Here is a 56,371-nt window from a genome sequence, read left to right on the forward strand (position 1 = left end):
ATGGCGGCCCGGCCGCCGCCCAGCGGCTGGAAGTTGAACGCGGTCGTCGACCCCAGGCCCGGGGGCAGCACCACGTCGCCGTCGACGATCTTCTCCCGGCGGATGAAGAGGGTCTTGTAGATCCCGTCCTCCGTGGCACCCCTCACACCCAGCGCGGCATCGATGCCCGCGGTGTCCAGGTCGATGCGCTGCTGGGCGGCGGGCGGACGTGCCGGCGGTGTTCCCGTACGGTCGAACGCCGCGCGCAGGCCTCGGGCCACCGCCACCGGGTCGTGGCCGTGTGCGTGGACATGGATCCACCAGATGTCGGGGATCTGGGACAGCAGATGCTTGTGGATCGCGGTCTGCTCGATCCCGCGCTCGTGCAGGACGTCGATGAACGACTGCAGTTCGCGCTCGGTGACCACCACGTCGCCCATCATCATCGTGCTGCCGTCGGTGTAGCGCACGAAGGACACGTGCGAGCCCAGCGCCAGCTCCGGCTTGACGATGATGCTGTGCGAGACCACCCGGAGGTCCCGGCGGGGAAGCCCCGTGTGGTACATGATGTTGTGCTTCATGTCGCCCGTGCGCCCCAGCGCATCGGCCACGGCCGTCCAGTCCGACAGAGCGGTGGGCACCGGGGTGACCGGCGCGTGTCCCATGGCATGGTGGCCGTCCCCGCGGGACAGTGCGCGAGCCGGGGCAGATGCCCCGGCCAGCGCCGGCGCCAGGGCCGCCGCGGCCAGCAGACGCCGCCGCGGCGCGCCCGCGCTCGGGGGGATGTTCCGCTCCCGGTCTCCAGTCATCAACTCAGCACCTCCATGGCCAGATCGAAGCACGGCGGAGCCGGGTTCCCGGACCGGCCGCCATCGCTTGGGGCCAGGTGGGCTAAGAAGTGCTCACGTACGCGCCCGGTGTGCGTCCGGCCGGGTGGAGACGAGGGGTAGCCGGGCCCCGTCCTGTCCCCGTGGCCGTCCGGTCGCGTGGGCGGCACCTCGGATGTTGTCCCCGTGGCCGTCCGGTCGCGCGGCCCTCCTCCGGCCCCGACGCACTCGCCGGGCGCGTCCCTTCGTGCCGACTTGCCGACGGATCCGGTGCGGTGCCGGGGGATCCGCGACGTGAGCCTCCAGAATCCTGATCACTGCTCGTACCGGTGGCGGTGCCGACACAAAGGACAGGTCATGGAAGACAGGCTCGCCCTCCGGATCCACACGTTCCGCACCACCGGTCAGGTCGGGCCGCACGTGGCGGAGTTCGTCACCACCGAGCTGGAGGCGCTGGCCGCCGAGGGGGCCACCGTCACCGAGGACACCGCGGGGATGCTCACGAGCCATCTGATGATGGCCCTCACCCGGCTGCTGGACGGCGAGGCGATCGAGCGGTTCCCCACCGACGAGCAGGCCGCCGCCGAACTCGCGGGTCACCCCGCGGCGGCCGAGCGCGCCCGCGCCGTGGCGGCACGTGCCCGGCAGGAGCTCGGGGCAGCACTCCCCGAGTCGGAGATCACCTTTCTGGGCCTGCACCTCGCCGTCCTGGCGCAGCGCTCGCCCGTGACCTGAACCCCCACATCAGCGTACGAGAGCGAGGAATGACCATGGCGAAGATCCTCACCGGCGGCGTCGGCAAGGTCGAAGTTGCCCGGACCGCCAGCGAACTGGCGTTGAGCGGCGTCGAGGTCGCCGTGTCCAACGACATGGACGCGGCCATGAAACTGCGCGCCGGGCAGGCCGACTACTTCCTGGGAACCTGCCACACCGGCGCAGGCGCTTCCCTCGGCGTTCTCGTCGGACTCATGGGCCAGCAGACCTGTCACACCTTCGGGCGCTCCGTCCCCACCGCCGACGAGGTGCAGGACCTGCTCGCCGGCGGGAAGAAGGTCTTCGGCTTCGCCGTCGACCAGATCGACCTGATCGCCCCGGTCCTGATCCACGCCATCGCGGCCAGGACCGCGTAGCCACGCTTGCGGCGCGCCGCGCACCACGAAGGCACCGCGACCATGCACCTGTCGGCCATGCACGCATCGGCCATGAGCCCGTCGGCGCCGCACGTCTCCGGCGGACACATCTCCCTGCACCTCACCCCGCTGCAGACCGCGCTCGTCGTGGCGGTCTGTGCCGTGTCCGCACTGCTGGCCAACATGGCGGTCGCCGTGTTCCACGACGGTGTGCGGCCGTTCATGCTCGACCACCGGCAAGGCCGGATGAAGCGCAGGGAGATCGCTCCCGTCGCCTTCAGCCTCTCCTCCGGATTCATCTTCGGCCTGGGTGCGCCGATGGCGTTCTCGACCGGTGTGCTCAACCCATGGATCCTGTTCCTGCCCACCGACGTGCTGGGCCTGCTGGCGCCCAGACGCTGGATGGCGCTGCTGCTCGGTGCCGCGTGGTCGCTGCTGGTGGTGTTCGGCCTCTCCGGAGCCACCCGGGCGGCCCAGTCGCTTCCCGTCGACTTCCTCACGGCCATGGAGTCGCTGTCCGACCCGGTGATGTACCTGTTCGCGTTCTTCCCCGCCGTCGCCATCGCGTACCAGTTCGACAAAGTGCGCGGCGCGGTCGCGTTCGCCGCCGAAGGCGTCATCATGCTCGCCTCCGCACAGATCTGGAAGGGACTCTTCCCCGGTGCGCTCTCCATGGCCGCCGGCATGCTGCTCCTCGTCGCCCTCGCCGTCCAGCGGGATGTGGTCAACCGTCGCGCGGAGCGCAAGGCGGCGCGGGCCCGCGGCGAGGAACCACCGGTCCCCGACACCTCGTCCGCCGACTCCCTCTTCGGTGCCAACGCCAAGCGGCTGCGCACCCACCTGCCGTGGCTGATGGTGCTGGGCGGGCTGGTCGGAACACTCTGCGCGACCGGCGCCTTCGCGGGCGGAGAAGCCACCAGCTACCTCGTCCAGCACGGCGACATGGTCGACGCGGCGCAGATCGACTTCTACCGCACCTTCGGCTTCATCCCGCTGATCGGCCTGACCTCTCTCGCCTCCGGCACCTTCGCCACCAACGGCGTCAACTTCGTCTACGCAGCGGGATACATCGCACCGAACGTGGTCGTCGGCGCGCTTGCCGGAGCGGCCGTCTTCGCCCTCGAAGTCCTCGGCCTGGCGCAACTCGGCAGGTTCTTCGCGCACGTCCCCTCGATCCAGGACGCCTCCGACCATATCCGCCACGCCATCAACCAGGTGCTGGAGATCGCGGTGCTGTTCGGCTCGATCCTGGCCGGCATGCGTATGGGCGGCGGGATCGGGGTCGCCCTCGTGGGCGGCCTGTACGTACTGAACGAGGCCATGGGGCGGCCCGTGATCCGGCTGGCCGCCGCGCCCGTCGCCATCATCTGCACCGGCCTGCTCCTCAACCTCGCCCACTGGGCCGGCCTGTTCACCCCCCTCAAGGGCTGAGCGATGACGACCGCACCGGAACACCCCGCCACCCGCCTCGTCCGCACCGTCACCGGGCCGGTCCGCCCGTCCGACCTGCACGGCCCGGTCCTCGCGCACGAGCACCTGATCCTGGACCTCGGCCGCGAAACGGACCCCGATGCGGTCCTCCTCCCGGACCCGCACGGCCCGCACGTCATCGCCGAACTGGCCCGGCTGCGGGGCGACTTCGGCCTCGCCCTCGTCGTCGACATGACCTGCCGCGGCATGGGGGGCGACCCCGGTGAGCTGGCCCGCATCTCCGCGGCTTCGGGCGTCGCCGTGATCGCGTCCACCGGCTGGTACCACGAGCCGTTCCACCCCGGCGAGGTCGCCGGCGCCGGAGTCGACGAACTCACCGACGCACTGCTGCGCGACATCGACCGCGGCATCGGACCCACCGCCGTCCGGCCCGGACTGATCGGCGAGGTCGGCAGCCTCGGCGAACAGCCCAGCGAACCTGAGAGACGGACGCTCGTCGCCGCCGCCCGCGCCGCCGTCGCGACCGGACTGTCGGTGGCCACGCACGCCCACCTGGGCGCAGGGGGCCCGGGCCAGCTCGACCTGCTCACCGCCGCGGGCCTGCCCGCCCACCGGATCGGCATCGGTCACCAGGACCTGCTCGACGACCCGGCCGTCCACCGCGCCCTGGCATCGTCCGGCGCCTACGTCGCCTTCGACACCGTCGGCAAACAGCGCTACCAGGACGACGCCACCAGACTGCGGCTGCTTCTCGCGCTGCTGGACGCCGGGCACGCCGACCGGGTCCTGCTCAGCTGCGACATCTCCCGGCACGGTTACCTCCTGGCGGAGGGCGGCCACGGATACGGGCACCTCTTCCGCTCCTTCCTGCCCGCGCTGCGGGCGAGCGGCGTCGACGACGACCTGATCGACCTGATGACCCGCCGCAATCCGCTGCGCTTCCTGACCGGCGCACTGGACGACGGCCCCGGCACGAGCGGCACGAGCACATGACACAAGGAACGCACCCACTCGCGACGCATCCGGACGACGCGGCGCTGCCGCGGACCTTCCCGCTGCCGACGGTGCCGCTGCAGGACGCGATCGCCACACAGTTCCGGCTGCTGGAGTGCATCGCACGGCACTTCGAGGGCCAGCAGCTCTTCGAGGCCGACGGGGGAGTCGTACCGGGCCTCGGCAGACCCCGTACGACGGCGAAGGCGGAGGCCGTCCTCGCGGACTTCTTCTCCTGCGCCGAGGCGGCGCTGGTCCAGGGCGCGGGCACCGGCGCCATCCGCGCGGCCCTCACCGCCGCCGTCGACGCCGGGGGACCGCTGCTCATCCACCGCGCACCGGTCTACCGCAGCACCGAGGTCACCCTGCGCGGGATGAGCGTGGAGACGGTCCAGGTCGACTTCAACGACGGCCCGGCCCTGCACACCGCGCTCGCATCGGGGCGGTTCTCCTGGGCGTACGTTCAGCACACGCGGCAGCGCCTCGGCGACCGCTACGACCCGGGCGAGGTGCTGGCGGCCTGCCGGTCGGCGGGAGTGCGGACCCTCGTCGACGACAACTACGCGGCGCTGCGCGTGCCCGCGTGCGGAGTCGAACTCGGCGCCGACGCCTCCTGCTTCTCGCTGTTCAAACTGCACGGCCCGGAGGGCGTCGGTGTCGTCGTGGGCGCCAGCGACCTCGTCGAGCGGGTCCGCCGGGACAACTACTCCGGGGGCGGGCAGGTACAAGGACACCAGGCGCTCGACGCCCTGCGCGCCCTCACCCACGTCCCCGTCATGTGGTCAGTGCAGTCCCAGGTCGTCACCGATCTCGCGCGGCGGCTGACGGCGGGGGAGGTGCCGGGGGTCGCCGAGGTCCGCGTCGCCAACGCGCAGGACCGCTGCCTCCTCGTACGTCTCGAACGCCCCGTCGCCCGGCTGCTTCCCGCTGCCGCCGCCCGCCACGGCGCGGCGCCCTACCCGGTGGGCTCCAACTCCCGCTACGAGGTGGCCCCGCTGTTCTACCGAATGTCCGGCTCCACCCTCGACGACGCCCCGGCACTCGCCGGGACGACGGTGCGGATCAACCCCATGCGGGCCGGTGCCGACCTCGTCCTGGACATCCTCCGACGCTCCCTGTCCGACCTGAACCCGTGCGAGGACGACTGACCGTGTTCCTGGACACCGTGCTCACCCGGGCGCCCGAGCTGGTCGACACCGCCGCCGCGCTGCACCGCAGCGGCACCATCCCGCCCGACACGTACGTCATCGACCTCGACGCCGTGGAGGCCAACGCCCGGCTCCTCGCCACCCGCGCCGAACGGCTCGGCCTGACCCTGTGGTTCGTGGTCAAGCAGGTGGGACGCAACCCCGAACTGATCAGGGCCGTCGCACGGCACATCCCCCGGTACGCGGCCATCGACCCCCCCGAGGCGCGTCGGCTGCACGCGGCCGGCGCACGGGCCGGCAACGTCGGCCACCTCGTGCAGATCCCCCGGCGCGCCCTGGAGGAGATGCTCGCCTGGCGCCCGGAGACCGTCACGGTCTACGACCTGGCCAATGCCCGCGCCGTCTCCGTGGCGGCCGAACGTCTGGGCCGTGTCCAGGACCTGCTCGTGCGTCTGGAGGGCGCCCCCGGCACCGGTCACCCCGGGCAGGAAGGCGGAGTGCCGCTGAGCGGCCTCGACGCCTTCGCCGCGGAGGTCGAGCGGCTGCCCGGCGTACGCATCGCCGGAGTCACCGCCTTCCCCTGCCTGCTGTGCGACCCGGCCACCGGCGAGCCACGGCCCACCCCCAACCTCGCCCTGGCGCTGGCCGCGCGCGACGCACTGGCCGCCCGCGGCCACACCCGCCTCAAACTGAGCGCGCCCAGCGCCACCTCCATGGCCGCGCTGCCCCTGCTCGCGGAACTCGGCGCCACACACGCGGAGCCCGGCCACTGCCTCACCGGCACCACACCCCTTCACGCGCGGGACCCGCACCAGCCCGAGCGGCCCGCATACGTCTACGTCAGCGAAATCGCCCACACCCTCGCCGACGGCCGCCCGGCCCTCTACGGCGGCGGCTTCTACCCGCGCTCCGGCGTCAAGGACGCGCTCCTCCCGCGCACGGGCGTCCGGCTGCCGGTACAGGACGCGCCCGCCGAGAACATCGACTACTACCGGCTCCTGGCCGCACCCGCTGCGCCTGGCGACGCGCGGCTCGGCGACACGGCCGTCCTCGCCTTCCGTACGCAGATCTTCGTCACCCGCAGCAACGTCGCCGTCGTATCCGGACTGTCGCACGGCAGGCCACGGACGCTCGGCCTCTACGACCCCTTCGGCCGGACGATCTGAGGAGTCCCCCGTCATGAGCAGGACCGTCATCGTCGTCGTCGACGGATTCGGCGTCGGCGCCATGCCCGATGCCGGCACGCCCCGCACGGGGGATCTGCGGGCCGACACCTGCGGGCACGTCCTCGACCACTTCCGGCGGGCACACCGGCGTCCGCTGCGTCTCCCGGCGTTCGGCGCCCTCGGCCTCGGCACGGTTCGCCCGCACCCGGACCTCGCCGACCGCACGCGGCTGCCGGTGGCCGCCGGCCGCGCCGCGCTCGGCTACCCGGGCGCCGACACCTACGCAGGCCACCAGACCATGATGGGAGCCGACTTCAGCGCCGTGACCGTGGCCCCGCTGGGGCGACACATCGACGAGGTCGCCCGAGCCCTGCGCGCGGCCGGACACACGGTGCGGCCACTGGACGGCGAACCCCTGCTCGTGGTGGACGGGTCCGTACTCGTCCACGACAACCTCGAAGCCGATCCCGGCATCAACTGGAACGCCTCAGGGCGCCTGGACGACCTGTCCTTCGACGCCGTCCTGTCCATCGCCCGCACGGTCCGCGCGAGCGCGCCCGTCGCCCGCGTCATCGCCGTCGCAGGCCACGCCGACGGCCCGCTGACCGCCTTCGTGCGCCCCGGGGACGGCGGTACGGTCGGTCTCGACACCCCTGCCTCAGGCTTCTACCGCAATGCCGGCCTCCGGGTACGGCACCTGGGCGCGCCGCTGGACCACACGCGCCAGCTGCCCGAGCTGGCGGCCCGTGCCGGGATCCCCGTCACACTGGTCGGCAAGGCTGCGGACATCCTCGTCTGCGGGCCGGCGGTGCGCCGCCCGGCAGTGCCCACCGCGGATGTCGTCGCGCACACCCTCGACGCCGTGCGCACCGGCGAGGACGCGCTCGTCGTCGCCAACGTCCAGGAGACCGACCTGGCAGGTCACCAGCAGGACCCCACGCGCTACGGCGCCGTGCTGGAGCAACTCGACGCGGGGCTAGGCGAACTGATCGCCCTCCTCGACGCGCCGGGCGACCGCCTCGTCGTCACCGGCGACCACGGCAACGATCCCGCCATCGGGCACGCCCACCACACCCGTGAGTACGTGCCCGTGCTGATCCACCGCCCGGAGGCCGCCGGTCCGGAGCGACTGCCCGACGCCGTGACACTCGCCGACGTGGGCGCGACGGCCGCCGCCTCGCTCGGACTCGACCCGGCCGGGCTGGCCTGCGGCTCGGCGCTGCGACCGGGAGGACATGCGGCCGGGACCGAGGCGCACCCCGCGCGGGGTCCCGGACCGGCCGTGGCTCACTAACCGGGCGGTGCGCGCGGCAGGCGGACGCACGGCTCAGGACGCGCTCCAGCCGCTCCAGCGCACCACCGACACCTCCACGACGGGACCGTCGGGCGGCCGGTCCGCGTACTGCGGGTACTTCGCCGTGAGCAGTCCGACCCCGCGCGCCGCCTCGGGCGACCCGTCCCGTGGGGGCAGCACATGCGCCGCGCCGTCGGCACGGACCCACCACAGGACGTTCCAGTCCTCCTCGTAGTGGTCGGCGAGCAGACAGACGTTCGGGTTCGCGGCGATATTGGCCAGGCGCCTGAGCCGCGTCGTCCGCTTGGGCTTGTGGTCCACCGCCAGGAACACGGTGTCGCCCTCCACGGCGAACACGACCGGAACCTGATGGGGGCGCCCCGCCGCGTCGACCGTGGCGAGGCGGGCGATCCGCGCCGCCGCGAACCGCTCCCGCGCCTCCGTGCTCGTCACTGTGGGCATGGTGCTCCTTCCCTGCCGTTGCGGCGGCCACGAAGGGCATCGCCGGCCCGGCCATGTCGGTACCGGCCACGCCGCCCCGGCGCGGCGGTCGTACCGGCGTCTCAGCGGAACCGGGCAGCGACCTCGGCCAGCCGGTCCAGATGGTCGAGCGTCTCCGCCTCGGGCATCGTCGGTACGTAGAACAGCAGCCGCTCGACGCCGGCAAGGCCGTATCCCTCGATCTGCTCGGGGTCGTCCTGCACCCCGTACACCGTCACCGGCACCTCACGCCCGGCAAGGGCGCGCAGCCGCTCGATCTGCGGGCCGAGCTCCCGCGGCGGCACACCGAGTGCCAGCCAGGCATCACCGAGTTCCGCCACGCGCCGGAACGCGCCCTCGCCGCCGCCGACGTAGACCGGCGGATGCGGGCGCTGCACCGGCTTGGGCCAGGAGTAGACCGGGTCGAAGTCCACGAACTCGCCGTGGAACTCGGCCTTCTCCGTGGTCCACAGCTCCTTGATGGCCCGCAGCCGCTCGTCCGCGAGCCGGCCTCGGGTCGCCGGGTCGGTGCCGTGGTTCCGCATCTCCTCACGATTCCATCCGACACCCACGCCGAAGACCGCGCGGCCGCTCGACACCAGATCGAGCGAGGCCACTTCCTTCGCCGTGATGATCGGGTCGCGCTGGGGGATCAGGGCGATGCCGGTGCCCAGCAGCAGCCGTTCGGTCACCACACCGGCCGCGGTGAGGGCGACGAAGGGGTCCAGGGTCCGGTAGTAGATCTCGGGCAGGTCCCCGCCCATCGGGTACGGCGTCTCACGCTTCACCGGGATGTGGGAGTGCTCGGCGATGAACAACGAATCAAACGCGCGTTCCTCCAGTGCGGGTCCGATCGAGGTCGGGCCGATGCCCTGGTCGGTGAGAAAAGTCGAGACTCCGAATTTCACGGCTGCTCCGTAGAAGAGGGTCGGAAGAAGAGGGCCGGACGAGGCATCGTGCAAGGCCCCGTTGTCCGACTACCCGTCCCGGGCGGGTTCCGCCTCCACGACCACCCGGGAGAACCATCACCGCGTACGCCTTCACAGCCGGCGACACCGGTGCAGCGGCGCACCCCGGCCGGCGCCCCCGGGCCGGGGCAGCGCACCCTGTGGTCGGCGGAGCGGACAGCCTCTGGCCTCGGCGCGCGGTCGTCGCTCGGGCTGGTACTTCCCAGGAACCGCGACGACCGCCCGGGTCACGTCCTACGGCGACACGGTGGCAGTGCGCTGACACGCGGGTCGCCGTCCGGTTTCGAGCGGCGGGTCAACACCCTTCCCGGGTGGGCCGGTTGGCCCGCCCCGTTCGGGTGGCTGCCGGATCCTTCACGTGTGAGCCGCGCTGACGGGGCCGCAGGGATGGGAAGGTGAGAGGGTCGCATCCCCTCAGCGGAAGAGAACCTCCGGCATGGCCGTCGTGCACGACACCGTCCTCAAGCCGACCAAACTGGAACTGCTCAGCGCCTGGCTGCCGTCCCGCCCGTGGTTCCGCGGTGGTGCGGGCGGAGCGGAGCCGGCCAAGGCCGGCGGCTTCCGGCTGGACGATCCGCAGGGCGAGGTCGGGATCGAGTTCGTTCTGGTCACCGATGCCTCCGGCCCCCGGCCGACCACCTACCTGGCGCCGCTCACCTACCGCGGTGCCCCGCTCGACGGGGCGGAGCACGCACTCGTCGGCACCATGGATCACGGGGTGCTGGGGCGGCGCTGGGTCTACGACGGCTGCCATGACCCGGTGGCGGTCGCACAGTTGCTGGCGCTGATCGATGGCCGGGTGCAGGCCCAGGACCAGAACACCAGCGGCGTCCTCGACGGGGACGTCGTCCGGTCCTACGCGGGCGAGGCGTCCGTCGCCGCGGACTTCACCATCGCGACCGACAACCAGGACTGCACCGAACTGACCGCGCCACAGGGCACGACCCTGCGCCTGCACCGGGTCCTGCGTCCTGCACCGGACAACCCGCCCTCCGCTCCGCGGGGAGCGACCGGCCACCTCGCCGGCTCCTGGCACCTGCCGGACGGCACCCGCTTCCGGGGGCTGTTCGCGGTCCTCCACGTCGGCACTCCGGCCCAGGGGCTCGACCCGGCCGAAGAGCCGTCGGGATGACGCCGGCCCGGCGCCGGGACATGGGCGTCCGCGCCGCGGTCGAGGCACTGCGTGCGGCGGCGCGAGCGGCGGGGCGCGGCGCGGCACGGTGGTCGAGGTCGGGCAGGCCCCGCTATGCGGGGTGTCCCTGCGCCCGGACGGCCCAGGTGCCGGGGAGGCGTACGGCGAGGGCGGCGACGTCGTCGCCGAGTCTTCCGTCGCTGTAGTGGACGAGGTCGTGGTGGAGCCGGTCGAGGAGGTCTCCCGGCCGGATGGGGCTCTGGTGACGCATCCAGTCCGGCAGAGGGAAGAAGTCGCCGGTGCGGTTGCGGGTTTCGGTGACGCCGTCGGTGTAGAGCAGCAGGTGGTCGCCCGGGGCGACGGTGACGGACTCGATGCTGTAGTGGTCCCCGAGAAGTGTGGCCAGGTGGAGCGGAGGTGACGGGGCGATGGGATCCAGGACGTGGATCTCGCCCTCGTGCACGAGGAGTGGCGGCGGGTGCCCGCAGTTGAGGATCTTGAGAGGCCCGCCACTGTGGGGGATCTCGGCGAGGATGGCGGTCGCGAAGCGCTCCGGCAGGTCCTGGGTGGGGAACGCGCTGCTGTGCCGGGTGATGCTGGTCTCCAGCCGGTGGATGATGCCCGTCAGGTCGGGCTCGTCGTACGCGGCCTCCCGGAACGAGTTGACCACGGCCGAGGCCGCCCCCACCGCGGCCAGTCCCTTGCCGCGTACGTCGCCGATGAGCAGCCGGACCCCGTACTGCGTGTCGGCCGCCTCGTAGAAGTCGCCGCCGATCCGGGCCTGGGCCTGGGCGGCCACGTACATCGACTCGATCTCGACCCCGCCGATGCTGCCGGTCAGGGGGCGCAGCAGCACCTTCTGGGCCGCGTCGGCGACGAGCCTGATGTGGAACAGGGCCTCTTCCCGCTGGAGCCGGAGGTGGCTCGAATACGCGGCCGCCGCGGTGACCGCGACGATCGCGGCGGCGGTGTAGGCCGTCCCGAGGTCGGTGTAGACGAGGCTGAGGCCGATCATGATGAGGAGGCAGAGCGCCCCGAGCAGGACGGTGGGGACCACAGGCCACAGGGACGCGGCGAGTGCCGGGGCTGCGGGCAGCAGGCGGCTGAAGGCGATCTCCCTCGGTGTGGCGAACGCCAGGGCGGCGATGACGACGGTCAGGATCGCCGGCGACATCGGGAGGAGTTCCCAGGTGCTGCCCGCGCGGTGACGGCGGCGCCGCAGCCGTTCGAGAGTGATCACGAACTACAGCATATCTATGTAAATCGGGCACACGACCTCGAGGGGGAGTGGCGCCCGGCGATGACGGCCCCTTGAGCCTTGCCCTCCGGCGGATTGCGCCCGCCCCTCCGGCGGTGGCGATTCCCGTCGCCGCATCGTGCGGCGGGAATGCATCGGGCCCCTCCTCGGTGATCGGTGCACCGGGTGCAGACCCGACAGTATTCGAACGGGCATCCGATTATCTTGCCGGGCCCGGCTACGGGCCCGGCAACCTGTGCCGACGTTCAGTTCCCCGTCGGTGTGGCGCCCTCGGGAGGCGCCGAGACGCTGGGGGACGGGGAGAGGACGAGGGTCGGCGCACCCGGTGACGGCGGCGGCGGGGTCATGCTCTCCGAGGGCAGGGTCGGGCTCGCGGTCACCTGGTTCTGGACGGAGTTGAAGTCGACCATGCCGGTCTTCTCCAGCACCGTCATGTGGTCGAGCACGGTGTCATTGGCCTGGTCGGCGAGCTGGCGCACCAGCGAGTTCTTGGTCGTGGCCCGTACCTTCGCGATGGCCGGGAAGATCTGGCCGTGCGTCACCCGCAGGATGTTGGCGAGGTCGGTGTCGAACTTCTTGCCGCTGTCCGACGCCAGCGTCGCCACGAACCCCTGTTGCTGGGGGGTGGCCAGGTTGGGCAGGGTGATGCCGAGCTGAGGGGAGATGGCCCGGCAGGTGGCGTCGAGCCCGGCGTGGCCGTCGATGAGATGTCGGCCGGCGGTCCTGACCGCCGGTGTGGTGCCCTTCTGGAGGGCCATCTGACCTGCGGGGTACTCCCACAGGCCCGCCGATCGCACCTTGACGACGAAGTCACGATCAGCCTCTGTCAGCGGGCCGTACGGCGTGTTGGCGACGACCCGTGCCGGGGCGTTGGCAGTGTTCTGCACCCCGAGCATCAGAGGGTAGGCAAGCGCGGCGGCCGTCAAGGTGATCGCGCCGATCACCATGCCGTTGCCCGCCATGCTGCGCGATATGTGCATCGTGCCTCCAGTTGCCGGCTCCGCCCGTGCGGGGCAGGCCTGTTGAACTGCGTCGTAGATCCGGTCATGCGTGTGGGACACCGTGAAATACGTTGATGCGACGGTAAAAAACCTTTGCCTTAGGTAAAGAAATCACGGCCGTTGAGGTGCCGACGCACATCGGCCGGGTAGCGCCGTCGAGAATGCGCCGATGCCCGGCGCGACGCGCCGTCATCCGGCTCGCTCGGTTACGGGCCGGTGCCGCCTCCTTCGTCACGGCGCCAGGCGCGGTACGCCGCCACCGCGGTGTGCAGGGTGGGGAAGATCCGCTCCTCGCCGATGGCGTCACTGAGCCCGTAGGCGTCCAGTTCGGTGCGCAGATCCTGTTTGACCCGTGCCAGGGCGAAGACGATGCCGCGGTCGGTGAGTTCCCGACGCAAGGCGTCCACTGCGTCCAGTGCGGTGATGTCCACCTCGACGTTCGCCTCGGTGCTCAGCACGAACCACTTCACGGGGCTCGACTGGTCGGTGACGGCGGCCAGGGCACGTCGACGGAAGTCCTCCGCATTGGCGAAGAACAGCGGGGAGTCGTAGCGGTAGACCACCAGCCCCGGGATGGTGCGGGCCTGCGGGTAGTCGTCGACGTCGTGCATCCCCGCCACGTCGGGTACCTGCCCGAGGACGGCGTCGTGCGGTCGGGCCACCCGGCTGAGCAGTTCCGCCACCGAGAGGGCCACGGCCACCAGTACGCCGTAGAGGATGTCCAGCACCAGGACGCCGGCGAGGCAGGCGAGCGCGAGCAGAAGCTCCCTCCGGCGGAAGGAGGCCAGCCGTCTGAACCCCGCGATGTCGATCATCCGGGTCGCGGCGTACACGACCAGGGCACCCAGCACGGCCGTCGGCGTGTGCCTGAGCAGGGGGCTGAGGAACAACAACACGGCGAGTACGGCCGTTCCCGCGACAAGGGAGTATCCCTGGCTGCGGGCGCCCGCCGACTTGGCGAGTGCGGTACGGCTGGCGCTGCTGCTGACCGGGAATCCCTGCAGGATTCCCGCGCCGACGTTCACGGCGCCCAGCGCCATGAGTTCCTGGTTGGCGTCCAGCCGCGGCCCGCTGCCGGTGGACTCGAACGCGCGCGCGGTGAGGATCACATCGGTGTACCCGACGAGGAGAACACCGGCGGCGGGCAGCAGCAGTCGCGGGAACTCGCCCGGAGCGGGCAGGGCGGGGCGGGGCAGTCCGGTCGGAATGCTGCCGATCACCGCGATGCCGTACTTCTCCAGGCCGAACGCCGCCACCACCACCGTGCCGAGCACGAGGGCGAGCAGGGGCCCGGGGAACGCAGGCGGCAGGCGGCGGGCCGCAAAGAGGAAGAGCAGCAACGCGGCGCTGAAGATCACCGTCGCCGGGTGCGCCGTGGACAGGTTCTCGGCGAACGACACCAACTGCGGGAAGAACCCCGAGCCCTTCGTCTCGACGCCGGTGAGTTTGGGCAGCTGATCCACGATCATGATCAGCGCGACCCCTGCCAGGTATCCGACGAGAACGGGCCGTGAGAGCAGATCGGCGATGAAGCCCAACCGCGCCACCCAGGCCACCAGGCACAGCACTCCGACCACCACCGCGAGAGTGGCGGCGAGCACCGCATAGCGCTCGGCGTCGCCGGCGGCCAGCGGCCCGACCGCGCCGGCGGTCATCAGCGCGGTCGTCGACTCGGGCCCGACCGACAGCAGTCGTGACGAGCCGAGAAAGGCATACAGCACGAGCGCGGGCAGGATGGCCCACAGCCCGACGACCGGTGGCAGGCCCGCCACGCTCGCGTAGGCCATGACCTGCGGCACGAGGTACGCCGCGACCGTGGCGCCGGCCAGCAGGTCCCCCCGGAGCCAATGGCGCCGGTACGTGCCGAGCACGGCGAATCCCGGTGCCGCGGGCACGAGCCGATGCCACCCCGTGGCGGGGGCACCGGCGTGCTGTGGCATGGGCTTCCTTTCGCCGTCCGGCTTCAAGGATGCCGCCGAAGCCGGGGGTGGGCCTGCCGGGGTGAGGTGCCCCGGGCCCATGACCGGGCGCGGTCCGGGGCGGGACCGCGCGGCCGGGGCCCGGGGACACGCCGTCGGTGCGGGGGCCCGCCCGTGGGCATGTGCCACGGCGGCGGAGCGGACTGCCGGTGGCGCGGCCGACGTCGATGCCTGCGCACACGGAGGGGGACACCTGCGCGGGTCGGGACACCTGCCGGGGCAGGGACGCCTGCCCGGACGCGGACACCGAAGACGTCGAGGACCCGGGCGGGCTCTCCGGATGTCAGCTGCGGGAGGCCTCCGCGGGGCGTCCCAGAGCGAGCCGGGCGATGCGGGGCCAGTGCAGGCCCGGAGCCCGTGGTGGGACACCGGGGCGGTGCCGTGGCACCCGGACGCGCAGCGCCCGCGGCCGGATGCCGCAGCGTATCGGCGTGGGCAGGGTGAGCGCCTCGCCGTCCAGGGCGACCGGAATGGTCTCGGTGTCGGCGGTCACGACGACCTCGTGAGCGGTCATCGTGGTCACGGCGTCGGCCCGTTCTCCGCGCAGCGCCACGTCCGCGGCCTGCGCTGCGGTGGCCACCCGCACCCCCAGGACCCCGAGGCGGCCGCTGTCGATCCGGGGCCGCCGGCCCGCGTCCAGAGGGTCCTCCACCGCGTAGGGGTTGTTGCTCACGAGCAGGGCCTGCGGAGCCTCCAGAGGGGCGCCGTCGACCAGCACGGACAGACGTGCACCGCTGGCCCCGGACAACAGGTCCGGAAGGGCGGAGAGCGCCGTGGCCGCCTTGGCGTCGCGGTATTCGGGGTGCTGCACCACCTCGGCGTACGCGCCGAAGGAGGCCGTGTTGACGAAGGTCCGCCCGTCGATCCGGCCCAGGTCGATCCTGAGTTCGACACCGTCGACGAGCGCGTCCAGGCAGAGGGCCGGATCCGTGCGGTCGAGTCCGAGGTCCATGGCGAGGTGGTTGCGGGTGCCGGCCGAGACCACGAGGAAGGGCAGGTCGTGCTCCGCGGCGACGGCGGCCACCAGCGCCTGGGTACCGTCCCCGCCCGCGACACCGAGCAGGTCCGCGCCCTCGGCCACGGCCTTCCGCGCGATCGCGGCGATGTCCTGGTGGGTCGTCGTGTCGAGCAGAACGACCCGGGCTCCCAGGGATTCGGCCTTCTCGACGAGCGAGAAGCGGCTCACCTTGCCGCCCCCCGAAGCCGGGTTCATGATCACCACCGGGCGGCGGGGCGGCGCGACCGTCCGCGTTTTCATCCCGCGGTGCGACCGGTCCCTGGCGAGTGCCGTCCGGCCGCACCCCACCCCCGCTGCCCAGAGCCCCAGTGCCGTGAGCACGGCCGGCCACAGACCGCTGTGGACGTAGAGGAGCACGGTGCCGACCGGAGCGGCAACGGCGACCACGATTCCCAGCAGTCGCCCGATACGCCGACGGGTGAGAGCCCACCACACCCCGGCCCCGGTCAGCGCCGGCGCGAGGAGTCCCACGAGGAGGACGAGGCCACCGGCGAATCCCGTCCCGGCCACCAGGACGGTGACCGCGCCGAGGCCGCAGAGCAGCGACGCCAGGGCGAGCAGCCGGGCACCGATGCCGGGTTCACCGCTCGGCGTCGTCATCTGCGGCCTGCGCTGTCAGGGAGCACGGGCGATCCCGTGTTCCGCCGTGTCGGCCGGACGGGCGGGGGAGCGCGTCGGCCTCGGGTACCAGGGCGAGCATGGCGCGGTCCTGTCAGTCCGGTCGCGGGGGTGCGGCGGCGGGTGGCGGCGTCGCCGGACGGGCCTCGCGCATGACGGCGACGAGCAGGAGTCTGGCTCGCCGTTCGACCAGAATCGGGACGTAGGTCCGGATCCTGGCCGCGCTGAGACGGGAGTGGGCCTGGTGGACCAGAGCGTCCACGGTGGCCGCGTCGATCGACGGGTAGACGGACTGCAGGTGCTCGGCAACGCGCCGGACCGCCGCCAGTTCGTCCTGCTGCTCATGCCGGGCCGCCGACTGCGCGGCGGAGCCCGGAGGTTCCGTCGGCCGCTCCTGCCAGGGTCCGACCGTGTCCTCCCGGGACGGAGGACGGTCATTGCCCCGGTGCGGCTGGGGTGCGGTCGTCACGGCCGTACCCACCCGGTGTGCGCACCTCGGCGAAGGGCACCGGAGACGACCGGCGGGGCGGCAGCGTGAGGCGCACGGCGGCCGTCGGCGCAGGGCCCGGCGGGTGTCTGCTCCGACGTCGTCGGAGCGGAGCGCGTGGCCCGGCCCACTGCGAGATTCTCGAACCGCACGGACTGCATGGCCCATGGCCTCCGGATCCGGCAGCCCACCGGCGAAGAAGCGGGTTTGCCGCTCCCATTGTCGGGCTGACCCGCCGGGGGAGCCAGCCGGAACACCGACCGGGGGCGACCATCGAGCGGACAGGGCCTGCCCGGCAGGAGGCCCCGAGCGACGGGACCCGCCTCCGACCGGCACGTGGGGGCGTGAGCGTCGGGCAGGGTGGCGCCGGCAGGTGCAGGTGTCCGGACGACCGCCGGGCCGCCGAACCACCGGAACACGCGGCAACCGGACCGCCGGTCCGGGCGGCCGTCGGTGGCCGGATCCGGACATGGGGGCCGCTGCTCTAAGGAGCCCGCGTGCCGTCCGCGGCCGCGGAGCGGTCGGCGCCCTGAGGACGTTGGGCGGCGCCGAGAACCGATTCCGCGACGGAGGTGCGTGCATACAGCACCGAGCGGCCCGCCCGGTGGGCGCTCACCAGACCCGCATCGCGCAGCGCGGTGAGGTTCTGGGAGACCCCGGCCGGGGAGAGCCCGGTGCGCCGGGAGAGCTCGGTGGTGGACGCCGGGGTGTCCAGCTCGGCCAGCAGCAGGGTGCGTGAGCGGCCGAGGACCGCGGCGAGCGCGTTGGCGGCACCGGTGGTCGGCGATTCCCAGAGGGTGCCTACGCCGCGGGCGGTGTAGGCAAGTTGGGGTGGGTCCGGCGGTGTCACCCGGGTGAGCACGTCCCGTCCGGTGAACACCGAGGGAATCAACAGCAGACCCTGGCCCGCAGTCCGCCGGGAGAGGGCGCCGTGCCGGCGGAGCAGTCGCAGCGTGTCGTCGTCCCAACTGAGCGAGGCATGGAGTTCGTTGAGCAGGTGGGCGGCGCCGCGTTCGGCGACCTGCCGGGCCCGGTGCGAGACATCGGCGTCGAGCACGGCGCGGATCCGTGCCCAGTAGGGCGCGAGCGCCACATCCCAGTAGGCTCGTATCTCCTCCGCGACGCGGGGCAGGCGGTCCCCCGGCCGGGCGTGCAGGGCGCGGCAGCGGGGGCCGAGACCGCCCTGCTCGGCCCCGAGCCGGTCGAGATCGTGGCGCACCCGGTCGGCGCGGGAGGCGAGTACGCCGTCCAGCTCCGCCGTCAGTGTCGGGGCCGGCCCGGAGGGCGTCGGATTGAGGAAGTCGGGGACGTAGCCCGACGACGGGATGAGCTCGGCAAGCCATCCCCGGTCCAGCCCCGCGGCCGCCACCCGTGGCCGCACCTGCTCGGCCCAGATCCGGTGCACGGGATGCGCGGACCCGGAACGCAGAAGCCGGAAGCCGGGCCCGACCTGCCACATGGGCGAAATGGCGAAGCGCATCTGCGCCAGGTCCCGCACCGAGAAGACCAGCTCCGCCACGACGCCTCGCAAGGATTCACTCATACACGAATCAATGGCGGTGATCCTACGGTGTCTGGATCATTCCGCCATGACCTCACAGATGATCACTGCGGCGGCGTCAGGCACATGGAAGCTCGGCGACCTCGTGGTCAACCGGATCGGTTTCGGCGCGATGCGCCTGCCGCAGACCGGCGAAGCACTCGTCCCCGACGCCGTCCCCCGCGACCGCGACCAGGCCATCGGCGTGCTGCGCCGTGCGGTCGAGCTCGGCGTGAACCACATCGACACCGCCGCGTTCTACTTCTCCCCGCTGCGCTCCGCCAACGAGCTGATCAACAGCGCCCTGGCCCCCTACGCGGACGACCTCGTCATCACCACGAAGGTGGGGCCGGGGCGCGGCCCCTCGGGCGAGTGGATTCCCCATGCCACCGCCGAGCAGCTGCGGGGCCAGGTGGAGGAGAACCTGCGCCAGCTCGGCCGCGACCACCTGGACGTGGTGAACCTGCGCATCCTCGGGACCGATTCGATCGCCGAGCGCTTCGGCGCGCTGGCCGCACTGCGCGATGCCGGGCTCATCCGCCACCTGGGCCTCTCCAACATCACCCCCGCACAGCTCGCCGAGGCCCAGGCCATCGCCCCGGTGGTGTGTGTGCAGAACCCGTACGGCATCGGGCTCCGGCCCGACCAGGACGCCTTCGTCCGTACGTGCGGTGAGCAGGGCGTCGCCTTCGTGCCCTTCTACGCGATCGCCGGCCTCGGGCGCCAGGCCGGGGCGAGCGGCACCGAAGCGCCCGGGATCGAGGCCATCGCCCGGGCGCACGGGGCGAGTCCGGCCCAGGTCCGAATCGCCTGGACGCTGCACCGCGGCCCGCATGTGCTGGCCATCCCCGGGACCGGCGACCCGGACCATCTGGCATCCAACGTGGCCGCCGGCGCACTTCGCCTCACCGGTGACGACCTGGCCGTTCTCGACTCCCTGCACCACCGGGAGTCCTGAGCTCCGGCCCGGGCCGCCCGGCCGCCGGGACCGCAGCGCCCTGCCGCGCTCGTCCGACGGACGACCGCGCCGCAGCCGGACCGGCCGGGGGGATCGGTGACGTTCCCCCCGGCGGGCCCGTCACCGGAGCCCGCCCGCGGTGGTGCGTCCGGCCGCGTCGCCGTGCGTGGCCGACCGGGGCCGGTGGGCATGGCCGGCCGGGATGCCCACGGGCGACGGACGCCTTCCCGACAGGCGCAGCACCGGCCGGGGCCGGGGTCGACCCCGCGGCCGGCCCCTTACTGCGGTGCGGGCGCACCGTGCAGCCGGCGGTAGGCTGCGGCCCTCTCCTTGTAGCCCCGGTGTTCGGCCTCGTGATCGGGGATGTTGTCGCCGGTGCCGAAGAACCCCTCGAGGGCTTCGTTGGCGCTGACGGCCAGGGGACCGGAGCGGGGCAGCATGACGGCTTCATAGCGCGTGATCGCCGCGTCCGGGGTGGCTTCCTCGGCTATCGCCCGGGCGAGTTCCGCCGCGTCGAGCAGGGCGAGGTTCGCCCCGTGACCGCCGAAGGGCGACATGACGTGGGCCGCGTCCCCGAGCAGGGTGACACCCGGTGTGCGCTGCCAGGTCAGGGGAGCGGGCAGCACGTGGATCGGGCGGTTGACGTAGCCGTCGCTGTCGGCGAGAAACGGCAGCAGCCGTTCGGACCAGCCGCTGAACTCATCGAGCAGGAACCGCCGTACCGCTTCGGTGTCCGAGAGGTCGATTCCGGCGTCGCCGCACCAGTCGAGATCGGCGCGCAGGCCGATGTAGCCGCGGACGTGACCGCTGCTGTTGCGCTGGCCGATGATGCCGCGGCCGTCGCCGTCGTTGGCGAACACATGGCCGTCGCCGACGAGTTGTGCGATGCCCGGGTGGCGGCGCTCGACGTCGTCGAAGCGGACCTCGACCAGTGAGACTCCGCTGTACCGGGGGGTGGCGTCGCTGAGGAGCGGGCGCACCCGGGACCAGGCGCCGTCGGCGCCGATCAGAAGATCCGTCTCGGTGACCGCGCCGCCCTCGAACTCGAGCCTGTGCCTGCCCCCGCCGAGCGCGGTCGCGCCGAGGAGTTTGTGACCCCAGCGCACGGTCCCGGGCGTCACGTGCGCGGCCAGCAGGGCGCGCAGCTGTCCGCGGTCGATCTCGGGCGCGGCGTCGTCGTCCGCGTCGGGCTCGAACGACGCCAGCACGTTGCCGTGGTGGTCGAGCCGGGTCTTCGCCTGGCCCTCGAACCGGGCGAGTTCGGTGAACGCCTTCAGCAGGCCGGCGTCCTCGAGCGCGATCTGGCCGGTGTCGGCGTGCAGATCGAGGGTGCCGCCGGCATCCCGGGCGTCGACGGCGGCGTCGGCCTCGTACACGGTGACGTCCACACCGTGGAGTTGCAGGACGCGTGCGCAGAGCAGGCCCCCCGGGCCCGCTCCGATGACGGCGATGTGCGCGTTCGTGGTGGTGGTCATGGTCGTTCCCCTGGTGGTCGAAGAGAAGCGCCCCCGTGGCTCGCCGCCACGGGGTGCTGCGGTCCGGGCGGCCCCTTGCACGTCTCGCCGTGCGGAGACACCGAGGCATGGAGAGGGCCGGCCCGTCGGCCTACACGCTAAGTGCAACCGCTAAAAAACTGCAACCATTCAACTTTGCTACCGGTTCAACGTCGGGGCTAGGATGAGGGCGTGACCGAGACGTTGGGGCGCCGTGAGCGCAAGAAGGCCGCCACCCGCCAGGCCCTGGCGGACGCGGCATTGACGCTGTTCCTGGAACGCGGCTACGACGCGGTCGGCGTACGGGAGATCGCCGAGGCCGCCGACGTGTCGGTGACCACGCTGTTCAAGCACTTCCCCGAGGGCAAGGAAGCCCTGGTGTTCGACGAGGACGCCGACCGTGAGGCTGCGCTGGTCGCCGCCGTGCGTGAACGCCCCGCCGGGCAGTCCGTGCCGCAGGCGCTGTGCCACCTGATGGGCGATGCCCAGTCACGGCGGCGCCGTGCGGACCCCCGCTTCGACGCCTTCCTCCGTCTGATCGACAGCACCCCGGCCCTGCGTGAGCACTCCCGGCGCATGTGGCTGCGACATGAGGCCTCCCTGGCGGCGGCGATCGCCGGCGATGCCGGTCTGTCCGCCGATGACCCCGCCTGCCGGGCGCTTGCCCACTTCGCACTCGAGGCGGTCACCCTGCTCCGCGGGTGTGACGACGACCAGGCGACGCTGGAACGGGTCTTCGCCCTGCTGGACGGCGGGTGGACGGCCGTCGCCTCGCCGGGGAGCCCGTCCGTCTGAGCGCGTGTGCAGGGCGGCCTCGACCGACGGGCACGGCGGTGACCGGGTCTGCCGCCCGATGACGGGAGGTCCGTGGAGAGCCTCAACTTCCACGCCTTCCGGCGCCGTTGTGGCTCATGGCCGCGGATGCGGCGATCGCCGGGCCCTCACCTGCCCTTCCCGCCTGCCCTTCCGTCGCAGCGGATCGCCGGGCGGGGAGATCGCCGCCTGGTGTCCGGCGATGGCCACGCGGACACGGTAGGGCTCGTAGGCCTCCGCGGCCTTGGCTGCCTCGGCCGACGTCGCAGCTCCACACTGCGCAACTATTTTGCGTTAGCCTGGGGTGTGTGAATCCCAGACCAGGAACCCGGCCCGGAGGGCGCAGTGCCCGTGTGCAGGAAGCGGTGCACCGGGCCGTGCGTGAGCTCCAGGCCGAACAGGCCGCGCTCACCGTCCCGCTGGTCGCCGCGCGAGCCGGAGTGACGCCGTCGACCGTCTACCGCCGCTGGGGCGACCTCCAGGAACTCCTCTCGGACGTCGCGGTGGAACGGCTGCGGCCCGAGATCCCGCCGGCGGACCACGGCAGCCTGCGCGACGACCTGGAGCGCTGGGCCGCCGCGTTCCTGGAGGAGATGTCCTCCTCGCCCGGACGCTCCTACATCCGGGACGCCCTTGCAGGTGATCCGCACGGCCCGAACGCCGGGCGGTGCTCCGCGTACGCCGCTGAGCAGGTCGGGGCGATCCTCGACCGCGCCGGCCAACGCGGTGAGCACGTACCGGACATCGACACCGTGATGGATCACGTCGTGGCGCCCATCATGTACCGGGTCCTCTTCCGCCCGGAGCCGCTCCCGGCGGAGTACGCCCGAGGCCTGGTCGCCACGGTCTTCTACCGTCTGATGCCCCTGCCGTGACGACGGCTCCGGGCGTCTCCGCGCACTCTTCGGGGGTGCAGGAGAGAGGTGAAGCGCTCCGGCGCGCCCTGAGCCGTGCCCCTCGATAAAAGCTAAGAGTTTGCTTTAGGTCGCTGCAGAGGTCTAGGGTGAGCTAAAGCGAATAAGTAGCTTTTAGCGGCTGCGCTCCGGCGATCGGCTGCTCCGTGTTCGGATGACAGACAGGAAGCGCCCCCCATGAACGCCTCTTCGGCCTCCCAGGCGCCCGCCGGAACCCCGTCCTGGACGGTGGGGGACATCCGCGTCCAGCGCATCGACGAGATCGCCCTCCCCGCGCAGACCGGTCGCTGGCTGCTCCCCGAGGCCACCGCCGACATGGTCGCCCAAGCTCCGTGGCTGCAACCCGACTTCGCCGACGGCTCGGGCACCCTGCATCTGGCCAGCCACAGCTTCGCGATCTCGCACCAGGGTCTGCGCATCCTCGTCGACACGGGTATCGGCAACGGCAAGAGCCGGCCGAATCCCGCATGGGACAACCTGAGCACCGGCTACCTCGGGCGTCTGGCGGCCGCCGGATTCGCGCCGGAAGCGGTGGACCTCGTGATCCTCACGCACCTCCACACCGACCACGTCGGGTGGAACACCCGCGCGACCGGCGGCGTATGGAGGCCGACCTTCCCCAACGCCGGCTATGTGGTGTCGCGAGTGGAGTGGGAGTACTGGGCCGGCACGGAGATGGAGGAGTCCCGCCGCCAGATGTTCCGGGACTCCGTGCATCCGGTGAACGACGCCGGTCTCCTCCGGCTCGTCGAGGTCCCCGACGCGGGGGCCGAGGTCGCCCCGGGTGTCCGACTGCGCCCCACCCCCGGACACACTCCCGGTCACATCGCCGTGGAACTGCACAGCGGCCCGGCCTCGGCCTTGATCACCGGGGACTGCGTCCACCACCCCGTCCAGCTGCACGATCCCGCCGTCGGCAGCTGCGTGGACGTGGACGCCGAACAGGCGGCGCGCACCCGACGGCGGCTGCTCGCCTCCCTCGCCGACACCGGCACCCTCGTCCTGGGCACCCACTTCCCCCCGCCCACGGGCGGGCTGGTGGTGACCGAGGGTGACTCGTACCGCATGGTCCCCTCGCCCGGGCAGGACGAGCGCGTCGGTTCCTGCTGAGGTGGTGGCCGGGGAGTCGAGGTGTGCGGTCGGCGGACCTCCGTCGACGGCCGGTGCTCGCCCCGGACGGACGCGTGGCGGAGCAAGCGGCGGTCGCCGACTGCTACCGGGTGGTGAGGCGGGCGCCCGTCCGGCGCAGGTGGCTGTCGATCAGGGCGAAGGTCGCTTCCGGTTGTTCGATGTGCGGAAGGTGTCCGGCCTCGCGTACGACCTCGAGCCGGCCGTCCCCGAAGGCGTCGGCGTACGCCCGGCCGTAGGCGGGCGTGACGATGCGGTCGCTCTCCCCCCAGACGAGGAGGGCGGGCAGGTCGACGCGGCTCAGCCGGCGCAGCAGCTTGGGGTCGTGCATGTAGGGGTCGCCGGCCAGGATGCGCATCGTGGTCATATTGGCCTGCCGTACGGCGAGTTGGGCGGCCGGGATGTCGCCGGGGTCGACGTGGAACCGGTCGGGTTCGTGCCAGGAGTGCTCGGCGACGCCGCGCGCGTCGAGGGCGAAGAAGTCGGTGATCGGCTCTGCCGGGACGTGTACGCCCACGGCGTTGATGAGAACGACGCCGGTGATGATCCCCGCCGTGTCGCGTACGGCCATCTCGGCCGCGGTCCAGCCGCCGAGCGACGAGCCGACGACCAGGACGTCCTCCAGCCCGCGGTCGTGCAGGTGGTGCAGATAGGCCAGGGCGAGGTCGTCGATGCCGGTGAACCATGCGGGGCGGGGAGCGCCGTCCCAGCCGGGGTGGACGGGGGTCAGGGTGTGCGCGGTCGCGGAGAGGTGCTCGGCGAGGCCGGCGACCGTGGCGCGGCCTCCTCCGCCGTGCAGGAGCAGGACGGGCCTGCCGGTTCCGGCTTCGGAGAGGGTGATGGGCAGGTCGGGGTACACGGTTGTCGTGTGCTCTGTTGGCATGCCCACACAGTAACTAAACATCTTTATATAAGCTAGCTTGGTCGTCGCGTAGACTCGAGGCATGCATGGTGAGCTGCAAGTCCTCGGAAGAGCGGTCAAACAAGCCCAGTACCGGCAGCACCGGGCGCTCGACAGCGCCCTCGGCGCAGCCGGTACGACGCTGGCCCAGTGGGACGCGCTGCGCGCGATCAGCCGCTCACCCGGCGCCTCGGCCCGGGAGTTGGCAGCGGCGACGTTCCAGAGCGAGCAGGCCTTCGGAACGCTCGTGGGCCGTCTGACCGCGCAGGGGCTGGTCGAGCGCCGGCCGGGCCACGGCCGGCGGATCGAACACCATCTCACGCCTCCGGGCGAGCGGGTCCTCGCGGCCGGCCACAAGATCGCTGACGAGGTGCTTGCCACCTGTTTCTCCGCCCTGTCCGCCGCGGACCGCGCGACCCTCCTCGACCTGCTCCGGTGCCTCGCCGCGGAGCAGGACGCATAGCCCGGAGGACACTGCGCCCCGAGACGGAGGCGGAGATCATCGGACACGGCATGGGCGGCTCGGTCGCATCGTGCCGGCCCATCGCGGACCCGGCCTCGTGTCGCGCCTCGTGGGCACGGAGCCCTGCCGTCGAGGATGAGGCGGCGCCGGCGGGGGCCCGGCCTTCGGAGAGCCGACGGCCGACACCTGAGACCGGCACGCTCTTCACCGCGGTCCGCCCGCGTCGTGCCCGCGCACGCCTTTCGCCGGCCTGCCGCCCCGCTCCGACCGCGACCGCAGCGCGGGAAGCGCTCGCCCGGCATGTGCACCGCCCGTCCGGGATCGCGGGAACGCTGCCCGGGCGGCGGCGCACCACCCCGTCACCGGAGCGACTCCGCGGGCCACGCCACCTCGCCCAGGGAGTGCTGCGGTGGCGGCGCGGCCCCTCGCCGTCGGGTGCGGTTCCGTCAGAAGTCGGGTGTCACACCGTAGACGCTGACGCCCGGATCACTGATCTCCGCGTGGGCCTTGTACCCGGCGTCGTTGATCATCCCGGTCCAGGAGTGCGTGCCGTCGCTGACATCGCTGCTCGAGATCGAACCGTCGGACCGCTCGACCCGGATGACGTCCCCGCTCTGCCTGGTCCACGTCTCGGCCCACACCGACCGGCAGGAGGGACTGTAGTAGAGGTGGACGACGTCGCCCTGCTCGTTCGCCGCGCTGTACACCGCGCGCCCGTCGCCGGTGCAGTAGGTCTTGTAGGGGTTGAGGTGGTTGCAGCTGGAGGCGTAGCAGCTCGTCCTCCCCGCCGCCGCCTGTGCCGGACCGGCGATGCCGACGGCGCCTGCCACCAACACCGTTGTCGCAGCCGCTGTCGCGATCCTGCGCATCCGCATGACCGTCTCCCGTTGTGATGTGCCCCCGGTGTCCCCTGCGAACGCCGGCTTCGGGGCGTGGGCCAGTCTGTGGAGGCACGGCGCCGACGGACAACGGTCCCGGCGGCAGTGGGGACCGGGCGGGACGCGTGTGGGGCCGACCTGCTGCGACGTACCGGACGGTGGGACACCGTGGGACGGGGCGCGCACCCTCGTGACCGTCATTCCGCGGCCACGGCACCGCCGTTGGGCCGCGGCGCGTGCCGTTCCGGTACACCCGCCGACATCGGACGGCGACTCGCGCGTGCGGGTGCGGGTGCGGGGCTACGCGGGTGTCCGCCGGTCGGTCGTCGCCTCGCCCCGGTCCGGGGCGAGGGCCGCGGCGGGGCCGTGGCCGAAGCGTGCCTTCCGGCCGTACAACGCGAGGAGATGACGGGTCAGGGCGACTGCGGCGAGCACTGCGACGAGGGTGCACACACCCTTCCAGCCGGCCTCGTCCCAGGCACGCAGCCCCAGCCAGGAGCCCATGCTGCCGCCCAGGTACGCGCCGGTCATATAGGCGGTGTTGAGCCTGCTGCGGGCGTCGGGGCGCAGGGCGTAGACACGGGCCTGGTTGGCGATCATGCCGGACTGCATCGCGACGTCGAGCAGCAGCGTGCCGAGGGTCAGAGCGGCCAGGCCCGGAGTGCCGCCTCGGGCGCCGAAGGTGAGGATCGCGGCCGAGGCGAGCACACCGAGCATGCAGACGAGATTCACCGTGTCGGGGCCCCGGCGGTCCACCAGGCGGCCCGCGACGGGGGCGCAGAGCATCGTGACCCCGCCGACCAGCGCAAGCACCCCGACGGCCCGGGCGCCCAGGCCGTAGACGGGACCGGTGAGAAGGAGCGCCACGCACGTCCAGACGGCCGAGAATCCGCCGAAGAGGGTTGCCTGGTAGAGGCAGGAGCGACGCAGGTCCGGCTCGCTGCGCAGCAGGCGCAGGGGTTCGACCAGCAGGGCCGCGTAGCGCGGGCGGGGGGAGACCGGCAGGTGCGGCACCATGAAGACCAGGACGGCCGCGAGGAGCAGGGCCGAGACGGCGGCGACCAGATAGGGAGCCCGCCAGCCCAGCCACTCGCCCAGCGTTCCGCTGAAGGTGCGGGCCAGCAGCATGCCGCCGGTCGACCCGCTGAGCAGAGTGCCGATCACGGCCCCGCGCCGTTCGGCACCCACGAGACCGACCGCCAGCGGACCGATGACCTGGGCGGCCACCGTGGTGAGGCCGATGAGGCCGCTCGCGGCGACGAGATACGGCAGCGCCGGTGCGCAGCCCGCCGCGAGCAGCCCGCATCCGGTGAGGGCGAGCAGGGTGACGAGGAGCCGGCGGTGCGGCACCCGGTCGCCGAGCGGCACCAGCAGGACGATCCCGGCGGTGTAGCCGATCTGGGTGGCGGTCACAGCCAGGGCGGCCGAGCCGGGCGACACATGCAGCCCGGCGGCGATCAGGGGGCCGATCGCCTGCGGAAAGTAGATGTTGCCCACGGCGACGGCGCAGGTCGCGGTCAGGATCAGGAGCAGTCGACGGCTCATCACCGGGCCACCGGCCCGCCGTTGACGTGTACGGCACGGCCCGGGACGAAGCCCGCCCCCGGGCTCACCACGTGGTGGACCGGTACCGTCGGCGGCCCGGGTTCCATCGATTCCCGGGCGACCGTGGCGGCCACCGCGGACTCGTCGGCGACATCCGCCGCAACCGCCGGCGCCGAACCGCCCGAAACGGTGACGGCGCTGACCGTGTCGGCGCCGTCCGCCGTGTCCGGGTCGATCACGGCGACCGCCAGTCCGTCGCGCGCCGGCCGCCCGGCCACCGCGACGCCGATGCCGCGCGGCCCGCCCGTGCCGATCGCCGTACGCCGCTCATGAGTTGTGTGCGTCATGGGCGCCAGTCCACGGCACCGGCGTCGCCGTGCCAATCGATGTAGCGTACGGCTTAATGATCGACTTTATGCTCGGAGTCGAGGACCTGGCGGACACCCGGTTCGCCGTCTCGCCCCTGACCGAGACCGTGTTGAGCCTGCGCGTGCTGCGCGAGCCGGGCCTGTCCGCCGTGCATCTGCCGTGGCGCAGGCCGGTGCTCGGCAGGCTCGGCGAACTCGACACGGACCTGCTGTTCTCGCTGGTGGCGGAGCGGCTCACCCTCCCCGACTTCCTGACCCCGAGACCCACGGGTTTCTCCGCGGACTTCGAGGAGGAGCTGGCGGTCGTCGGGCGGACCCCACCCGAGCTGGTGCGCCGTGACTTCCTGGCCGCCCATGCACCGGACCCGCTCCCGGAACCACTGCGCGACGCCTCGGCCACCGACGACGCAGCCGTCGTCCGCCTCCGCGACGCCGTCTGTGAGCTGCTGCGGCAGTACTGGAGGACCGCCGTCGAGCCGATGTGGCCCCGGATGCGGCTGGTGCTGGAGGCCGACATGACCTACCGGGCACGGCAACTGGCCATGGGCGGTGCCCGTCTGCTGTTCGCCGGGATGCACCCGAATCTGCGCTGGCAGAGCGGTGTGCTGCACATCGACAAGATGATCAGCAGGCACCGTGTCGCGGCATCGGGGCGCGGACTGCTGCTGGTGCCCTCGGTGTTCGCGCACAAGCCCGCGCCGCCGGTCAGCCCCGAGGAGGCTCCGTCGCTGATCTACCCGAGCCGCGGAGTGGCCACGCTCTGGGCCCCGGTGCCCCGCGCCGACGCGCCTGCCCTCGTGTCCCTCATCGGCGCGGCCAGAGCCCGGCTGCTCGCCCTCCTCGAAGAGCCGCTGCCGACGGTCGAGCTGGCCCGGCTGCTGAGGGTCACCCCGAGTGCCGTGTCCCAGCACCTGCGGGTCCTGCACTCCACGGGTCTGGTCACCCGGGCACGCGACGGACGACATGTGCTGTACCGGAGGAGTCCGTTGGGCGACCGGTTGGCCGGTGCGCCACCCACCCGGTGAGGCGGCGAGCCGGTGCGCGGCCGGCCCGATGCCCGCCCTGCCGGGTGGACGGGCGGGACCGGGTCGCCGACGGATACGACGGTCATGCGACGGTGGTGCTCGCCACGATCTCGTCGATCTCCCGACCGGTCGCCGAGCCCGGGCTGGCGGTGACGACACCGAGGACGAAGGAGGTGCGGTGACCGTTCACCGTCACCAGGACCATCTCCAAGTGCGACATGCCGCCCTTTCCGTCCGCCACCCGGACCTTCACCGCATGGGCGGGCCGGCCGTCGACCGTGGTCGGGCGTGAGTCCTCGAGCGTGGCCCGCTGGTCGGGGAAGAAGAACTCCGCGTTCGACCGGGCGGCGAACTCCGTCTGCCGACGCAGGTCCGCTTCCGGCACCACCTGCCGCGCCCTGCCGGTGAACACAACGCTGCCCGCCTCGCCCGAACCGGCTTTGGTGATCTGGGAGGTGAAGGCGTCGATCAGATCCCTGTCCTTCGCCGGGCTGTGCCGCCAGCCTTCGGGAATCGCGTAGGAGAGTCCGGCTCTGGTGTCGGTCACCCGGGGCCTGCCGGCCAGCGGGCCGCTCTCGTCGTCCCTCGTCAGCCACCAGGCGGTCGCGGCCCCGGCGACGATCAGCAGCGCCATCACGGTGCCGATGAGCAGACCCCGGCGGGCACGCGAAGGCGCCGGCGGCGGGGGCGGTACGTAGCCGTACTCGGGCTGGTGGGGCGGCAGTGGGGGAGGCGGAGGAATCGTCATGCCCTCACCCTGTCCGCACGGCCGGTGGTTCTGCCTGAGTCGACGTACTCAGGTAGCTACCCAGATGTGTACGGTCACCGCAGTGCCGTCGGCCCTGTGGGACGTCGGCCCGGGACGGCGCCCAGGGCCCTGATGCGGGCAGTCGGCGACAGCGTCGAGGTCCACCCGGCCGCTGACGCCGCAGCACGATCACGCCGCCCTTCGGCACCGGACGCAAGTCGCCGGTCGCCGCGGACGACGTCGCCGGGGTGATCGCCACGGTGCTCCGCGACCCGGGCCCGCACCTCGCACACGTCGACGAGTCGACCGGGCAACGCACGGTCGACGTGACCGGGATGGCAGAGGAATTCTCACGGGCGCCGGGTCGTTGGGTGGGGCATGGGGAAGTGCAGCTGGACCGGTGATGAGCCGAGGCGCTCACCAGGGCTTGCCTGCCGCCGTGCACCGAGCAGCACATCACCACCATGGCCCGATACCGCGGCGCTCGTCGGCCGGGGCCCCGGCCGACCTGAAGCCGGCAGCAAACCATCGAGGAGACGACGCCATGCAGCCTGCGCACAAGAACCCCGACCCCGCGGAATCGGCACGCCGCGCCCGGTTCGGCGAGCTGCCGAAGCGGATCCGGCCGGAGGAGATGGTCGAGGAGCAGGCAGCCACGGCCCCGGACCCGGCGAAGGACACGTACAACGCCGACGAGTGGCTCGTTCGGTACTGCCTGTGAGCCACGTCGGCCAGGCAATGGAGGACCCATGCGCATACCAGGACTCCTGATGACGGTCGCGCTCGTGGCGCTTTGTGCGGCCGTCACCGTGGGCTGCTTCGCCCAGGTCTTCTGACCGCCCGACGGCGTTCGCCCGGGCCTCGGACGCGTCGACGACTGCACGTCGTCGGCTCCTTGCACGCGCGGTCCTCGCCCGGGAGCCTGCTGCCGGGCGGCCGCAGCGCGGGGGAGGAACCGATCGCCGGCCAGGCATGACCCGCCGCAGCTCGCCGCCGAGATCCGACGGCGGTAGGCGGCAGGCGTGCCGCCGTGCGGCCCACCGCCGCCACCGGCCCGGGGCGCCGGGGTCACCAGAGCTTGTCGATCTCGCCCGGATGCAGGTCGATGCGGCAGTCGTGGAACGACGCCCGGGCCCGCCGGGCAGCGGGTGAGAAGAAGTCGCCCATGGTGACCTTGTCGAAGCCGGGCTGATCACTGGGGAACGGTGCCTGCGGTGTGCCACCGACCAGCACCGCACCGGGGAGTACCCGCCAGCCCGCGCGCTCGTAGAACGCCCGGAGCGGGAGGTCGCAGGTGAACAGTCCCAGATCCAGTTCCCGGACGGTCATCGCCCCCCTGGCTGCCGCCACGAGTCGCCCGCCGTACCCGTGACCACGCGCCTCCCGCCGGGTCACCACGGTGCTCAGCCCCCCGGCAGCGTACCGCCGGCCCGCGTGGACGATGTCCTTGAACAGGATGTCCAGCGCGGCCAGCACCACCCCGTCCTCCTCCAGCAGCATGGACAGCGGCCGCAGTACCGGGTCGTGGGTCGGCTCACCGGCGCCGGCGCCCGACCCGGAATCGGACGGCCATGCCTGCTCCTGGAGCTCGTGTACCTGGACACGCCACTCGGACGGGGTGGCCTCTTCGGGGAACGACAGAATCCGCACCCGCCGATTCTGCTACAGGGCAGTTCCGCCTGCGGGCCGTACCGCTGTGGGACGGTACCTGCCACGGCGCCACCCGTGACCGCCGAACGCCCAGGGTCAGGACGCCTGTTCCTCCTCCAGGAGCCGCTCTGCCATGGCCACGGCCCGCGCCCGGTCCGCGGGCACCAGCCCGAGTCGCGTCCGCCGGTCGAGAAGGTCCTCGACGGTGAGCGCGCCTTCGTGGCGCACGGCGAACAGCAGCTCGGCGCCGGTCACGCCCGCGGCGAGCGGCGTGAGCAGGGTGCGGTCGCCGGCCGCGCCGGCCACGACGTCCGGAGCCTCCGCCCCGTAGCGCGCGGCCAGTCGGGGCGGCCCAGCCAGGGCCTTGACGCGGTGCGGAGCCACCGCCCCCACCAGGGGAAGGGCTTCCGTCCGGCAGGTGCCGGCGGGGAGGCCCGCGGTGCGCAGGGCCGCGTCGACCGCGTCGCGGGCCATGGCACGGTAGGTCGTGAGCTTTCCGCCGACGGCCGTGACGACACCGTCGGTGCCGGTGAGGATGGCGTGGCGGCGGGACACGTCCGCACTCGATCCCCCGTCACCGCTGTCCAGCAGGGGGCGCAGCCCCGCGAACGTCCCCAGGACGTCGTCGCGGGACAGCGGACGCTGCAACGCCTGGTTGACGGTGTCCAGGAGGAAGTCGATGTCGTCGTCGGGGGCTTCGGGGACGTCGGGCAGCTCGTCGACCGGTTCGTCGGTGAGGCCGATGTAGGCCCGTCCGTCCTGCTGGGGGAGGGCGAAGACGAAGCGGTTCATGGAGCCCGGAACCGGCACGGTCAGTGCGGTGTGCTCCAGGCCGGCCCTGGCCGCGTCGACGACGAGGTGGGTGCCGCGGCTGGGCCGCAGCCGCACCCGCGGGGCGAGCTGCCCGGCCCACACCCCGGTCGCGTTGATCACCGACTTCGCTGTCACCTCGAGCACGTCGCCGGTCATCTCGTCGCGGAGGGTCGCACCGTCGGCGCGGAGCTGCTGCGCGCTGCAGTGGGTGACCACGCGGGCTCCGTGGCCTGCGGCGGTGCGGGCCAGGGCGACGACCAGCCGTGCGTCGTCGGTGAGTTGACCGTCGTAGGAGAGCAGTCCGCCGCGCAGACCGGCCGTGGTGACACCCGGGACGAGTGCGCGGGTCCGCGCGGGGTTCAACCGGCGGGACCGCGGCAGGAGCGACGACGGTGTCCGGGCACAGATCCTCAGCATGTCGCCCGCGGCGAAGCCGGTGCGGGCGAGGGCGGCCTGGCTGTGGCTGACTGCGCTGTGCAGGGGGAGCAGCATGGGCAGGCGCCGGATGAGGTGGGGGGCGGTCCGCCGTATCAGGATGCCCCGCTCCCTCGCGCTCTCGTAGGCGATGCCCAGGTCGCCCGACGCGAGGTAGCGCAGACCGCCGTGCACCAGCTTCGAACTCCATCGGCTGGTGCCGAAAGCCAGGTCGTGCCGGTCGACCAGCAGGACGGACAGGCCGCGCGCGGCCGCGTCCAGGGCGGCGCCGGCGCCGGTGACGCCCGCCCCGACCACGAGGACGTCGACCCGCAGGCCTTCCGCGATCGCGTCGAGGTCCCGTCGGCGGCGACGGGCGGACAGTGAAGTGCTGTGGGGGAAAGTCCTCATTGGCCATCCCTTTCGGGGCGCAGGTATCCGTCCAGAAGCGCGCGCACATGGGCGATCAGGCCGTCGGTGTCCATGACGTCGCTGGTCAGCCGCCAGGAGGTGGCGGTGGCCTGTACGACGAGGAAGACCATGCGTGCTTGCGCGGCGAGGTCGCCGGCGCGCACGGATCCGTCGTGGTGCCCGGCCCGCATCTGGTCGGTGATGAGGCCGATCGCCGCCTGCTGGCTCACGCCGAGGCGGTGAAAGGTGTAGGTGGCGAGCAGTTCGGGCTCGTTGTCGATGATGCGGCTGAACAGCGGGTGGCCGATCAGGGCGCGCACGGTCGCGGCGCACTGCCGGATGAGTGCTTCGCGTGCGGTGATGCGATCGGCGTCGGTGGGGCGGGCCGCGGTGATGATTTCGTGCAGTTCACGGGTGAGGAGATCGGCGACCACGGACTCGACGTCCGGCCAGTAACGGTAGACGGTCGGGCGGCTCACACCGGCGCGACGTGCGATGTCGGCGAGCTTCGTTCTGCGCACTCCGAACGCTTCGACGCTCTCGCGTGTGGCGTCGAGAATCTCGTCTTCGACGTTACGACTTGCCATCATGTGTAAAACTGTAACGCATGACGACGCCTCCACACCCCAGCAGCTCCATGGCGTGGAACGCCTGGGGCGAGCCCGGCCACCTCCCGGCGCTTCCGGACTCCGTCCTGGAACTGGTCCATCAGGTACTCGGGCAACCGGAACGCACGCTGACATCGGTCGACGAGGCCGACGTGGCGATCCCGCCGTCCGCGCTGCCCGCATCGGCGGCCGAGACCCTGAAGGACGTCGTCGGCGCGGAGAACGTCCGTACCGACGCCCCGACCCGGCTGCGCCACACGGGCGGCAAGAGCCTCGTGGACCTCCTGCGCCGCCGCGACGGGGAAGCCTCCCAGGCACCGGACGCCGTGGTGCTGCCCGCCGACCACGACGAAGTGGTGCGCGTCCTGGAGGCCTGCACCGAAGCCGGCGTCGCCGTCGTGCCGTTCGGCGGCGGGACGAGTGTCGTCGGAGGCGTCGAGCCGCTGCGCGGCCCCTTCAACGCCGTCATCGCACTCGACCTCGGCCGGCTCCGCCGCCTCGTGGCGGTCGACGCCGAATCCATGACCGCGACCCTCGAAGCAGGCCTGCGCACCCCGGAGGCCGAGGAACTGCTCGCGGCCCATGGCTTCACCCTCGGTCACCTGCCGCAGAGCCACGAGTACGCGACCATCGGCGGATACGCCGCCACCCGGTCCAGCGGCCAGTGGTCGGCCGGATACGGCCGTTTCGAGGACATGGTGCAGGCCATGACCGTGGCGACACCGCGCGGAAGCCTGCGCCTGGGCCGTGCCCCCGCGTCGGCCGCCGGACCCGACCTGCGCCAGCTCTTCCTGGGTTCGGAAGGCACGCTGGGCATCGTCACCGACGTCACCTGCCGGGTGCGTCCGCTGCCCGCGACGACCCACCACGACGCCTGGACGTTCCCCGACTGGACGACGGGAACCGACGCACTGCGCCACCTCGTCCAGGCCGGGGTCGGCGCACGCTCCATGCGGCTCTCCGACGAGACGGAGACGTTCGTCAACGCGTCCGTCGGCGGAGGCCAGGCCCCCTCCGGCTGCCTGGCACTGCTGGACTACGCCGGTACCGCCGAGGACGTGGCGGACGCCCGCGCGGCGACGCGGCGCATCCTGATGGCGATCCCGGGAGCCGAGACCGTGGCGTCCGGCGCGACCGACGACTGGCGCCGCTCCCGCACCAGTGGGCCCTACCTCCGGGACGCGCTCCTCCCGGCCGGATTCCTCGCCGAGACGCTGGAGACCGCCACCACCTGGTCCAACCTCCCCCGTCTGTACGCGGCGGTCGGTGACAGCCTGCGCAGCGCACTCACGCACGACGGCCGGTCCCCGGTGGTGCTCTGCCATGTCTCCCACGTCTATCCCGCGGGAGCGTCCCTGTACTTCACGGCGGTCACCGCCGCGGAGGCCGACCCCATCGCACAGTGGGACCGCGCCAAGAAGGCGGCGAGCGACGCGATCGCCGCACACGGCGGCACCATCACCCACCACCACGCCGTGGGCACCGACCACGTGCCGTGGCTGACCCAGGAGGTCGGCGAACTGGGTGTCGAGGTCCTCAGGGCGGCCAAACAGGTCCTGGACCCCGCGGGTGTGCTCAACCCCGGGAAACTGATCCCATGACGACGCCCGCGTGCACACTCCTGGTCAACCCGGTGTCCGGCCGCGGAGCGGGAGCGCGTATCGCCGAGCGGGTCGCCGAACGGCTGCGCCACCACGGTGTACGACCGGAGCTGGTACTGACGCGGACGGCCGGCCATGCCGCGGAGGAGGCCCGCGCCGCCGGAGCGCGCGGGGGCACCCTCGCCGTCGTCGGCGGCGACGGCATGGTGAACATCGCCGCGCAGGCCCTGGCCGGTACGGAAACGGCCCTCGCCGTCGTCCCCACGGGCACGGGCAACGACTTCGCCCGCGCCCTGGGACTGCCGTTGCGCGACCCGCTCGCTGCCGCCGATGTCGTCGCGCGCGGCGACATCGGCACCGTCGACGCCGCGCAGGTCGGCGACCGCTGGTACCTCACCGTGCTGACCAGCGGATTCGACTCGCGAGTGACACAGCGCGCCGAGAACATGCGATGGCCCCGAGGACGACTGCGCTACAACATCGCGGCCGTCGCGGAGCTGTCCACGCTGCGGACCACCCCGTATGTCGTGACCGTGGACGGGCAGCGCATTGCGCTCGACGCCACCCTCGTCGCGGTGGGCAACACCGCGAGTTACGGGGGAGGCATGCGGATCTGCCCGGCGGCGCGCCCGGACGACGGCCGTCTGTCGGTCACCGTGGTCGAGGCGGTCGACCGGCGCACCTTCGCCCGTGTGGCCCCCCGCGTGTTCACGGGCACCCATGTCGGTCACCCTGCGGTCAGGGTGTACCAGGGCAGCGAGGTGTCCCTGGAGGCTCCTGCCACCACGGCCTACGCGGACGGGGAGCCGATCGCCGCACTGCCCCTCACGATCCGCGTGCGCCCCGGCGCCCTGCGCGTCGTACGGCCTCCCCGCCCATGAAGGAGGCTCCCGCCGTGCCGGCCCTATGGGCCGGTGCGCGGGCACCGCGGCGGGTGGGCCGGCAGCGGGAGGCGCGCCGCGGCGGGGTGCGGCCGGTCACGGGGGGTCGGCCGCACCCCCACCTGCAGCCGCCGCCTCACGTGACCGGCCCGCGGCTCGCCCGGCCGCTCACTCACACGGGGAGCTTCGGAGAGGTGATCCGGATGCACCTGTGACCGGTGCGCGCGCTGTGCCGCCCGCCCGGAGGATCACCGCCGCCGAGCCAAGTCGGGCCCTACACTGCGGAGATGATCAAGCCGATGGAACTCGTCATATTCGACTGCGACGGTGTGCTGGTCGACAGTGAGCGCATCGCGGCACGTGTCCAGGTGGCCCTCGGCGCGGAGTTGGGCTGGCCGCTCACCGAGGACGAAGTCGTCGACCGTTTCATCGGACGCTCCCACGCAGCCATCCGCGAACTGGTCGCCGCCCGGCTCGGCCGGGCCACGGCCGCACTCTGGGCCGAGCGGTTCGAACAGCTCCACCGGGAAGCAGTGGATGCCGGGCTGACCCCCGTCGAAGGGCTGCCCGAAGCACTCGACGCGATCACCCTGCCCACGTGTGTGGCCTCCAGCGGCTCCCACGAGAAGATGCGCCACACCCTCGGCCGCACCGGCCTGTACGAGCGCTTCGCGGGCCGGATCTACAGTGCCGCCGAAGTCGACCGCGGCAAGCCCGCCCCGGACCTGTTCCTGTACGCCGCACGGCGGATGGGCGTCGATCCGGCCGCCTGCGTCGTGGTCGAGGACAGCCTGCCCGGAGTCCAGGCCGCCCGCGCAGCCGGCATGCGCGCCTTCGGCTACGCCGGAGGACTGACCCCGGCCGAGCGGCTGGCGGGTCCGGACACCGTCGTCTTCCACGACATGCGCAAACTGCCTCACCTCATCGCGGAACAGTAGCCGCCCCGCGAGCGGCGAGCGGCCGCACGTTCGCCGTTCGTGCAAAGGTGTGAGCCGGAGGGTCGAGTTCCGGGTCCGCGGGCTCCTGCTCGACGCCACGGCGCGCTGCACACCGTTCAACTGCCGCCCGATTCCGGGAGTTCGTCTGCTGCCACCTGCGCTCGCCCGAGTATGATCATGTGCCCATGGACGCGGGCGCAGGAAGCGAAATGATCGCCGTGCCGCCGGGGCAGGTGACGCTGTCGGACCGGCGCACACAACGCAGTTGGCCGGTCGAACTTGCGCCCTACCGGCTGTCCGCGCTTCAGATCACCCAGGCGCGGTACGCACAGGTCACGGGCCGCCGACCGGGCGCCACCCAGAGGGACGGGCTGCCCGTCGAGGGGGTTTCCTGGAACGACGCGGTCCTGTTCTGTAATGCCCTGTCCCAACGTGAGGGGTTCGCGCCGGCCTACCACGTCCCGGCCGACGGCGAAGGCGTCGAGTGGGACACCTCATCCGACGGGTACCGGCTGCCGACCGAGGCCGAGTGGGAACACGCCTGCCGTGCAGGGACGACAGGACCGCGGTACGGGTCGCTCGACGAGATCGCCTGGTACCGCGACAACGCGGAGGGGCGACTCCACCCCGTCGGTGGCAAACGCCCCAACGCCTGGGGCTTCCACGACATGCTCGGGAACGTCTGGGAGTGGTGCTGGGACATCTACGACGCCGAGGTCTACGGGACCTATCGGGTGCTCCGCGGCGGTGGCTGGTTCGACGAGCACTGGAGCTGCCGGGCCTCCGTGCGCCGCCGTAGCCACCCGACGTTCCGGGTCGACGACGTGGGCTTCCGTGTCGCGAGGTCCGTCGGCGGCTGACCGTACACGTCGGCCGGTCCGGCGGGACGTGCCGAACGCGGCCGCGGACGGCACCGGGTTCGGCACGGTGATGCCAGGACCGGCAGGCCAGTAGCCTTCGGCCATGAGTGACCACATGACTGCCGATGCGGAGGGCAACGGCCCGCCCAGGGGCACCGCCGGATACGCCGAGTCGGCGGATGCGCTGGCCGTTCAGTACGAGGACGTCACGTTCGACGCGGTCCACAGCGCCGTGCTGCAGCTGGTTCCTGTCGAGCCCGGCCGCATCCTGGACGTGGGCGCGGGAACCGGGCGCGACGCCGCGGCGTTGGCGGCCCGCGGACACCGTGTCGTGGCCGTCGAGCCGACTGCGGAGCTGCGGGCGCACGGCCGGCGCCTGCATGCGGAGAGCGGCATCGACTGGGTCGACGACGTGCTTCCGTACCTGACGCTGAGCTGCCACCCGGGCCGGTTCGACGCCGTCTTCGCCACCGCGGTGTGGATGCATCTGGACGCCGAGGAGCGCCGACGGGCGATGGCCAGGATCGCCGAGCTGCTGGTGCCCGGCGGCCGGTTCTTCGTGAATCTGCGTCACGGTCCCGTGCCTGACGGCCGCCATATGTTCGACGTGTCCGCCTCCGAAACCGTCGAGTTGGGCCGGTCGCACGGGCTCCGGACGGTCCACGTCGGCGAGCGCCCCGATCTGCACGGCCGCGACAGTGTCCGGTGGAGCAGTCTGGTCCTGCAGTCCGACGGCATCGGGAACCCTCTCGACTGAACGCGGACCGTGGGTGACAGTCTGCCGTCCACGGCCGGGCCCGATCGAGTTCAGCACACCGAACTTCCGGAGTACCTGAAGCCGTGAAGGCAGGGCCCGGACGGTGCCACCCCCGGTCACTCGGTCGCACGGGGGGGCGGTGGGACCTCGAGCATGGGGGCGATCCCGTCGAGGAGGGTCTTGAGACCGAACTCGAACAACGTCTCCAGGTCGAGGTCGTACCCGCCCTCGAGGCGCCCCATGACGCTGGTGAACACCGGATACCTGGTTGCCCGGACCATCGCATCGAACGCCGGTGCCTGGTGGTCCATCCACTGTTCCTCGGACAGACCGGTGGCCGCCTCGGCCTGCGCTTCCCTCTCCACGTGCACGGCCATACCGTGAATATGGCTGTACAGGAGCACGTGCAGGTCGAGCAGGGTGGCCGGATCGAGGCCGTGGCCGTCCAGGGCGGCGACGACCCACTCCGCGTGGTCCATCAGCGACGGCAGCATCAGGGGCCGGGTGAGCGCCCCGATCTGCGCGAGCCAGGGATGCCTGCGGTAGATACCCCACAAGGTGCGCGCACCGAACTCCAGCCGGGCCCGCCACCCCGCCGGAGGCTCCACCGGGTACGTCTCCTCGGCGAACGCTGCGTCCGCCATCAGCAGAACCAGGTCGTCCTTGCCGTTGACGTAGCGGTACGGGGACATGGCGGCGACGCCGAGCCTGGCGGCAACATTGCGCATCGACACCGCTGACAGCCCTTCACCGTCCGCGATGTCGACGGCGACGCGGACGATCCGCTCGCGGCTCAGCTCCAGGTCGGAGGCCGAGGAGCGGGGCTGCCGCCCCGACGGGGGCCGGCCCTCCACCGCCGGTGAGGACTTCCCGGCCGCCACCACCGTGCCGACCCGAGGCCGGGTCTCGACCAGCCCCTCCCATCGCAGCACGGTGAGGGCCTTGGTGGCCGTGGCGAGCGCGACTCCCCACTCGCGGGCGATCTGGCGCGTCGACGGCACGCGCTCACCCGGGGCGAGCGAGCCGTCGCTGATACGTCGCCCGATCTCGTCGGCGATGCGCCACGGCCGCCCCCGAACACGCCGCCCAGCCCTGCCCGACCAGCCGGTCCGCGCGATAAATGGGCCGCCCCGTCCGGCAACCCCTTCTACGATCGTGGAGTTCGTCGGCCGGCTGTCGCTGTCCCGCCGTCGGGCCTTTGCCGAGGGGGAGCGTGGGGGTGCGGCCGTGACGTGGCGATGGCGCAGGAAGAACAACGGCCGGAGAGAGGGCCCGGAGGAGTCGCCGGACGAGCAACAGGCCCTGGAGGAGACGCCCGGGACGGCCGAGCCGGAGACGGAGCCGGCGAGGCACCGGTGGACCCACCACTGGGGGGCCTGGGGCGAGGAGTGGCAGGACTGGCTGTGCCGCTCCCAGGTGGGAGTGGACCTGCTGGTGTGGTGGCGGGACGAAGGGAACGACCTCCTCGCCCTCGTCGGGCCGGGACGGTACCGCGACCGGCTCGCCGAACTGCTGTCGCGCGCCGCACCACGGGACGTGGCGGCCATGGGGATCGGGTGCACCCGTCGTATCGACAGGCCGTGCCGTGATCCGAGGACGTGCAGCCAGGACCCGGCCGACGGTCCGCAGGACCGGACCCGGTACCGCATGGGGCCGGTCCCGGGCGCGTGCAGCGACTTCAAGGACTGCTGGAGTGCGTACGGGATCGACGTCGAGTTCACCGCGAGCGACCGGCATCGGGCGGTGCACATCCAGGACCCGTCGGAGTTCTCCATGGTGGGCCTCTGGGTGGACGGAGTCCGCGTTGCGGAGGGCGTCTCGCTGGAGCAGTCCGGGTACTGGGCGGACGAGCGTTTCTACGTGGTGCAGGCCGAGGGCCCCGAGGACCACCCCGAGCAAAGCCCGGTGATGGGGAACCTGGGCTACCACGTCCTGTCGCTGGTGGTCCACGACGTCGAGCGGGCCGCGACACGGATGCTCGTGCCCGAGGCCACGGAGACGTGGACGGATCCGATGCTGCTCGTGGACGGCGACACCCTTTGCGTGTACCCGGACCCCAAGGCCCGTGCGGCCGGGCGGCCGGACCGCGTCATCCCCGTCGAGCCGTCGTCGTAGTTCCGGCCGCCGCCGCGCATCGGACGGTGCCCCGGGCATGCACATGCACGGCGGCTTGAACGCAGGCGAGTTGACGGCCACGCCATCGAGGCGCCTTGCGGGGCGCCCCCCTTCTGCCGGGCGCGCCGGTCTCCTTCCGCCGGGTGCACCCGCTGCGTCACCCTTCCAGGCCATCGGCGTGGGAGCGGGCCGTCTGCGCCGCACGGCGCGCGGTGCGCGCGGTGTCCCCAACCTCGGTGACCCGGCTCCTGGTCCCGGCCAGACGACGTCGGGCCTCGCGCTGCTGCTCCTCTGCCGTCTTCAACTCCTCGGCCAGATCGGCTGTTCGCCGCTCGGCCTCCTCCAGTTCGCTCTCGGCCCGACCGGCCTCCGCCTGGGCCCGTTCGAGTTCCTCTTCGAGCAGGTGCGCCTGCCGCTCCGCGGCTTCCGCTCCCCGGCGGGCCTCGGCGGCCTTTCGGCGCCGCTCGCTCGCGCGGCGTTCGTCCGCCTTCGAGCGCGCGGCGGAGGCAACTGCCTTTCCCCCTTCCTGGGTTGTCCGCTCGGGCTGAGGCGGGGGAGTCGCGGCCGGGCGGGAGGAGGAGGCGGCGACGGCGGGGAAGCCCGTGGGCGGCCCGAAAGGCCTGGTGATGCGGCCCGCTGCCCATTCCCGGGCCAGATCGGGGTCGGCGAGCACCGCGTGCAGCGTGGTTTCGAGTTCGCGCCGGGCACCGTCACCGATGGGGTGCCCGGACTCGGCCGTCAGTTGTCCGGCCATGCGTGCGAGGGAACCGACCACGGTGTGCTGTCGACTGCTGAGTTCCCGCAGTTGCTCCCGGTCGAGATGCAGATGCGCCTGGCGGAGGGCCTCTCCCAGCCGCAGCAGCCCGGCGGCCTCGTCCGGATGGGCGCGGACCAGCAGATTGCTGGCCCATGCCGACAGGGTCGGACGCCGCAGGGCGCCGATCCGCGCCGCCAGTGCCTTCTCGCCCGCTGCGCGGGCCGCGGCAGCGTGCCGGGTACGGGCGTCGACGAACTCCTCGGGCGGCAGCCCGTACAGCTCGTCGGTGACACGCTCCAGATCCACGCTCATCCCGACGCCCTTCCGCTGGGACGGCGAGCCCGCCCGGAGGCTGGACACACGGCCCGGCCCGAGATGTGGCTCATACGAGTTCCACTCCTCCGCAGGAGCCTAAGCTGCCCCGGCCCGTGGCGCCGTCTGCCGGGCTCCGTCGGCGTGCGCGGCGCCGGGCGGCCCGACGCTGCGCCACGCTGCGTGAAGCCTTTGCGTCGAGCAGCTGGGGTCGGGCCGGCGCTCGTGGTTCCGAGTGCCGGCCACGCGGCCGCTCACGCGAGCTCGGAGGAGCGGCCCGTCGGGTCGGAGGCGAGGAGGCCGTGCAGAGCCCCGCGGTGGAGGTCCGCGATCGGGCCGAGCAGGTCCGGGTGGCGCAGGAGCGGAGCCGCACGGTGATCGCGCTGGCTGGGGAGGGTCAGCCGGCGCGCATGGCCCACACGGTCCGCACCGTGGTGGGTCGCAGTCAGACAGGCCGCTGCCACGGCGGCGAGATCGGCGTCGGCGAGCAGGCAGGCCGCCCAGCTGACGACGGTCTCGTCCACCCAGGAGCGCCAGACGTACTCGTCCTCCTCCAGCGGGTGGGCGTCGCTGCCGGTGACCGAGTCGAGCCGGTCGGAGCCACCGGGGCCGAGCAGATTCAGCAGTTCGGCGTCCATCACGGTGGGGTAGCGGAGGGCGGCGGCGATGGTGGCCGCCTCCCATGCCTGGGCCTCTGCCAGAGCGTGGTCCACGGGGCCGGCCACCGGCGGGTAGGCCGACAGCAGCCAGCGGGTGGCGGCAGCGATGACGGGCGAGAGATCGCCGGGCATGTGAATCCTCCTTTGCACGTGCCCGCCGTGGGTCTGTCACCGTGTGCGTGATCCCGTCGCGAGCACTCGCGCACACCAGGGCGCGCGGGACGGACAAGCGTAAATCGGTCACATACGGAGCAACAGGATGTACGTCACAGTCATGGACCGGACATCGCGTCCCGGCGGCTCCTGTGCCCGCCCCGGTCGCAGGGTGAGGAGGTGAAGGCCGACCTGGTCCGGTAGTGCCCGCAATGCCGCGCGGGCAGCCGGGTGTGGACGTACCCCAGCAGGATCCGCCGCCCTGGTCGCCGCGGGGGAGATGCGTCACTGGGAGTGAGTGATCCGCCAGGCGGCGACCTCGGCGGGTGATTGTGGTCCCACGCCCCGGCAGGCCGTGCATGCCGGGGAGAACCGCGGGGCGGCCCGCCCTCCGGCTCCCTCCCGGGGCTCACCGCCATGCTGTGGGGTTCCGGCCGGTCCCACGTCGCTGACCCCGGCGCTCACCGCCGTCGACGTGGCGTGCCCGCCCTCCGGCGGTCCCGCGTCGCCGGAGATGAGCGGACCACCCTGCGCCCCGCCGCCACGCGATACGGCCGGCGACCCCCGGGGGAGGCCTCAGGGGCGCAACACGCCCCACCAGAGTGCCCAGGGGACGAATCCCACGGCTGCGAGCGCCACCGGGGCGGACCGCAGCCATGCCGTCCGGCCCAGAGCCCCGCGCGACCGCCAGAGCGCGGCCGCGGCAGCGCAGGTCACCGCCACCATCGTGACGCCGAGCGCCTGTGCCACCAGCCACCCGGCGGGGCGCCCCCAGATCACCGGCGTCGCGGCCGCGTCTCCGACGGCGAAGACCGAGAGCGGGCACACCAGGGCCGCTGTCACCGTGACCAGACCGAGCCCGGCCGTCCGGCGCACCGGTCGCACGACGGGGGCCCTCCGCACAACAGCGCCGACCGGGTAGGCGGCGAAGCCGAGGAGGAGCAGCGCGGGGGAGAGCCATGCGTACGGGCCGGGGTCGGAGACGGGCGTGCTGGAGGCCGCCTGCGGCGGCGCGGGGTCGGCGTCGGAGACCGGCGGGTGCCCGGCGCCGACCGCTCGTATCCACGTCGTCACGGTCCTCGTGCAGGCGGGCGCCAGTTCTCCCAGCGGCTTGCCGTGGAAGAGGGGGCCGCCGATCCGGTCGAAGCCGTCCGATGTGCGGTGGCCGTTGTGGGCGCCGCCGGTGACGAAACGGATGACGGCGTGTGCGTTGCCCGCCCGGGCGAGCGCGCGCCGGAAGACTCCCGCGCTCTCCCGGGGCGGCACCTGGGTGTCGTACTCGCCCCACAGCGCCAGTACCGGCGTACGGTGCAGGCGTTGGAGCACCGGGACCGGATCGTAGTCCGCCGCGGAGAACAGCCCAGTGGCACCGGTGAGCCGGGCCGCCGGTCCGCTGACGGTGTGCTCGAACGAACCGGTGACGTTCCGGTGCCTCAGGTGCGTGGTGAGGTTCCAGGCCTCGGTACGCAGAGGGGAGTATCCCGACGCTCCGATGGTGACGACGAAGGCGACGTCGGAGGAGCGGGCCGCGGCCAGCGGCGCGACCCAGCCGCCCTCGCTGAAGCCCCGGAGGCCGACGTGGCGGGGGTCGACGTCCGGCCGGCCGCGCAACAGCCGCACGCCGGCGAGCGCGTCTTCGGCGAGTAGCCCGAAGTCCCGGTGGAACGTGGAGTACCGGACGGTCCGCTTGTCGAAGACGAGGGTCGTGATCCCGGCCCGGGCGAAGGCCTCGGCCTCCTGCCGGTACTCCTCGCGCGGACCGGGTCCGGAGCCGCCGACGAGCACGACCCCGGGGCTGCGTGTTCGATCCCCGCCCTTCGAGAGGATCGTCCCGTGGAGGAGGAGACCGCCGCCACCGCGGAAGGACACCTCCTCGTGGGCGAGGCCGTCGCCGGCGGCCCGTGCATCAGGTGCCGGCAGGAGGAGCGTGAGGGCCAGCGCACCTATCAGGGCGGCGGCCCACACGCGTAAGAGTCGGTTGTACGAGAGCAGCACGCCGTGCGGCTCCTTTCGTCTGAAGTCGGCTGCGCAGCCGGCGCAGCACCGGATTGCGGTACCGGACGGTTCGGTCCGGTCAGTCGACACGGCACGCGATGGCCGGTACGCCGACGGGAACACCCCCGTCACCACCGGGCCTGGCGGGAAGCCGACGAGCGGGTGCCTCCCGGGCCGCTACGGCTCGCGGCGGACCGCCGGCCCGCCGTTCTCGTCCACGCTCGGCAGGTGGTACGCGGCGAGGGCCGCTGTGTCGTCGTTGAGCTGGTTGTCGCTGAACGTCAGCAGGTCGTCGTGGAGGCGGTCGAGAAGCTGATCGGGCGACAGGGGACCCCAGGAACGGACACGTTCGACGAGGGGGTAGAAGGCGCCGTCGGAGTTGCGCGTCTCGGTGATGCCGTCGGTGTAGAGCAGGAGCTGGTCGCCGGGGCGAAAGGGGTACTCGTCGACGTGGTGGGTCTGCCCCAGGAGCACGCCGAGGTTGAGAGGCGGCGACGGGTCGGCCGTCTCCAGCTCGCTGACCCCGTCGGGGTGGATGAGCAGGGGCGGCGGATGGCCGCAGTTGACGATCCGCAGGACGTGGTCCTGGGGGATCTCCGCGAGGACGGCGGTGACGAAGCGCTCGGCGATGTCGCTGCCGGGGAGTTGGGCGGCCCTGCGGTTCATGCTCGTCTCGACGCGGAGCGCCACGGCGGCGAGATCGGGTTCGTCGTGGGCGGCTTCACGGAAGGCGCCCAGAAGGGTGGCGGCCGTCTCCACGGCGAGGAGGCCCTTGCCGCGGACATCGCCGATGAGCAGGCGGGTCCCGTGCGTCGTGGGCACGGCCTCGTACAGGTCGCCGCCGATGTGTGCTTCCGCGGCGGCGGAGAGGTACAGGGTTTCCACCTGGACCCGGCCGATGCGATGGGGAACCGGGCTGAGCAGGACGCGCTGCGCGATCTCGGCCACGAAGCGCACGGTGGCGAGGGTGCGTTCCCGCCGGGTGCGGTGGGCGGCCAGGATCGTTCCGAGAACGCCCACCAGGGCGGTGCAGAAGTAGGCGGCCACGTAGTGGCGTTCCCACAGGCTGCCCACGGAGCGTCCCGCACAGCACGGCGTGCCGGCCAGGACCCCCAGGAAGAGCACGGCGAACACGGTGACGGCGGCGACGATGGCGGGACCATGGGCGAAGGCCGCGACCAGCGGCAGGGCGATGAGCAGAAAGCTCAGAGGCCACTGCACGGGAGTGATGGGCTCCAGTGCCAGGAGCGCCGCGACGTAGAAGACGGGCAGCCAGCGCATCCACGCCGGGGCGGCCGGCGCCGACAGGCCCGAGCCGCCCGGCTGCACCGCCTTGCTCGCCGCTCGGTCGCCGCCAGGCCGCTTCACCGTCCGCTCCGGCGCAGGGCCCGTGGTGCGAGCGCCGCGAGCAGCGATGCCGCCGGACCGAACGGGCGTACCAAGGCGGGGCCCGCAGGCGGACAACACACCGAACGGCTCCCCTCACGCAGCCTGTACACGCGGGACTCCTGGCACAGGACTCGAACAGGAGGTCCAGCCTGCTGCGTCGCACCACCCGAGACCGGCCATTGCTCCAGTCAATGGCATGTCAACCCGAACGGCCCGGGCGCGGCGCCCGTCCTCCCGTCCGCCCGGCGCAGGGCCGGTGGCGCGTACCCCACGAGGGGCGACGCCGCCGGACGGAACGCGGAAGGGCCCGGGTGAGTACGAGCCTGCGCGGAGATGAGTATCCGGGCCCATGCCGCGGCCGTGCCCCCGCAGTGAGGATCGTGTACACCTCACACGGAAGGAACCGACGGTGAATCCCAAGACCTACGCGACCCTGTACGGCCCCTGGCGGCCGGGTCAGCAGCCCCGGCCGGGGCGCAGCGCCGTCGCCGTACTGGCGGGCGCGCTGTGGTCGCTGATTCTCCTCTCGCTCGGCTGGCTGACGTTCCTGGTGGGCATGACAGCTCTCTGGGGCGCCGCCGACGGGGCGTCCGTCGGGGGTTTCCTGCTGACGTTCGTCCTGAGCGTCGCCGGGGCCTTCGCCGTCCTGACCGCTCTGGCCTTCGCGCCGGGTGTGCGCCGACTGACGTGGGCGAGCCGTCTCCTTCTGCTGGGCGTCCTGGCCTTCCCGGTGCCTGTGGGCCTCGCGGTCTGGGCCTGGTTCGCGACCGGCTGACACCGGCCCGATGAGGCGAACCGCGATGCCGGAGCGCGACGAGTTCCGCCTTGTGCGGACGGCCGGCGCGTGCGCAGGGCGACAAGCACCGCTTGTCGTCTCGGACATGAGGACTTCCGGCCACGCGGGGTATCCGGAGAGCAGGCAGCCGCTTCCCGGCACACAGGAGGAGCACGCGATGAAGAAGCCTGCGGCCGTGGACGGCGGTAGCACCGCGGACGAGCCCACTCCTTCGATGTCGCCCGCCGACGAGCCCCCGCACGGCAGGCCGGCTCGCCGCGCTCCCTGGTGGGCCAAGGCCCTGCTCGTGGCGGTGCTGCTGCCGGCCGTACTCGTGGCCGGGCTCCGGCTCGCCTGGCCAGGACTGCCCGACGTGTTCGGGGAGCGGACCAGGGACAGGTCGGGCCCCGCGATCCTCAAGTCGGTCCAGGACATGAGCCGTTACCAGGCGGCGACCGGAAACTTCCAGGTGGTCGTCGACCTGGAGAAGGACTCCAGGTACCTGCCGGACGCCCTGCGCGGCACGCGGACCCTCTACGTGGGTACGGGAACGGTCGGAGCGTACGTCGACCTCGGCCGGGTCGACAAGGGCGACGTGTCGGTGAACGGGGACCGCACGGCAGCGACGCTCACCCTGCCGTACGCACGGCTCGCCCCGGCCGCCCTGGATCCCGCACACTCGTACGTGGTGTCCAAGCAGCGCGGTCTCCTCGACAGGCTCGGCGACTTCTTCTCCGACAACCCGGGCAGCGAGCAGGCCGTCACCAAGCTCGCCGTGCAGCACATCGCGGATGCGGCGAAGGAGAGCGGACTGACGCGGCGGGCCGAGGCCAACACCACCGCGATGCTCGAGGGACTGCTGCACTCGCTCGGCTTCACCTCGGTCACTGTGACCTACCACTGACGCCCAGCGCTCGCCCGCAGGCCCCCGCGTCGTCAGCCATCCCGGGTGAGCGGCAGCGTGCGACACAGCAGCGCGACGCATACGAGGGGATGTGCAGGGCATTTTACCTGCCCGGAGGAGGCGAGGCAGCCTGGTCAGCCGCCAAGCGATCAGCGGCGGCAAGCGCCACAATCGGACGGGGGAACGACATCCGGAGGCGCCGATGACGGGCAGCACACCGACTCATCACCGCGACGTGACCCTCCCCGGCAGCGGCGCTTCGCCATGACCGCCGCACCCGGGGCTCCGGGCGCGCACGGCCCGCCGGCCCTCGCCGGCCAGACCGTCGTCGTGATCGGCGCCAGCGCGGGCATCGGATTCGAAACGGCCCGCCAGGTTCGTGCAGCGGGCGGCCGGGTGGTCCTGGTCGGCCGCAACCCCGAGCGGCTGGAGCGAGCGGCGCTCGATCTCGACCCCGTGAGCACAGCCGCCTTCGATGTCACCGACACCGACCGCCTACGAGAGTTCTTCCAGGAACTGCCCGGCCCGGTCGACCATGTGATGGTCACGGCCGGCAGGCCCTCCTACACGCCCCTGGCCGACATGGACCTCGCCGCGGCCCGCCGCGAATTCGGCGACCGGCTCGCCATGACCCTCGGGGTCGGCCTCCACAGCCGCGACAAGGTCCGGGCCGGAGGCACCCTGGTGTTCATGGGCGGCACCGGCGCCAAGCGCCCCGGAGCCGGGCTCGCCGTCGCCTCCGCCCTCACCGCGGCTCTGCCCGCCCTCATCGCCAACCTCGCACTCGAACTGGCGCCGATCCGCGCGAACCTCATCGCCGCCGGCTTCGTCGACACCCCCCTGTCGGCCGCTCTCCTGGGCGATCAGCTGGAAGCCCGGCGCGAGGAACTGCGTACCACCCTTCCCATCCGCCGGGTCGTCGGTCCGGCCGACGTCGCCGCTCTGGCCGTACACCTCATGTGCAACGACGCGCTCACCGGGGGGACGTACGACATCGACGGCGGCCAGCAGCTCATCGCCCACTGACCATCAGGAGCGGCCGCACTGCCCCCGAGCGACCAGGACGGCCGCCCGAATCCCCGCGGCTGCCGGCCGTCCGCCCGTCCCTGCAGCCGACGTTCGAGCCCAGTGCCGGGTCGCCGGGCTGCCGCCACAGCGTTCGTCAGCGTGAAAGGGCAGGACGACATGCAGATCGATCTCACAGGCCGCACGGCACTGGTCACCGGGTCGACGCAGGGCATCGGCGCGGCCATCGCCACAGGCCTCGCGCGTTCCGGAGCGCGCGTCGTCGTCAACGGCCGTACTGCACATCGGGTGCAGGACGGTGTCACCCGCCTGGCGCAGGAGGTACCCGGAGCCGACCTGGTGCCACTCGCGGCGGACGTGACCACCGAGGAGGGAGCGGCCCGGGCGGTGGATGCACTTGCGCAGGTGGACATCCTCGTCAACAGCCTCGGAATCTTCGGCACCATGAACCCTCTGGAGATCACCGACGAGGAGTGGCGCCGGTACTTCGACGTGAACGTGCTGTCCGCGGTGCGGCTGACCCGCCTGTTCCTGCCGGGCATGACCGCACGCGGCTGGGGACGCGTCCAGTACATCGCCAGCGACTCGGCAGTCGTCGTCCCCGCGGAGATGATCCACTACGGAATGTCCAAGACGGCGCTCCTCGCGGTGAGCCGGGGATTCGCCAAACAGGCCGCAGGCACGGGCGTGACGGTGAACTCCGTCATCGCGGGCCCCACCCACACCCCCGGGAACGAGGCCTTCGTCTACGAACAGGTGGACCGCGACCTGCCCTGGGAAGAGGCCCAGCGCGTCTTCATGCGCACCTACCGGCCGCAGTCCCTGCTGCAACGGCTGATCCTTCCGGACGAGATCGCGCACATGGTGGTGTACCTCAGCTCCGACCAGGCCTCGGCCACCACGGGAGGCGCACTGCGGGTCGACGGCGGCTACGTCGACTCCATCCTCCCGTGACCCGCTGACGCCGGACGGGATTGCGCGGCCCCCGCTCCGCCGACGTGCGCCACGGCCGGTCCGCCCGTTCACCGCGCGACCCGTGCCGACCCCGCGTTCTACGATCACCCGGTACGGCCGGAGGAAGCGGGTGGCGGGAATGCGTGGGGACATGGGGGACCGGTCAGGGGCGGCGGTGCGGCTCGCGCGGGGTGCGCCGCTGGGAGACGTGCTGGACGTCACCGACGTCGACGACTGGATCGCGCTGGACGCGGACGTCCGGGAAGTGGACTGGTACCGGTCGGGGGAACTGTCGGAGTGGGAGCACACCGACCCGCTCCCCGTCGACCTGACGCAGCTCGGCGAGTCCCGTCTCGCGCTGGCCCTGTGCCACCGTGACGGGCGGATCCGCGAGACGGCCGTGCGCCTGTCGACGCGATACCCCGCTCTGCTGCCGCTCGTGGTGATCCGCTGCACCGACTGGGCCGGACCCGTGCGCGAGCGCGCCCGGGAGCTGCTGCGCGCGTCCCTGGACGTCGACACCGCCGCCGGACTCGCACCGCTCGTGCTGTGCGTCGGCCGCCGTGAAAGGGGCTCTTTCGGCGTGGCTCTGCTCGGGGAGGTCCTGCACGGCGCACCACTCGGGCGGCTGTCAGCTCTCTTCACCGACCCCGACCGCGCCGTGCGGAGGTTCGCCTTCCGCGTCGCAATCAAGCGCCAGTTGCTCAGCCCGGCCGAACTCGCCCGTGCGGCCAACCGGGACGACGACAGCGTGGTGCAGGACCTGTGCGCCACGGCGGCGCTCGCGCCCCTGCGGGACGACGACGCGTCCGACGAGGTGCTCACGCCCCTGCTCACCGCGCGCAGCCCGCGCACCCGCTCGGCGGGCGTCACCGGCCTGCGCCGGGCTGGGCGTGCCGAGCAGGCGTGGCCGTTCCTCGGCGACCGCTCCGCGTTCGTGCGCGCGTGCGCCCGGTACGTCGTACGACAGCACGGCGGCGATCCTGCAGCCTGGTACCGCGAGCGGTGCACCGCACCGGACGACCTCGGGCCGGCACCCGGAGCGGTCATCGGGCTCGCCGAATGCGGGGGCGCCGAGGACGCCGCGCTGCTGCGGCCGTTGCTGGCGCATCCCGTGGCCGGGGTACGGGCGCAGGCGGTCGCCGGGCTGCGGGCACTGGACCTCGTGGACGCGGATCGGCTGCGGACACTGCTCGACGATCCGTCGCCCCGTGTCGTACGCGAGACGGCACTCGCCCTGCTGCCGTCGGCGCGGCACCTGCCGGTCTCCTGGCTGCTGGAGCGCACGAGGCCGGAGCGGCCGCGACACGTCCGGGTCGCCGCGTTCCGCCTGCTCGACGCACGGGGCGGGGCCGTGGGGCTGCGCGCGGCGGTCGCCCTGCTGGAGGACCCGGACGAGGAGCTGCGCACCTGGGCCGGCCGGTCCGTGCGGCGCTTGCGGTTGTCGCCGGACGTGCGGCGCGGGGACCCGGAGGTGGACGAACTCCTCGCACGCAACCGGCACCTCTTCGACGGCCACGACCTGCGCCTGCGCCAGGGGGAGACCGGAGTGGGCGGTTGACGGCCGGAGCGGCGGTAGGGCCCAGCCTGGGAGCAGGGCCAGGAGCGTCGGTCACGCCGAGCCGGAGGTCACCGTGGCCGGCCGGATTGCCCTGTCCGGGCACCTGGCGTGCGGAGCCGCTGCCGCTGCACCGAAAATCGGGGGCGAAGGGCGGCGACGATGCATACCTTGTGGCTGGCTCCTGGCTCCTGGCTCCTGTGGCTTCGGGTGTGCGGATGAGCGGGACTTCGGCACGGTGGATGATCATGGGGGCGCATCACATGGATGTCCGGCTTGCGGCGGCAGTACGGGCGGGGGACGCCGAGGAGGTGCGGACCCTGGTGGACGCCGGCGCCGATCCGAACGGGCTGGACGAGACCGGCCTGCCGCTGCTGTGTTCGGCCGTGGCGGCCTACGACGCACCTGTGGCCGAGGCTCTCATCGACGGCGGGGCCGACCCCGACCGGGCGCTGCCGGACGGCACGACGCCGCTGCTGAGGGCCGTCGACCTGGGGTCCCCGGCCATGGTCACGGCAGTGCTCGGCAGGGACCCGGCGGTGCGACTCGACAGGGCCGCCAGGGAACGGCTCCTGGCCCTGGCCAGGAGCTGGTACACCGGTGGCGCGGAGGAGGAGCTGCGGCGCAGGACCGGGGCGACCGGGCCGGCCGAGACGGTGCGGACCAAGGACGACGAATATCTGAGTGTCGATCAGGTCTCGCTCGGCGGTCTCGTCGTCAGGGCCGGACACGGTGCCGTTCTGACCTCCCTTGAATGGGCCTTTCGCGTCCTGACCCCCGTGGAGGAACTGGTCGACCGGGGCGTGCGGTACGCGGACGACGACCATGTGGACTGGTGGGAGGCGTCGTACACCCTGAGCCGGCGGAGCAGCCAGGAGACCTGGTCCGCCGTCATGTCGCTGCGGCACCGGCCCGACACCGTGCGCCGACTGTTCGCCGCGTCCGTCCTGTGGTCCGCCGCCGTCGGCTCGGAGGGTTCCGCCCACGAGCAGGAGCGCAGCGAGGTGTGCGCGGCCTGGGCGGCGGAGGAGACGGACGGCGCGGTGCTGGCCAAGGTGCTGGATGCATGGGGCTGCTTCGACCACCCCGGCCAGCCGGCCATGGCTCTGCGTCACGCCGGTCACCCCGACCGACGGGTGCGCGAGCAAGTGCCCTGGCTCCTGTCCACGGACGGCACGTCCTTCACCGCCGATGCGCAGGCCGCCCTGCTCGCTCTCGCTCACGACGGCCAAGCCGAAGTGCGGGCCGCCGCCTGCACGGTGCTCGGATCGCCTCGCCATTTCACACCGGTGAGCAGGGAGGCGCTTGTCTCCGCCGCTCGGGATCCGTACCTCGTCGTACGGTCCGCCGCGGCGGTGGCCCTGGCCCAGGCGCCCGACCACAGCACGGTCGTCACCGACGTCCTGGTGACGCTGCTCGACGACGACGACACTCTGGTGCGTCTCGAGGCGGCGTACGGGCTGGCCCGGCGGGACCATCCCCTCACGGGGCAGGCGCTCGAAAAGGTGGGGCCGTTGGAAGCGGCGTTCGACATCGACCACCGGCTCATCGCAGTACGGGACTGGAAGTGGCGCAACGAGGCGCGCACCGACTGACTCTCCCGGGTCCGCCGGTCGCCCGTCCGGCCGGGCGCCTACGCGATGGCGGCGTCGCGACCGGCGGCGAAGGGCAGCGCGCCCGCTTCGACGCCTTGCGACGACGCCTCGACCTCAGACGGGTCGTGACGGGCGGTGCACCGTTCCCGCGCGGTCAGCGCGGCGCGCCGGAGGTGCACCTGCCGTAGTGGCGGGCCAGGGCGTGGAACGCGAGCTTCGGCTCCCAGTGCCAGCCCGACCTCGGATCGCCGGGCCGGTCCTGCACGGTCCTGGTGATGGCGTAGCTCGCCAGGTCGAGGTCGTAGCGCGGTGCGTCGGCGCGGTGCGGAGCGTCCGGCGTGACGAACTCGAACGCCATCGCCGCGTACAGACCCATCGACTCGAAGACCTCCAGCAGGTCCATGAGGTAGTCGGCCTGGGTGCGTTCGCTGCGGACCGGATGGCCCTTGATCTCCTCCGGGTCCTTGTCGTGGTCGACGATGTCCCACCCCATGCCGCCCGTCCGAGGCGCGCCGACATACGCGCACGTGCCGAATTCGGTGATGGCGAGCGGCTTGCCCCACCGTAGGTGGCGGCGCAACTCCCGCACGTAGTCGGCCTTCCGGCGGAAGAAGGAGTAGTAGTCGACGCCGACCACGTCGAAGAGCGACCAGTCGACCTTGTCGTCCTGCGCCGCGGCGTAGCCGAGCCGGCCCTTGAAGACGGAGCGGCCGGTCCTGGCGGCCCTGGCCGTGAAGCGGTCCAGCCGGCGTTGCATGGTGACGGGGTCGTAGGTGCCGTCGAGGAGGTGCTGGATGCGCTCCAGCACCGTCCCGCCGGGCAGGATGCCGGGAACGAAGAGCCAGAACTCGCAGCCCACGCTGAAGTCGACGCTCGCGCCCTGACGGCGCAGCCGTTCCGCGAACCGGCCGGTCTCCGCGAGGTGTTCGAGGATGTCGCGTTCCGGAGCGTCGCCGAGGGTGGGCTGGAGCCAGACGTGCAGGCCGCGTTCGGCGGCCTCGGCCGCGGTGGCCGTGAGGCGTTCCACGCCATCGCCGGTGACGTCGACCGTGTCGGCGTGCAAGTCGTCGCGGATGGCGCGGACGTCGGCCCGCATACGCGTGGCGCTCCAGGCGGTCCCAGGCGTCTCGCCCTCGCCCACGGTGTAGACGACGCCCCGGTGCCTCAACCCCCGTCGGCCGTCCGCGCCATGTGCCCGCCCCACCCCGCCGGTTGCGGCCACGACACCGGCGGCCGCCGCCCCGGCCAGGAACTGCGCTCGACTTATCCCGTTGCTCTGCGTCATGCCCCCAAGGTGCCGCAGCGGGCCCACGTCCCACTGTCGCCCTAAGGTCCACGGCCGGGCGACGAAGGTAGTCGGTGAGGTTCCCGCGCGGGGCCGGACGGCGGTTCGCCGTGCCCGGCTTTCCCGACAGGTATGGTGCCTTCGCATCTCCGGGGGACGACGAACAGGAACAGGGCTGTGGGACTGGGTGCGGACGTGCGCTGGACGCGCTCCGGGGTGAGGCTCCGGCGGGTGTCGGAAGGCGCAGGACGCCGGAACTGGCTGTTCGTCCCGGGCGGTCCCGGACTTGGATCCGAGTCCGTTCTCGCTCTCGCGTCGGCGGCCGGAGTGCCGGGGACGGTGTGGCTGGTCGACCTGCCGGGCGACGGATCCAACCGGGGTGTGCCGCAGGTGCCGCACACCCCCTACGAAGGCTGGCCCGGCGTGCTCGTCGAAGCCGTCCAGGAGCTGGACGAAGTCGTCATGGTGGGCCACTCCACCGGTGGAATGTACATGCTCTCCGTCCCTGCGCTCGAAGAACGCCTCGCCGGCATGGTCCTGGTCAGCAGCGCACCGCACGCCGACTGGCGGCAGGCGTTCGCCCGCTGGGCCACGGAACATCCGATTCCCGCGGTCGACAGGGCGGCCCAGGACTACGCCGCCGACCCGAACGACCGGACACTGCGCGCCCTGACGCTCGCCGCCGCGCCCTGGAACTTCACCCCGCACGGGCTGGCCGGAGGCCGGGCGGTACTGGAGGGGCTGACCTACTGCCATGAGGCGGTGGCCTGGTCCGATCTCCACTTCGACGAGTCGTACCGGGCCCGGTGGAAGCCGCGGACGCTGCCGACCCTGATCATCAGCGGCGCCCAGGACCATGTGGTCGATCAGAGCACGTGGCGGACCGATCCCGATTTCCACCGGCCCCACATCCTGCGGCGCACCGTCGACGACGGCGGCCACTTCCCCTGGATCGAAAACCCCACAGCGGTGCGCACGGCCTTCACCGACCTGGTGGACCTGCTCGACGGCGGCCGGAGCCGCGGCCGTTGACCAGCGGGTCGACCGATCCCGCCCGTGAAGGACAGCGGCCGCATCGAGTCCGCTGATCGCCGCCCTGAGCGCCCACGAGTTCGGTCGGGTCTTCACCGGCCGGCGCCTGCGGGCCTGCGAGCGGGCAGGTGACGGCAAGCGTGTGCGCGGCGGCGTCCGCCGGCAGCATGCCTGTGTCGGCGACCTGGGCGGCGCAGGGTTGTGGCGGTGTCCGGTGGACGCCTAATATGCGTCCACTGGACGCATATCCATGCGGGTCCCCGGACGCAAGGCACGGCCCTCACGTGACAGACATCGCGAGCCCGGACAGGGTCGAACGGATCAGCCCGCCGAACGAGGTGACGGGCGGCCGGGCCCCCGTGGTCGGTTCGGCAGCCTGGTGGAGCGGGCGCTATGCGGCTCGTGCCCGCCGGCGGTCCCGGCCCGGCGGACTCACGCTCGACGCGATCATGGAGGCGGCGCTCCGGATCGCCGACGAAGACGGGCTGGACGCACTGACCATGCGAGCCGTGGCCGACCGGATGAACGTGCGGCACACCTCGCTCTACCGTCATGTGGCCGGCCGCGAGGAACTGCTCGTGGAACTCGTCGACCACATGCTGGGGGAGATCAGCCTTCCCGAACCGGGCCCGGACTGGCGGGCCGGCACCGAGGCCGGGGCGCGGGAATACCGTCGTGTCCTGCTCGCCCATCACGCACTGGTGCCTCTGCTGCCCCGCGGTCAGCTGCTGGGCCCGAACGCACTGCAGGCCCGTGAACAGGGCCTGCGGCTGCTCATCGGCGCGGGCTGGCCGCCCGATCGCGCCGTACGGATCTATCTCACCGTGACCCACTTCGTGGTCGGGGCGGTCGTGCTGGACAGCGGCGGCGCGGCTCGCACGCCCGGGCAACGCACGGCCATGGCCGACCTCTTCGCCGCGCTCCCCGCCGGACGGCATCCCCTGGTCACCGCCCACTCCGCCCTGCTCGGCGGCCCGGACGGGGACGAGGAGTTCGATTTCGGCCTGCGGTGCCTCCTCGACGGCATCGCAGGCACAAGGAGGCGCAGCTGATGTCCCGTACCACCATGCCCGCCGGCGCGGAGTGGTTCGCCGGGGGAGCCCGGATCACGGTCACCGGGCGCGCGGGCGCCCACACGCTGTTCGTCCGTCAGGACGGACCCGCCGACGGCACACCGGTGACCCTCGTGCACGGGTTCCCCACCTCGTCCCACGACTGGTCGCCGATCGTGCCCCGACTGGCAGAG

The 56,371-nt window shown here is 72.5% G+C and carries 54 protein-coding genes (1 of these 54 cut by a window edge); 30 read left to right on the top strand and 24 right to left on the bottom strand.

Features of this window, described 5'->3' with window-relative positions; translation table 11 throughout:
- Positions 1-788, bottom strand: a 788-nt coding sequence (locus tag ACWCP6_RS29640) for a DUF1259 domain-containing protein (protein WP_450935648.1), incomplete at its 3' end; no start/stop codon positions are given.
- Between the two features lie 375 nt (positions 789-1,163).
- On the opposite strand from ACWCP6_RS29640, the gene ACWCP6_RS29645 reads away from it, so the two are divergent.
- From ACWCP6_RS29645 to ACWCP6_RS29675, 7 genes are read left to right on the top strand one after another with little or no spacing between them, the layout of a single operon-like run.
- Entirely contained in the window at positions 1,164-1,541 is a 378-nt protein-coding gene (locus tag ACWCP6_RS29645; protein WP_450935649.1) for a PRD domain-containing protein, read from the top strand.
- Between the two features lie 35 nt (positions 1,542-1,576).
- Positions 1,577-1,936, top strand: coding sequence for a DUF2620 domain-containing protein (locus tag ACWCP6_RS29650; protein WP_450935650.1), 360 nt, complete (start codon positions 1,577-1,579; stop codon positions 1,934-1,936).
- Positions 1,937-1,978: 42 nt separating this feature from the next.
- Positions 1,979-3,367 carry a YhfT family protein gene (locus tag ACWCP6_RS29655; protein ID WP_450935651.1) on the top strand — a complete coding sequence of 463 codons (1,389 nt, stop codon included), beginning with the start codon at positions 1,979-1,981 and terminating at the stop codon, positions 3,365-3,367.
- Positions 3,368-3,370: 3 nt separating this feature from the next.
- Entirely contained in the window at positions 3,371-4,360 is a 990-nt protein-coding gene (locus tag ACWCP6_RS29660; RefSeq protein WP_450935652.1) for a phosphotriesterase family protein, read from the top strand.
- On the top strand, positions 4,357-5,508 hold the full coding sequence (locus tag ACWCP6_RS29665; RefSeq protein ID WP_450935653.1) for an aminotransferase class V-fold PLP-dependent enzyme: 1,152 nt from the start codon (positions 4,357-4,359) through the stop codon (positions 5,506-5,508). Before ACWCP6_RS29660 ends, ACWCP6_RS29665 begins: the two co-directional genes overlap by 4 nt.
- A 2-nt stretch (positions 5,509-5,510) precedes the next feature.
- Positions 5,511-6,674, top strand: coding sequence for an alanine racemase (locus ACWCP6_RS29670; protein ID WP_450935654.1), 1,164 nt, complete (start codon positions 5,511-5,513; stop codon positions 6,672-6,674).
- Positions 6,675-6,687: 13 nt separating this feature from the next.
- On the top strand, positions 6,688-7,968 hold the full coding sequence (locus ACWCP6_RS29675; RefSeq protein ID WP_450935655.1) for a phosphopentomutase: 1,281 nt from the start codon (positions 6,688-6,690) through the stop codon (positions 7,966-7,968).
- A 33-nt stretch (positions 7,969-8,001) separates the two neighbouring features.
- Here ACWCP6_RS29675 and ACWCP6_RS29680 read toward each other — a convergent pair whose 3' ends face one another.
- Positions 8,002-8,430 carry a TIGR03668 family PPOX class F420-dependent oxidoreductase gene (locus ACWCP6_RS29680; RefSeq protein WP_450935656.1) on the bottom strand — a complete coding sequence of 143 codons (429 nt, stop codon included), beginning with the start codon at positions 8,428-8,430 and terminating at the stop codon, positions 8,002-8,004.
- 101 nt (positions 8,431-8,531) lie between these two features.
- Positions 8,532-9,356: an LLM class F420-dependent oxidoreductase gene (locus ACWCP6_RS29685; protein ID WP_450935657.1), complete on the bottom strand. Its 825-nt coding sequence runs from the start codon at positions 9,354-9,356 to the stop codon at positions 8,532-8,534.
- Positions 9,357-9,852: 496 nt separating this feature from the next.
- On the opposite strand from ACWCP6_RS29685, the gene ACWCP6_RS29690 reads away from it, so the two are divergent.
- Entirely contained in the window at positions 9,853-10,548 is a 696-nt protein-coding gene (locus ACWCP6_RS29690) for a maltokinase N-terminal cap-like domain-containing protein (protein WP_450935658.1), read from the top strand.
- A gap of 112 nt (positions 10,549-10,660) precedes the next feature.
- On the opposite strand, the gene ACWCP6_RS29695 is transcribed toward ACWCP6_RS29690, so the two are convergent.
- From ACWCP6_RS29695 to ACWCP6_RS29720, 6 genes are all read right to left on the bottom strand, one after another.
- Complete coding sequence (locus ACWCP6_RS29695; protein WP_450935721.1) at positions 10,661-11,722, bottom strand: PP2C family protein-serine/threonine phosphatase; 1,062 nt, start codon at positions 11,720-11,722, stop codon at positions 10,661-10,663.
- 329 nt (positions 11,723-12,051) lie between these two features.
- A complete protein-coding gene (locus ACWCP6_RS29700) occupies positions 12,052-12,786 on the bottom strand; it encodes a DUF4142 domain-containing protein (protein ID WP_450935659.1) in 735 nt (244 codons plus the stop codon).
- A gap of 227 nt (positions 12,787-13,013) precedes the next feature.
- On the bottom strand, positions 13,014-14,747 hold the full coding sequence (locus ACWCP6_RS29705; protein ID WP_450935660.1) for a SulP family inorganic anion transporter: 1,734 nt from the start codon (positions 14,745-14,747) through the stop codon (positions 13,014-13,016).
- 322 nt (positions 14,748-15,069) lie between these two features.
- Entirely contained in the window at positions 15,070-16,404 is a 1,335-nt protein-coding gene (locus ACWCP6_RS29710) for a diacylglycerol/lipid kinase family protein (protein ID WP_450935661.1), read from the bottom strand.
- Between the two features lie 112 nt (positions 16,405-16,516).
- Positions 16,517-16,891, bottom strand: a complete 375-nt coding sequence (locus ACWCP6_RS29715; RefSeq protein ID WP_450935662.1) for a three-helix bundle dimerization domain-containing protein — start codon at positions 16,889-16,891, stop codon at positions 16,517-16,519.
- A gap of 502 nt (positions 16,892-17,393) precedes the next feature.
- Entirely contained in the window at positions 17,394-18,452 is a 1,059-nt protein-coding gene (locus ACWCP6_RS29720; protein ID WP_450935663.1) for a helix-turn-helix domain-containing protein, read from the bottom strand.
- 46 nt (positions 18,453-18,498) lie between these two features.
- Between ACWCP6_RS29720 and ACWCP6_RS29725 the strand changes: the two genes are divergently transcribed.
- Positions 18,499-19,407, top strand: a complete 909-nt coding sequence (locus tag ACWCP6_RS29725) for an oxidoreductase (RefSeq protein WP_450935664.1) — start codon at positions 18,499-18,501, stop codon at positions 19,405-19,407.
- Between the two features lie 278 nt (positions 19,408-19,685).
- Here the strand turns inward: ACWCP6_RS29725 and ACWCP6_RS29730 are convergent, their stop codons facing one another.
- A complete protein-coding gene (locus tag ACWCP6_RS29730; protein ID WP_450935665.1) occupies positions 19,686-20,882 on the bottom strand; it encodes an FAD-dependent oxidoreductase in 1,197 nt (398 codons plus the stop codon).
- A 210-nt stretch (positions 20,883-21,092) separates the two neighbouring features.
- On the opposite strand from ACWCP6_RS29730, the gene ACWCP6_RS29735 reads away from it, so the two are divergent.
- The 3 genes from ACWCP6_RS29735 to ACWCP6_RS29745 all read left to right on the top strand — a co-directional run bounded on the left by ACWCP6_RS29735 (position 21,093) and on the right by ACWCP6_RS29745 (position 23,737).
- Positions 21,093-21,695, top strand: a complete 603-nt coding sequence (locus ACWCP6_RS29735; RefSeq protein WP_450935666.1) for a TetR/AcrR family transcriptional regulator — start codon at positions 21,093-21,095, stop codon at positions 21,693-21,695.
- Between the two features lie 326 nt (positions 21,696-22,021).
- A complete protein-coding gene (locus ACWCP6_RS29740) occupies positions 22,022-22,588 on the top strand; it encodes a TetR/AcrR family transcriptional regulator (RefSeq protein WP_450935667.1) in 567 nt (188 codons plus the stop codon).
- A 216-nt stretch (positions 22,589-22,804) separates the two neighbouring features.
- Positions 22,805-23,737 carry an MBL fold metallo-hydrolase gene (locus tag ACWCP6_RS29745; protein WP_450935668.1) on the top strand — a complete coding sequence of 311 codons (933 nt, stop codon included), beginning with the start codon at positions 22,805-22,807 and terminating at the stop codon, positions 23,735-23,737.
- Between the two features lie 103 nt (positions 23,738-23,840).
- Here ACWCP6_RS29745 and ACWCP6_RS29750 read toward each other — a convergent pair whose 3' ends face one another.
- Positions 23,841-24,638, bottom strand: coding sequence for an alpha/beta fold hydrolase (locus ACWCP6_RS29750; protein WP_450935669.1), 798 nt, complete (start codon positions 24,636-24,638; stop codon positions 23,841-23,843).
- 61 nt (positions 24,639-24,699) lie between these two features.
- Here ACWCP6_RS29750 and ACWCP6_RS29755 point away from each other — a divergent pair, with 61 nt between their 5' ends.
- A complete protein-coding gene (locus ACWCP6_RS29755; protein WP_450935670.1) occupies positions 24,700-25,119 on the top strand; it encodes a MarR family winged helix-turn-helix transcriptional regulator in 420 nt (139 codons plus the stop codon).
- A gap of 446 nt (positions 25,120-25,565) precedes the next feature.
- Here ACWCP6_RS29755 and ACWCP6_RS29760 read toward each other — a convergent pair whose 3' ends face one another.
- The 3 genes from ACWCP6_RS29760 to ACWCP6_RS29770 form a co-directional block, all read right to left on the bottom strand.
- A complete protein-coding gene (locus ACWCP6_RS29760; protein ID WP_450935671.1) occupies positions 25,566-25,994 on the bottom strand; it encodes a DUF2690 domain-containing protein in 429 nt (142 codons plus the stop codon).
- A gap of 303 nt (positions 25,995-26,297) precedes the next feature.
- A complete protein-coding gene (locus tag ACWCP6_RS29765) occupies positions 26,298-27,542 on the bottom strand; it encodes an MFS transporter (RefSeq protein ID WP_450935672.1) in 1,245 nt (414 codons plus the stop codon).
- The gene (locus ACWCP6_RS29770) at positions 27,542-27,889 is read right to left on the bottom strand and encodes an SDR family NAD(P)-dependent oxidoreductase (protein ID WP_450935673.1); all 348 of its coding nucleotides are present in this window, start codon (positions 27,887-27,889) and stop codon (positions 27,542-27,544) included. Before ACWCP6_RS29770 ends, ACWCP6_RS29765 begins: the two co-directional genes overlap by 1 nt.
- A gap of 56 nt (positions 27,890-27,945) precedes the next feature.
- Between ACWCP6_RS29770 and ACWCP6_RS29775 the strand changes: the two genes are divergently transcribed.
- Positions 27,946-28,935 carry an ArsR family transcriptional regulator gene (locus ACWCP6_RS29775; protein WP_450935674.1) on the top strand — a complete coding sequence of 330 codons (990 nt, stop codon included), beginning with the start codon at positions 27,946-27,948 and terminating at the stop codon, positions 28,933-28,935.
- 82 nt (positions 28,936-29,017) lie between these two features.
- Here ACWCP6_RS29775 and ACWCP6_RS29780 read toward each other — a convergent pair whose 3' ends face one another.
- A complete protein-coding gene (locus ACWCP6_RS29780; RefSeq protein WP_450935675.1) occupies positions 29,018-29,683 on the bottom strand; it encodes a hypothetical protein in 666 nt (221 codons plus the stop codon).
- 544 nt (positions 29,684-30,227) lie between these two features.
- Between ACWCP6_RS29780 and ACWCP6_RS29785 the strand changes: the two genes are divergently transcribed.
- Complete coding sequence (locus ACWCP6_RS29785) at positions 30,228-30,404, top strand: hypothetical protein (RefSeq protein ID WP_450935676.1); 177 nt, start codon at positions 30,228-30,230, stop codon at positions 30,402-30,404.
- 347 nt (positions 30,405-30,751) lie between these two features.
- Here the strand turns inward: ACWCP6_RS29785 and ACWCP6_RS29790 are convergent, their stop codons facing one another.
- The 3 genes from ACWCP6_RS29790 to ACWCP6_RS29800 form a co-directional block, all read right to left on the bottom strand.
- The gene (locus ACWCP6_RS29790) at positions 30,752-31,333 is read right to left on the bottom strand and encodes a GNAT family N-acetyltransferase (RefSeq protein ID WP_450935677.1); all 582 of its coding nucleotides are present in this window, start codon (positions 31,331-31,333) and stop codon (positions 30,752-30,754) included.
- Positions 31,334-31,429: 96 nt separating this feature from the next.
- Entirely contained in the window at positions 31,430-32,971 is a 1,542-nt protein-coding gene (locus ACWCP6_RS29795) for a glycerol-3-phosphate dehydrogenase/oxidase (protein ID WP_450935678.1), read from the bottom strand.
- Positions 32,968-33,561, bottom strand: coding sequence for a TetR/AcrR family transcriptional regulator (locus ACWCP6_RS29800; protein ID WP_450935679.1), 594 nt, complete (start codon positions 33,559-33,561; stop codon positions 32,968-32,970). Before ACWCP6_RS29800 ends, ACWCP6_RS29795 begins: the two co-directional genes overlap by 4 nt.
- 17 nt (positions 33,562-33,578) lie before the next feature.
- Between ACWCP6_RS29800 and ACWCP6_RS29805 the strand changes: the two genes are divergently transcribed.
- From ACWCP6_RS29805 to ACWCP6_RS29825, 5 genes are all read left to right on the top strand, one after another.
- The gene (locus ACWCP6_RS29805; protein WP_450935680.1) at positions 33,579-35,180 is read left to right on the top strand and encodes an FAD-binding oxidoreductase; all 1,602 of its coding nucleotides are present in this window, start codon (positions 33,579-33,581) and stop codon (positions 35,178-35,180) included.
- A complete protein-coding gene (locus tag ACWCP6_RS29810) occupies positions 35,177-36,061 on the top strand; it encodes a diacylglycerol/lipid kinase family protein (RefSeq protein WP_450935681.1) in 885 nt (294 codons plus the stop codon). Before ACWCP6_RS29805 ends, ACWCP6_RS29810 begins: the two co-directional genes overlap by 4 nt.
- A gap of 287 nt (positions 36,062-36,348) precedes the next feature.
- Entirely contained in the window at positions 36,349-36,999 is a 651-nt protein-coding gene (locus tag ACWCP6_RS29815) for an HAD family hydrolase (protein ID WP_450935682.1), read from the top strand.
- Positions 37,000-37,184: 185 nt separating this feature from the next.
- Positions 37,185-37,859 (top strand): formylglycine-generating enzyme family protein, encoded by a 675-nt coding sequence (locus ACWCP6_RS29820; RefSeq protein ID WP_450935683.1) that lies wholly within the window; start codon positions 37,185-37,187, stop codon positions 37,857-37,859.
- A gap of 103 nt (positions 37,860-37,962) precedes the next feature.
- Complete coding sequence (locus tag ACWCP6_RS29825; RefSeq protein ID WP_450935684.1) at positions 37,963-38,616, top strand: class I SAM-dependent methyltransferase; 654 nt, start codon at positions 37,963-37,965, stop codon at positions 38,614-38,616.
- A 116-nt stretch (positions 38,617-38,732) separates the two neighbouring features.
- On the opposite strand, the gene ACWCP6_RS29830 is transcribed toward ACWCP6_RS29825, so the two are convergent.
- Positions 38,733-39,617, bottom strand: coding sequence for a TetR/AcrR family transcriptional regulator C-terminal domain-containing protein (locus tag ACWCP6_RS29830; protein ID WP_450935685.1), 885 nt, complete (start codon positions 39,615-39,617; stop codon positions 38,733-38,735).
- Between the two features lie 226 nt (positions 39,618-39,843).
- On the opposite strand from ACWCP6_RS29830, the gene ACWCP6_RS29835 reads away from it, so the two are divergent.
- On the top strand, positions 39,844-40,731 hold the full coding sequence (locus ACWCP6_RS29835; RefSeq protein ID WP_450935686.1) for a hypothetical protein: 888 nt from the start codon (positions 39,844-39,846) through the stop codon (positions 40,729-40,731).
- A gap of 157 nt (positions 40,732-40,888) precedes the next feature.
- On the opposite strand, the gene ACWCP6_RS29840 is transcribed toward ACWCP6_RS29835, so the two are convergent.
- From ACWCP6_RS29840 to ACWCP6_RS29855, 4 genes are all read right to left on the bottom strand, one after another.
- The gene (locus ACWCP6_RS29840; RefSeq protein WP_450935687.1) at positions 40,889-41,800 is read right to left on the bottom strand and encodes a hypothetical protein; all 912 of its coding nucleotides are present in this window, start codon (positions 41,798-41,800) and stop codon (positions 40,889-40,891) included.
- A 254-nt stretch (positions 41,801-42,054) separates the two neighbouring features.
- Entirely contained in the window at positions 42,055-42,591 is a 537-nt protein-coding gene (locus tag ACWCP6_RS29845) for a hypothetical protein (protein WP_450935688.1), read from the bottom strand.
- Positions 42,592-43,188: 597 nt separating this feature from the next.
- The gene (locus ACWCP6_RS29850) at positions 43,189-44,607 is read right to left on the bottom strand and encodes an alpha/beta hydrolase family protein (RefSeq protein WP_450935689.1); all 1,419 of its coding nucleotides are present in this window, start codon (positions 44,605-44,607) and stop codon (positions 43,189-43,191) included.
- Between the two features lie 177 nt (positions 44,608-44,784).
- On the bottom strand, positions 44,785-45,975 hold the full coding sequence (locus ACWCP6_RS29855) for a PP2C family protein-serine/threonine phosphatase (RefSeq protein WP_450935690.1): 1,191 nt from the start codon (positions 45,973-45,975) through the stop codon (positions 44,785-44,787).
- A 430-nt stretch (positions 45,976-46,405) separates the two neighbouring features.
- On the opposite strand from ACWCP6_RS29855, the gene ACWCP6_RS29860 reads away from it, so the two are divergent.
- From ACWCP6_RS29860 to ACWCP6_RS29885, 6 genes are all read left to right on the top strand, one after another.
- The gene (locus ACWCP6_RS29860) at positions 46,406-46,771 is read left to right on the top strand and encodes a hypothetical protein (RefSeq protein WP_450935691.1); all 366 of its coding nucleotides are present in this window, start codon (positions 46,406-46,408) and stop codon (positions 46,769-46,771) included.
- A gap of 235 nt (positions 46,772-47,006) precedes the next feature.
- Complete coding sequence (locus ACWCP6_RS29865) at positions 47,007-47,675, top strand: DUF4230 domain-containing protein (RefSeq protein WP_450935722.1); 669 nt, start codon at positions 47,007-47,009, stop codon at positions 47,673-47,675.
- A gap of 264 nt (positions 47,676-47,939) precedes the next feature.
- A complete protein-coding gene (locus ACWCP6_RS29870; protein WP_450935692.1) occupies positions 47,940-48,701 on the top strand; it encodes an SDR family oxidoreductase in 762 nt (253 codons plus the stop codon).
- A 159-nt stretch (positions 48,702-48,860) separates the two neighbouring features.
- On the top strand, positions 48,861-49,655 hold the full coding sequence (locus ACWCP6_RS29875) for an SDR family NAD(P)-dependent oxidoreductase (protein WP_450935693.1): 795 nt from the start codon (positions 48,861-48,863) through the stop codon (positions 49,653-49,655).
- A 151-nt stretch (positions 49,656-49,806) separates the two neighbouring features.
- Positions 49,807-51,216, top strand: a complete 1,410-nt coding sequence (locus ACWCP6_RS29880) for a hypothetical protein (RefSeq protein ID WP_450935694.1) — start codon at positions 49,807-49,809, stop codon at positions 51,214-51,216.
- A gap of 260 nt (positions 51,217-51,476) precedes the next feature.
- The gene (locus ACWCP6_RS29885) at positions 51,477-52,808 is read left to right on the top strand and encodes a HEAT repeat domain-containing protein (RefSeq protein WP_450935695.1); all 1,332 of its coding nucleotides are present in this window, start codon (positions 51,477-51,479) and stop codon (positions 52,806-52,808) included.
- 154 nt (positions 52,809-52,962) lie between these two features.
- On the opposite strand, the gene ACWCP6_RS29890 is transcribed toward ACWCP6_RS29885, so the two are convergent.
- Positions 52,963-54,093, bottom strand: a complete 1,131-nt coding sequence (locus ACWCP6_RS29890) for an abortive phage infection protein (protein ID WP_450935696.1) — start codon at positions 54,091-54,093, stop codon at positions 52,963-52,965.
- Positions 54,094-54,324: 231 nt separating this feature from the next.
- On the opposite strand from ACWCP6_RS29890, the gene ACWCP6_RS29895 reads away from it, so the two are divergent.
- The 3 genes from ACWCP6_RS29895 to ACWCP6_RS29905 all read left to right on the top strand — a co-directional run.
- Positions 54,325-55,125, top strand: coding sequence for an alpha/beta fold hydrolase (locus ACWCP6_RS29895; RefSeq protein ID WP_450935697.1), 801 nt, complete (start codon positions 54,325-54,327; stop codon positions 55,123-55,125).
- A 284-nt stretch (positions 55,126-55,409) separates the two neighbouring features.
- Positions 55,410-56,177, top strand: a complete 768-nt coding sequence (locus ACWCP6_RS29900; RefSeq protein ID WP_450935698.1) for a TetR/AcrR family transcriptional regulator — start codon at positions 55,410-55,412, stop codon at positions 56,175-56,177.
- Positions 56,177-56,371: the 5' end (the start) of an alpha/beta fold hydrolase gene (locus ACWCP6_RS29905; protein WP_450935699.1), read on the top strand. Its footprint extends 693 nt past the window's final position; the window shows 195 of its 888 coding nt (coding positions 1-195); the start codon lies at positions 56,177-56,179; its stop codon lies off the right edge, out of view. The genes ACWCP6_RS29900 and ACWCP6_RS29905 overlap by 1 nt, the downstream gene beginning before the upstream one ends.

It is taken from the genome of Streptomyces sp. NPDC002004, assembly GCF_053593975.1.

Bases quoted from the DNA above. Each gene is read 5' to 3' on its own strand.
- ACWCP6_RS29795 (WP_450935678.1), bottom strand. From the start codon at position 32,971: ATGAGGACTTTCCCCCACAGCACTTCACTGTCCGCCCGTCGCCGCCGA.
- ACWCP6_RS29825 (WP_450935684.1), top strand. From the start codon at position 37,963: ATGAGTGACCACATGACTGCCGATGCGGAGGGCAACGGCCCGCCCAGG.
- ACWCP6_RS29720 (WP_450935663.1), bottom strand. From the start codon at position 18,452: ATGAGTGAATCCTTGCGAGGCGTCGTGGCGGAGCTGGTCTTCTCGGTG.
- ACWCP6_RS29880 (WP_450935694.1), top strand. From the start codon at position 49,807: ATGGGGGACCGGTCAGGGGCGGCGGTGCGGCTCGCGCGGGGTGCGCCG.
- ACWCP6_RS29815 (WP_450935682.1), top strand. From the start codon at position 36,349: ATGATCAAGCCGATGGAACTCGTCATATTCGACTGCGACGGTGTGCTG.
- ACWCP6_RS29655 (WP_450935651.1), top strand. From the start codon at position 1,979: ATGCACCTGTCGGCCATGCACGCATCGGCCATGAGCCCGTCGGCGCCG.
- ACWCP6_RS29690 (WP_450935658.1), top strand. From the start codon at position 9,853: ATGGCCGTCGTGCACGACACCGTCCTCAAGCCGACCAAACTGGAACTG.
- ACWCP6_RS29665 (WP_450935653.1), top strand. From the start codon at position 4,357: ATGACACAAGGAACGCACCCACTCGCGACGCATCCGGACGACGCGGCG.
- ACWCP6_RS29875 (WP_450935693.1), top strand. From the start codon at position 48,861: ATGCAGATCGATCTCACAGGCCGCACGGCACTGGTCACCGGGTCGACG.
- ACWCP6_RS29705 (WP_450935660.1), bottom strand. From the start codon at position 14,747: ATGCCACAGCACGCCGGTGCCCCCGCCACGGGGTGGCATCGGCTCGTG.
- ACWCP6_RS29785 (WP_450935676.1), top strand. From the start codon at position 30,228: ATGCAGCCTGCGCACAAGAACCCCGACCCCGCGGAATCGGCACGCCGC.
- ACWCP6_RS29820 (WP_450935683.1), top strand. From the start codon at position 37,185: ATGGACGCGGGCGCAGGAAGCGAAATGATCGCCGTGCCGCCGGGGCAG.
- ACWCP6_RS29700 (WP_450935659.1), bottom strand. From the start codon at position 12,786: ATGCACATATCGCGCAGCATGGCGGGCAACGGCATGGTGATCGGCGCG.
- ACWCP6_RS29780 (WP_450935675.1), bottom strand. From the start codon at position 29,683: ATGACGATTCCTCCGCCTCCCCCACTGCCGCCCCACCAGCCCGAGTAC.
- ACWCP6_RS29660 (WP_450935652.1), top strand. From the start codon at position 3,371: ATGACGACCGCACCGGAACACCCCGCCACCCGCCTCGTCCGCACCGTC.
- ACWCP6_RS29890 (WP_450935696.1), bottom strand. From the start codon at position 54,093: ATGACGCAGAGCAACGGGATAAGTCGAGCGCAGTTCCTGGCCGGGGCG.
- ACWCP6_RS29710 (WP_450935661.1), bottom strand. From the start codon at position 16,404: ATGACGACGCCGAGCGGTGAACCCGGCATCGGTGCCCGGCTGCTCGCC.
- ACWCP6_RS29870 (WP_450935692.1), top strand. From the start codon at position 47,940: ATGACCGCCGCACCCGGGGCTCCGGGCGCGCACGGCCCGCCGGCCCTC.
- ACWCP6_RS29755 (WP_450935670.1), top strand. From the start codon at position 24,700: ATGCATGGTGAGCTGCAAGTCCTCGGAAGAGCGGTCAAACAAGCCCAG.
- ACWCP6_RS29810 (WP_450935681.1), top strand. From the start codon at position 35,177: ATGACGACGCCCGCGTGCACACTCCTGGTCAACCCGGTGTCCGGCCGC.
- ACWCP6_RS29845 (WP_450935688.1), bottom strand. From the start codon at position 42,591: ATGCCCGGCGATCTCTCGCCCGTCATCGCTGCCGCCACCCGCTGGCTG.
- ACWCP6_RS29865 (WP_450935722.1), top strand. From the start codon at position 47,007: ATGTCGCCCGCCGACGAGCCCCCGCACGGCAGGCCGGCTCGCCGCGCT.
- ACWCP6_RS29675 (WP_450935655.1), top strand. From the start codon at position 6,688: ATGAGCAGGACCGTCATCGTCGTCGTCGACGGATTCGGCGTCGGCGCC.
- ACWCP6_RS29645 (WP_450935649.1), top strand. From the start codon at position 1,164: ATGGAAGACAGGCTCGCCCTCCGGATCCACACGTTCCGCACCACCGGT.
- ACWCP6_RS29730 (WP_450935665.1), bottom strand. From the start codon at position 20,882: ATGACCACCACCACGAACGCGCACATCGCCGTCATCGGAGCGGGCCCG.
- ACWCP6_RS29840 (WP_450935687.1), bottom strand. From the start codon at position 41,800: ATGAGCGTGGATCTGGAGCGTGTCACCGACGAGCTGTACGGGCTGCCG.
- ACWCP6_RS29765 (WP_450935672.1), bottom strand. From the start codon at position 27,542: ATGAGCCGTCGACTGCTCCTGATCCTGACCGCGACCTGCGCCGTCGCC.
- ACWCP6_RS29750 (WP_450935669.1), bottom strand. From the start codon at position 24,638: ATGCCAACAGAGCACACGACAACCGTGTACCCCGACCTGCCCATCACC.
- ACWCP6_RS29800 (WP_450935679.1), bottom strand. From the start codon at position 33,561: ATGATGGCAAGTCGTAACGTCGAAGACGAGATTCTCGACGCCACACGC.
- ACWCP6_RS29725 (WP_450935664.1), top strand. From the start codon at position 18,499: ATGACCTCACAGATGATCACTGCGGCGGCGTCAGGCACATGGAAGCTC.
- ACWCP6_RS29775 (WP_450935674.1), top strand. From the start codon at position 27,946: ATGATCGACTTTATGCTCGGAGTCGAGGACCTGGCGGACACCCGGTTC.
- ACWCP6_RS29745 (WP_450935668.1), top strand. From the start codon at position 22,805: ATGAACGCCTCTTCGGCCTCCCAGGCGCCCGCCGGAACCCCGTCCTGG.
- ACWCP6_RS29680 (WP_450935656.1), bottom strand. From the start codon at position 8,430: ATGCCCACAGTGACGAGCACGGAGGCGCGGGAGCGGTTCGCGGCGGCG.
- ACWCP6_RS29650 (WP_450935650.1), top strand. From the start codon at position 1,577: ATGGCGAAGATCCTCACCGGCGGCGTCGGCAAGGTCGAAGTTGCCCGG.
- ACWCP6_RS29695 (WP_450935721.1), bottom strand. From the start codon at position 11,722: ATGTCGCCGGCGATCCTGACCGTCGTCATCGCCGCCCTGGCGTTCGCC.
- ACWCP6_RS29760 (WP_450935671.1), bottom strand. From the start codon at position 25,994: ATGCGGATGCGCAGGATCGCGACAGCGGCTGCGACAACGGTGTTGGTG.
- ACWCP6_RS29885 (WP_450935695.1), top strand. From the start codon at position 51,477: ATGGATGTCCGGCTTGCGGCGGCAGTACGGGCGGGGGACGCCGAGGAG.
- ACWCP6_RS29805 (WP_450935680.1), top strand. From the start codon at position 33,579: ATGACGACGCCTCCACACCCCAGCAGCTCCATGGCGTGGAACGCCTGG.
- ACWCP6_RS29770 (WP_450935673.1), bottom strand. From the start codon at position 27,889: ATGACGCACACAACTCATGAGCGGCGTACGGCGATCGGCACGGGCGGG.